This window comes from Shewanella sp. SM23 (assembly GCF_025654295.1).
Lineage (GTDB): Bacteria > Pseudomonadota > Gammaproteobacteria > Enterobacterales > Shewanellaceae > Shewanella > Shewanella oncorhynchi.
This window is the reverse complement of the sequence record NZ_JAKKRM010000024.1, coordinates 1-57,639: the sequence shown is the minus strand read 5'-3', so window position 1 is coordinate 57,639 and position 57,639 is coordinate 1. Positions and strand designations below refer to the sequence as shown.

50 protein-coding genes and 1 pseudogene are annotated in these 57,639 nt (G+C 46.2%); 34 read left to right on the top strand and 17 right to left on the bottom strand.

What is annotated here, in order from left to right; all coding sequences use genetic code 11:
* Positions 1-134: pseudogene (locus L5L98_RS20385) on the bottom strand (IS110 family transposase); the annotation flags it as partial.
* A gap of 294 nt (positions 135-428) precedes the next feature.
* Here L5L98_RS20385 and L5L98_RS20380 point away from each other — a divergent pair.
* The 3 genes from L5L98_RS20380 (at position 429) to ubiA (ending at position 5,255) form a co-directional block, all read left to right on the top strand.
* Complete coding sequence (locus L5L98_RS20380) at positions 429-1,595, top strand: hypothetical protein (RefSeq protein WP_263143161.1); 1,167 nt, start codon at positions 429-431, stop codon at positions 1,593-1,595.
* Positions 1,596-2,087: 492 nt separating this feature from the next.
* Positions 2,088-4,256 carry a DNA helicase II gene (gene uvrD, locus L5L98_RS20375; RefSeq protein ID WP_263143159.1) on the top strand — a complete coding sequence of 723 codons (2,169 nt, stop codon included), beginning with the start codon at positions 2,088-2,090 and terminating at the stop codon, positions 4,254-4,256.
* Between the two features lie 138 nt (positions 4,257-4,394).
* The gene (gene ubiA / locus L5L98_RS20370) at positions 4,395-5,255 is read left to right on the top strand and encodes a 4-hydroxybenzoate octaprenyltransferase (RefSeq protein ID WP_168827752.1); all 861 of its coding nucleotides are present in this window, start codon (positions 4,395-4,397) and stop codon (positions 5,253-5,255) included.
* 6 nt (positions 5,256-5,261) lie between these two features.
* On the opposite strand, the gene torT is transcribed toward ubiA, so the two are convergent.
* Positions 5,262-6,335, bottom strand: a complete 1,074-nt coding sequence (torT, locus tag L5L98_RS20365; protein WP_263143157.1) for a TMAO reductase system periplasmic protein TorT — start codon at positions 6,333-6,335, stop codon at positions 5,262-5,264.
* Between the two features lie 332 nt (positions 6,336-6,667).
* Between torT and L5L98_RS20360 the strand changes: the two genes are divergently transcribed.
* The 4 genes from L5L98_RS20360 to L5L98_RS20345 all read left to right on the top strand — a co-directional run bounded on the left by L5L98_RS20360 (position 6,668) and on the right by L5L98_RS20345 (position 10,591).
* Positions 6,668-7,063: a VOC family protein gene (locus L5L98_RS20360; protein WP_212599588.1), complete on the top strand. Its 396-nt coding sequence runs from the start codon at positions 6,668-6,670 to the stop codon at positions 7,061-7,063.
* A 34-nt stretch (positions 7,064-7,097) separates the two neighbouring features.
* Positions 7,098-8,147: an NAD(P)H-dependent flavin oxidoreductase gene (locus L5L98_RS20355; RefSeq protein WP_263143156.1), complete on the top strand. Its 1,050-nt coding sequence runs from the start codon at positions 7,098-7,100 to the stop codon at positions 8,145-8,147.
* Positions 8,148-8,368: 221 nt separating this feature from the next.
* On the top strand, positions 8,369-9,286 hold the full coding sequence (locus L5L98_RS20350; protein WP_263143154.1) for a TlpA family protein disulfide reductase: 918 nt from the start codon (positions 8,369-8,371) through the stop codon (positions 9,284-9,286).
* A gap of 225 nt (positions 9,287-9,511) precedes the next feature.
* The gene (locus tag L5L98_RS20345) at positions 9,512-10,591 is read left to right on the top strand and encodes an AI-2E family transporter (RefSeq protein ID WP_131524227.1); all 1,080 of its coding nucleotides are present in this window, start codon (positions 9,512-9,514) and stop codon (positions 10,589-10,591) included.
* An 11-nt stretch (positions 10,592-10,602) separates the two neighbouring features.
* Here L5L98_RS20345 and L5L98_RS20340 read toward each other — a convergent pair whose 3' ends face one another.
* The 5 genes from L5L98_RS20340 to L5L98_RS20320 form a co-directional block, all read right to left on the bottom strand.
* Positions 10,603-10,890, bottom strand: a complete 288-nt coding sequence (locus L5L98_RS20340; protein WP_168827746.1) for a helix-hairpin-helix domain-containing protein — start codon at positions 10,888-10,890, stop codon at positions 10,603-10,605.
* 124 nt (positions 10,891-11,014) lie between these two features.
* Positions 11,015-11,593, bottom strand: coding sequence for a nucleoside triphosphate pyrophosphohydrolase family protein (locus L5L98_RS20335; RefSeq protein ID WP_105250355.1), 579 nt, complete (start codon positions 11,591-11,593; stop codon positions 11,015-11,017).
* A 203-nt stretch (positions 11,594-11,796) separates the two neighbouring features.
* Positions 11,797-12,381, bottom strand: coding sequence for a TlpA family protein disulfide reductase (locus L5L98_RS20330; protein WP_212599594.1), 585 nt, complete (start codon positions 12,379-12,381; stop codon positions 11,797-11,799).
* 16 nt (positions 12,382-12,397) lie between these two features.
* Positions 12,398-12,817, bottom strand: coding sequence for a cytochrome c-type biogenesis protein CcmH (locus L5L98_RS20325; protein ID WP_105250353.1), 420 nt, complete (start codon positions 12,815-12,817; stop codon positions 12,398-12,400).
* Positions 12,817-14,916, bottom strand: coding sequence for a heme lyase CcmF/NrfE family subunit (locus tag L5L98_RS20320; RefSeq protein WP_263143150.1), 2,100 nt, complete (start codon positions 14,914-14,916; stop codon positions 12,817-12,819). Before L5L98_RS20320 ends, L5L98_RS20325 begins: the two co-directional genes overlap by 1 nt.
* A 549-nt stretch (positions 14,917-15,465) precedes the next feature.
* On the opposite strand from L5L98_RS20320, the gene sirA reads away from it, so the two are divergent.
* From sirA to L5L98_RS20270, 10 genes are all read left to right on the top strand, one after another.
* Complete coding sequence (gene sirA / locus L5L98_RS20315; RefSeq protein WP_105250351.1) at positions 15,466-17,529, top strand: dissimilatory sulfite reductase SirA; 2,064 nt, start codon at positions 15,466-15,468, stop codon at positions 17,527-17,529.
* A 62-nt stretch (positions 17,530-17,591) separates the two neighbouring features.
* Entirely contained in the window at positions 17,592-18,032 is a 441-nt protein-coding gene (locus L5L98_RS20310; protein WP_028761786.1) for a rhodanese-like domain-containing protein, read from the top strand.
* Between the two features lie 85 nt (positions 18,033-18,117).
* On the top strand, positions 18,118-18,900 hold the full coding sequence (locus tag L5L98_RS20305; RefSeq protein WP_105250349.1) for an FKBP-type peptidyl-prolyl cis-trans isomerase: 783 nt from the start codon (positions 18,118-18,120) through the stop codon (positions 18,898-18,900).
* A 46-nt stretch (positions 18,901-18,946) separates the two neighbouring features.
* Entirely contained in the window at positions 18,947-19,615 is a 669-nt protein-coding gene (locus L5L98_RS20300; protein WP_263143146.1) for a tetratricopeptide repeat protein, read from the top strand.
* A gap of 88 nt (positions 19,616-19,703) precedes the next feature.
* A complete protein-coding gene (locus tag L5L98_RS20295; protein WP_263143143.1) occupies positions 19,704-20,195 on the top strand; it encodes a nitrous oxide reductase accessory protein NosL in 492 nt (163 codons plus the stop codon).
* A 10-nt stretch (positions 20,196-20,205) separates the two neighbouring features.
* Entirely contained in the window at positions 20,206-21,495 is a 1,290-nt protein-coding gene (nosD, locus tag L5L98_RS20290; RefSeq protein ID WP_263143141.1) for a nitrous oxide reductase family maturation protein NosD, read from the top strand.
* Positions 21,492-22,532 (top strand): ABC transporter ATP-binding protein, encoded by a 1,041-nt coding sequence (locus tag L5L98_RS20285; RefSeq protein ID WP_263143140.1) that lies wholly within the window; start codon positions 21,492-21,494, stop codon positions 22,530-22,532. The genes nosD and L5L98_RS20285 overlap by 4 nt, the downstream gene beginning before the upstream one ends.
* Positions 22,529-23,401, top strand: a complete 873-nt coding sequence (locus tag L5L98_RS20280; protein ID WP_263143139.1) for an ABC transporter permease — start codon at positions 22,529-22,531, stop codon at positions 23,399-23,401. Before L5L98_RS20285 ends, L5L98_RS20280 begins: the two co-directional genes overlap by 4 nt.
* 221 nt (positions 23,402-23,622) lie before the next feature.
* A complete protein-coding gene (locus L5L98_RS20275) occupies positions 23,623-24,906 on the top strand; it encodes a transcriptional regulator (RefSeq protein ID WP_263143138.1) in 1,284 nt (427 codons plus the stop codon).
* 234 nt (positions 24,907-25,140) lie between these two features.
* Positions 25,141-27,255, top strand: a complete 2,115-nt coding sequence (locus tag L5L98_RS20270) for a M13 family metallopeptidase (RefSeq protein ID WP_263143137.1) — start codon at positions 25,141-25,143, stop codon at positions 27,253-27,255.
* A gap of 51 nt (positions 27,256-27,306) precedes the next feature.
* Here the strand turns inward: L5L98_RS20270 and L5L98_RS20265 are convergent, their stop codons facing one another.
* On the bottom strand, positions 27,307-29,700 hold the full coding sequence (locus L5L98_RS20265; RefSeq protein WP_263143134.1) for a fatty acid cis/trans isomerase: 2,394 nt from the start codon (positions 29,698-29,700) through the stop codon (positions 27,307-27,309).
* 255 nt (positions 29,701-29,955) lie between these two features.
* Between L5L98_RS20265 and L5L98_RS20260 the strand changes: the two genes are divergently transcribed.
* Both L5L98_RS20260 and L5L98_RS20255 read left to right on the top strand, forming a co-directional pair.
* A complete protein-coding gene (locus L5L98_RS20260) occupies positions 29,956-30,585 on the top strand; it encodes a flavin reductase family protein (protein WP_263143133.1) in 630 nt (209 codons plus the stop codon).
* Between the two features lie 790 nt (positions 30,586-31,375).
* Positions 31,376-33,142, top strand: coding sequence for a retron Ec67 family RNA-directed DNA polymerase/endonuclease (locus L5L98_RS20255; protein ID WP_263143132.1), 1,767 nt, complete (start codon positions 31,376-31,378; stop codon positions 33,140-33,142).
* 610 nt (positions 33,143-33,752) lie between these two features.
* On the opposite strand, the gene fre is transcribed toward L5L98_RS20255, so the two are convergent.
* A complete protein-coding gene (gene fre / locus L5L98_RS20250; protein WP_106648267.1) occupies positions 33,753-34,463 on the bottom strand; it encodes an NAD(P)H-flavin reductase in 711 nt (236 codons plus the stop codon).
* 114 nt (positions 34,464-34,577) lie between these two features.
* The gene (ubiD, locus tag L5L98_RS20245; protein WP_263143129.1) at positions 34,578-36,059 is read right to left on the bottom strand and encodes a 4-hydroxy-3-polyprenylbenzoate decarboxylase; all 1,482 of its coding nucleotides are present in this window, start codon (positions 36,057-36,059) and stop codon (positions 34,578-34,580) included.
* 159 nt (positions 36,060-36,218) lie between these two features.
* Between ubiD and L5L98_RS20240 the strand changes: the two genes are divergently transcribed.
* On the top strand, positions 36,219-37,028 hold the full coding sequence (locus L5L98_RS20240) for a hypothetical protein (RefSeq protein ID WP_263143127.1): 810 nt from the start codon (positions 36,219-36,221) through the stop codon (positions 37,026-37,028).
* 109 nt (positions 37,029-37,137) lie between these two features.
* Positions 37,138-38,361, top strand: coding sequence for an MFS transporter (locus L5L98_RS20235; protein WP_263143125.1), 1,224 nt, complete (start codon positions 37,138-37,140; stop codon positions 38,359-38,361).
* A 54-nt stretch (positions 38,362-38,415) separates the two neighbouring features.
* On the opposite strand, the gene L5L98_RS20230 is transcribed toward L5L98_RS20235, so the two are convergent.
* From L5L98_RS20230 to arfB, 4 genes are all read right to left on the bottom strand, one after another.
* The gene (locus L5L98_RS20230) at positions 38,416-39,093 is read right to left on the bottom strand and encodes an SDR family NAD(P)-dependent oxidoreductase (RefSeq protein WP_263143121.1); all 678 of its coding nucleotides are present in this window, start codon (positions 39,091-39,093) and stop codon (positions 38,416-38,418) included.
* Between the two features lie 81 nt (positions 39,094-39,174).
* Positions 39,175-39,639: an acetyl-CoA carboxylase biotin carboxyl carrier protein gene (gene accB / locus L5L98_RS20225; RefSeq protein WP_263143119.1), complete on the bottom strand. Its 465-nt coding sequence runs from the start codon at positions 39,637-39,639 to the stop codon at positions 39,175-39,177.
* Between the two features lie 35 nt (positions 39,640-39,674).
* Entirely contained in the window at positions 39,675-40,115 is a 441-nt protein-coding gene (gene aroQ, locus L5L98_RS20220; RefSeq protein WP_263143117.1) for a type II 3-dehydroquinate dehydratase, read from the bottom strand.
* Positions 40,116-40,403: 288 nt separating this feature from the next.
* A complete protein-coding gene (arfB, locus tag L5L98_RS20215) occupies positions 40,404-40,835 on the bottom strand; it encodes an alternative ribosome rescue aminoacyl-tRNA hydrolase ArfB (protein ID WP_263143115.1) in 432 nt (143 codons plus the stop codon).
* A gap of 136 nt (positions 40,836-40,971) precedes the next feature.
* Between arfB and L5L98_RS20210 the strand changes: the two genes are divergently transcribed.
* The 7 genes from L5L98_RS20210 (at position 40,972) to L5L98_RS20180 (ending at position 49,087) form a co-directional block, all read left to right on the top strand.
* The gene (locus L5L98_RS20210; RefSeq protein ID WP_105250333.1) at positions 40,972-41,337 is read left to right on the top strand and encodes an STAS/SEC14 domain-containing protein; all 366 of its coding nucleotides are present in this window, start codon (positions 40,972-40,974) and stop codon (positions 41,335-41,337) included.
* A 36-nt stretch (positions 41,338-41,373) separates the two neighbouring features.
* On the top strand, positions 41,374-41,583 hold the full coding sequence (locus L5L98_RS20205; RefSeq protein ID WP_076498649.1) for a DUF3012 domain-containing protein: 210 nt from the start codon (positions 41,374-41,376) through the stop codon (positions 41,581-41,583).
* Between the two features lie 214 nt (positions 41,584-41,797).
* Positions 41,798-42,241 carry a hypothetical protein gene (locus L5L98_RS20200; protein ID WP_198572034.1) on the top strand — a complete coding sequence of 148 codons (444 nt, stop codon included), beginning with the start codon at positions 41,798-41,800 and terminating at the stop codon, positions 42,239-42,241.
* Positions 42,242-42,569: 328 nt separating this feature from the next.
* Positions 42,570-44,063 (top strand): TolC family protein, encoded by a 1,494-nt coding sequence (locus L5L98_RS20195; RefSeq protein ID WP_263143113.1) that lies wholly within the window; start codon positions 42,570-42,572, stop codon positions 44,061-44,063.
* A 10-nt stretch (positions 44,064-44,073) separates the two neighbouring features.
* Positions 44,074-45,339, top strand: coding sequence for an efflux RND transporter periplasmic adaptor subunit (locus L5L98_RS20190; RefSeq protein ID WP_263143111.1), 1,266 nt, complete (start codon positions 44,074-44,076; stop codon positions 45,337-45,339).
* Positions 45,340-45,368: 29 nt separating this feature from the next.
* The gene (locus L5L98_RS20185) at positions 45,369-48,593 is read left to right on the top strand and encodes an efflux RND transporter permease subunit (RefSeq protein ID WP_263143110.1); all 3,225 of its coding nucleotides are present in this window, start codon (positions 45,369-45,371) and stop codon (positions 48,591-48,593) included.
* A 170-nt stretch (positions 48,594-48,763) separates the two neighbouring features.
* Positions 48,764-49,087 carry an antibiotic biosynthesis monooxygenase family protein gene (locus tag L5L98_RS20180; protein WP_025008611.1) on the top strand — a complete coding sequence of 108 codons (324 nt, stop codon included), beginning with the start codon at positions 48,764-48,766 and terminating at the stop codon, positions 49,085-49,087.
* Positions 49,088-49,164: 77 nt separating this feature from the next.
* On the opposite strand, the gene mscL is transcribed toward L5L98_RS20180, so the two are convergent.
* Both mscL and L5L98_RS20170 read right to left on the bottom strand, forming a co-directional pair.
* Positions 49,165-49,575: a large-conductance mechanosensitive channel protein MscL gene (mscL, locus tag L5L98_RS20175; RefSeq protein WP_105250328.1), complete on the bottom strand. Its 411-nt coding sequence runs from the start codon at positions 49,573-49,575 to the stop codon at positions 49,165-49,167.
* Positions 49,576-49,778: 203 nt separating this feature from the next.
* The gene (locus L5L98_RS20170) at positions 49,779-50,723 is read right to left on the bottom strand and encodes a LysR family transcriptional regulator (protein ID WP_173496249.1); all 945 of its coding nucleotides are present in this window, start codon (positions 50,721-50,723) and stop codon (positions 49,779-49,781) included.
* A gap of 94 nt (positions 50,724-50,817) precedes the next feature.
* Here L5L98_RS20170 and L5L98_RS20165 point away from each other — a divergent pair, with 94 nt between their 5' ends.
* The 4 genes from L5L98_RS20165 (at position 50,818) to L5L98_RS20150 (ending at position 54,550) form a co-directional block, all read left to right on the top strand.
* Complete coding sequence (locus L5L98_RS20165; RefSeq protein WP_263143109.1) at positions 50,818-51,876, top strand: HlyD family secretion protein; 1,059 nt, start codon at positions 50,818-50,820, stop codon at positions 51,874-51,876.
* A gap of 1 nt (position 51,877) precedes the next feature.
* Positions 51,878-53,506: a DHA2 family efflux MFS transporter permease subunit gene (locus tag L5L98_RS20160; RefSeq protein ID WP_263143107.1), complete on the top strand. Its 1,629-nt coding sequence runs from the start codon at positions 51,878-51,880 to the stop codon at positions 53,504-53,506.
* A gap of 162 nt (positions 53,507-53,668) precedes the next feature.
* Positions 53,669-54,124, top strand: coding sequence for a GNAT family N-acetyltransferase (locus L5L98_RS20155; RefSeq protein WP_131524255.1), 456 nt, complete (start codon positions 53,669-53,671; stop codon positions 54,122-54,124).
* 99 nt (positions 54,125-54,223) lie between these two features.
* Positions 54,224-54,550 (top strand): putative quinol monooxygenase, encoded by a 327-nt coding sequence (locus L5L98_RS20150; protein ID WP_263143106.1) that lies wholly within the window; start codon positions 54,224-54,226, stop codon positions 54,548-54,550.
* 401 nt (positions 54,551-54,951) lie between these two features.
* On the opposite strand, the gene L5L98_RS20145 is transcribed toward L5L98_RS20150, so the two are convergent.
* Positions 54,952-56,589 carry a lactate permease LctP family transporter gene (locus tag L5L98_RS20145; protein ID WP_263143105.1) on the bottom strand — a complete coding sequence of 546 codons (1,638 nt, stop codon included), beginning with the start codon at positions 56,587-56,589 and terminating at the stop codon, positions 54,952-54,954.
* A gap of 568 nt (positions 56,590-57,157) precedes the next feature.
* On the opposite strand from L5L98_RS20145, the gene L5L98_RS20140 reads away from it, so the two are divergent.
* Entirely contained in the window at positions 57,158-57,418 is a 261-nt protein-coding gene (locus L5L98_RS20140) for a thioredoxin family protein (protein ID WP_263143104.1), read from the top strand.
* 61 nt (positions 57,419-57,479) lie between these two features.
* Positions 57,480-57,639 (top strand): transposase family protein (locus L5L98_RS20135; protein WP_263139880.1); only part of this gene is annotated, 160 nt, incomplete at its 3' end.

The window sequence follows — 57,639 nt, the reverse complement described above, 5'->3', positions numbered from 1 at the left end:
TCAATTTTCGCGACAAAGGGCAGCAAGTCTTTGCGTCTAAGCATTTTCTTTTTGATTAACTTGCCCGCTTTATCGACGCCAACAGCATGAAAAACAGACTTTGCGATATCTAAACCGATTGTAGTAATCTTCATAGGTGGACCCGTCCTCTTTCTGATGAGTTTTAGCGACTACATCGTGGCCCATTGCGAGGCCGATTTAAAGTGGATGGGTCCATTCCATTATCCATGGCGAGACTCACGCAATTTGTCTATTCGCCCTGCGGCAACTCCGAGGGGATGGCGTATTCCTTTGATTGTTGAGTTGTCTGTTGGCCACTTAAAGCATTGAAGAGTTGTGGATGTCTTGTTTCACCGTTAAAGTGTTAAACTCATTGGTTATTTAACTAAGCGTGCCGTCATGATGCACTTCATTCCCAAAAGCATAATATGATAACAAGAACCCTATTTTTTATAGCGCTAATTCTATCAACAGCAGTAAACGCTTCAGAGAACTCTCAGACAACATTAAAATCGGCAGACGAACTTGTCACAGTAGAACAACTTTCAATACAGCTTAAAGAGCTTACAGCAAAGCTTGAGGCTGTATCTAAAGATAATACTGAGCTTAAAAATTCTATTATTCCAAATATTGAGGAAGCCAAAAAGCAAGTTACTCAAATTAACCGGAAAAATACAGAGATAGCTCAATATCTTAAAGAACAAAAAGTTAACTATGAATCGCTTGAAAAGAGAGATGTCGATTTACATCTTTTTATGGACTCACCTGACAAACCCGCGTGGATTAATTTTGGGGCGGCGATAGTTAGTATCGTAGGCTCGATTGGACTCTCACTCTATTTTCTTCATCGGACTCTACGAAGAGAAACAGATAAGCAGGTTGAACAAATCGAAATAGATGCAAGTAAGCGTATGGAAGAACATCTCGAACTTCTTAAAACTCAAGAGAAACAACATAATGATTCATTAGAAAGCAAAATTCAACTTGCTAAAAATGAACAGAAAGAACGTCACAAAGTCGTAATTGACGAATTTCGTCAAAAGTGGATTAACACCTTTCGAGATGAAGCTAGTAGTTATGTCAGAGTCGCAATTCAACTACTCTATTTCTATAAAATCGAGAAAGATATGCTTGAGATAGTTAAACATTTGAAAAGTGCTGAAAGACGGTGCGCTGTGTTTCGAGCTAAATTCCGTGAAGAAAATAGCGGATTGCCGCGAATCCTCTCTGAAGAAAACAATAATGATTATAGAGAATTAATGATTTACGAGAGGCAAGCAAGAGAATATTTTGACAGTGTCAAATCCACGTATGCAGAGCTTAAGAAACTTGAATCTGAACTAATTGAAAAGACTGTTAAGATTAGTTTTATGCTTAACCCAGATAAAGATGCAAACAGTTTAAATGATAAAGCTTTTGATAATAAGATTTTAGGATTAGTTACCTTTATAAATAATGCATTTATCTCAGAGGAAAGGGTATATCAAGCTCTTACAAACGAATCTCGTATCAAAGAAAAACTCGCAGAGTTTCAGCGCATCGTACCCTTAATGCTCAAAGCTGAATGGGATCGAGTGCAGAGAAAACAGCAGTAGTAAAAAATGATGAGACTATAAAATTTTCTGTGCAGGAATTAACGAGCCATCTATCTTTAAATTTACAGAGTGTATGCTCGTAAGAAAGGGTTCAGATTACTATCGGGGTTGGTAAGATTAAGCACTGTCATGGAAGTGACCGTTGACGGCATGGATGCCGTCGTCGAGCCCTCAGGGATGAGTTAATGGCGTGTCACTGGAATGACAGTGCTTAATCGCTGAAACAGAATGATGAACACCCTCTCTATGAGTCATTAATACAGCCTTGTATTTGTTCAATTCCTACCCTAAAAACAAAGTTCTGTTACCGAAAAGCTGGATTCCCGCCCACAAGCATTGCGTGAATGACAGTGCTTAATCAATGTAGTTCGACATCAGTGCAAATCAAGGTGCGGCATCATGTCATTCGTCTTGTGGCCCTTGTCTAGTGGATCAAACGCGCAGGCGGGTTTTCTTCTGTTATAATGCCTCCTCGATTTTTTGGAGGCGAGAATGGACGTATCTTCTTTACTAGACGGCCTGAATGATAAGCAGCGCGAGGCTGTCGCGGCACCGCAATCTAGCATGTTAGTGTTGGCGGGCGCGGGCAGTGGTAAAACTCGGGTGTTGACCCACCGCATTGCGTGGCTGATGCAGGTTGAACAGCAGAGTCCTTACTCGATTCTGGCGGTGACGTTTACCAATAAAGCTGCGGCTGAGATGCGCGAGCGAGTTGAAAAAGTCGCTGGCACCAATATGGGCCGCATGTGGATTGGCACGTTCCACGGCTTGGCGCATCGCTTGTTACGCACTCACTTCCAAGATGCGGGTTTACCGCAAAGCTTCCAAATCCTCGATTCTGACGATCAAGTACGCTTGATCAAACGTATTCTAAAAAGCCTAAATTTGGATGAGAAACAATATCCTCCACGCCAAGCTCAGGGTTATATCAATGGTAAAAAAGACCAAGGATTACGCCCTAAGCATATCGATGCGGGCGGTTTTCCGCTTGAGCAGAATCTGCTAAAAATCTATCAGGTTTACCAAGAGTCTTGTGACCGCGCTGGTTTAGTCGATTTTGCCGAAATCCTATTACGTGCCCATGAGTTATGGCTCAATAAGCCGCACTTGTTGGCCCATTATCAAGACAGATTTAAGCATATTTTGGTGGACGAGTTCCAAGATACCAACGCGATCCAATATGCGTGGATCCGCGTGCTTGCCGGTCAAACTGCCAATGTGATGATAGTCGGTGATGACGACCAATCGATTTACGGTTGGCGCGGTGCTCAGGTTGAAAACCTACACCGATTCTTAAAAGATTTTCCGAGTGCGACTACGATTCGCCTCGAGCAAAACTATCGCTCTAAGGGCAATATCCTTAAAGCGTCCAACGCCTTAATCGCCAATAACCCCGAACGTATGGGCAAAGAGCTGTGGACGGATGAAGCCGATGGCGATCCGATTTCGCTCTATTGCGCCTTTAATGAAATGGACGAGGCGCGCTTTATCGTCGGTCGAATTAATGATTGGCACGAAAAGGGCGGCAACCTTAGTGATTGTGCGATTTTATATCGTTCTAACGCTCAATCGCGGGTATTGGAAGAAGCCTTATTACACAAAGGCTTAGCCTATCGCATTTACGGCGGTTTACGCTTCTTCGAACGCCAAGAAATTAAAGATGCTATGGGTTACCTGCGGCTGATTAATAACAAAGACGACGATGCAGCGTTTGAGCGTGTAGTGAATACGCCGCCCCGTGGCATTGGCGATCGCACTTTAGATATTTTGCGCTCCACCGCGCGCCAGCATGAGTTAACCCTGTGGCAGGCGAGTGTGCGTTTACTCGACGAGAAAGTGCTCGCGGGCCGCGCAGCAAATTCTGTGCGTGGTTTCATGGACTTAATCATGACACTGCGTGAAGACACCCAAGATATGGTGCTGTATCGCATGGCCGATACTGTGATCCAAGCTTCGGGCCTTAAGGCCATGTATGAAGCCGAAAAGGGTGAAAAAGCCCACGCTAGAATCGAAAACTTAGAAGAACTTGTCACGGCGGCGCGTACCTTCGAAATGCCAGAAGAGCTGGAGGACATGGGCGAACTTAACGGTTTCCTATCCCACGCGGCGCTCGAAGCGGGCGAAGGTCAAGCCGATGCCTTTACCGATGCGGTGCAGCTAATGACGCTGCATTCTGCCAAAGGGCTAGAGTTCACTATGGTGTTCATGGCGGGTGTCGAAGAAGGGATCTTCCCGAGTAAAATGGCGCTCGAAGAGGGCGATAGACTCGATGAAGAACGCCGTCTCTGCTATGTGGGCATGACCCGCGCCATGGAAAAACTCTACATAACTTATGCGGAATCGCGGCGCATTTATGGCCGCGAAGATTACGCGCGGCCATCGCGTTTTATCAAAGAGATCCCGCCGCAATATGTGGATGAAATCCGTCTTAAGGCGCAGGTTTCAACACCGATGGTGAATAATCGTTTCAGCGCCCAAAAATCGGCTGCCACAAACGATACGGGTTTTAACGTCGGCCAACGAGTCAATCACCCTAAATTTGGTGAAGGTAAAGTGACCAACTTTGAGGGCAGCGGTGCCCAAGGGCGAGTTCAAGTGAGCTTTACTGACTTTGGCAGCAAGTGGTTAGTGGTGGCTTACGCTCGGTTAGAGGCGCTTTAATACCTGCCCTGAACGCGATGAATGTCAGCTTTTTATGACACGCTTTTAGGGCGTAAATTCGCATCGGGAGAAGCATGGGTATATGATGCTAATCCTGAAACCGAGTGGAAACTTGAGGGTATTGGGAGTACCTAGTTAATGAATTTAAAGCAGAAGTGGGATGTGTATTCCCGTCTTACTCGAATCGACCGTCCCATAGGTACGCTATTGCTGATGTGGCCATGCTTGATGGCGCTGATGTTAGCGGCGGGTGGTATGCCCGATCTTAAGGTATTGATCATCTTTATTATTGGCGTGGTGATCATGCGTGCCTGTGGCTGCATTATTAACGACTATGCCGATCGTGACCTCGACTCTTTTGTGGAACGCACTAAATCTCGGCCGCTGGCCAGTGGCGAAATCAGCACGAAAGAAGCCTTGATACTGTTCGTCGTTTTAGGTTTATCTGCTTTTGGTTTAGTCTTATTACTCAATGGATTAGTGGTTAAATTATCCGTTGTTGGTATTATCCTCACGATCATTTATCCCTTCACTAAACGCATCACCAATATGCCGCAGATGTTTCTAGGCGTGGTGTGGAGTTGGTCTATCCCTATGGCTTACGCCGCACAGACGGGTGAAGTACCCATCGAGGCTTGGTGGTTATTTGCGGCCAATTGGTTTTGGACTGTCGCCTACGATACCATGTATGCCATGGTCGATAGGGATGATGATTTAAAGGTGGGCATTAAATCCACTGCAATTTTGTTCGGTAAATATGACCGCCAAATCATAGGGCTATTTCAGCTTGCTGCGCTGGCTTGTTTTATCGCCGCCGGTTGGAGCGCCGATCGTGGTTTACTCTATGGCCTAGGTTTACTGACTTTTGTCGGTTTTAGTACTTACCAGCAAATGCTGATCTTTGATCGCGAACGAGCCCCTTGTTTTAAAGCGTTTCTCAATAACAATTGGGCTGGACTCGCATTATTTGTTGGGCTGGGCGCCGATTATTTAGTTTAGTGAGCATCATTTTTGTTGTGGAAGATCCTGATGGATCATCCACTGATTCTGTGGCGCTAATATTTGTTCTAAATCAATCTGGTGGATGTTGTCTTGGGAGATGACCTTGATAACTGGGCTCACTCTGTGGGGATAAGGCACACCTTCGAGTGCGCGTATTGCGAGATCGATGGCAATTCGAGCCTGCAATACTGGTGAGTCGCTGACCGTCGCGAGTAGCTGTTTTTTCTGCACTAATTCTATGGTCTGTGCATTCGAGTAGAATGCGATGACTTTTCCCGTTTTATTCCTACGCCCGTCTAAATAGCGCGCCGCAAAAGTAGCAGCAACTGCATTGGCGATCACATAATCTACACTTTGTTTAGTAAGCACTTTTCGCACTAAATCAGCTTGAATAAATAACTCTGTAGTGCCAAACCCTCCTTCAATTGTGTCGAACTCTTGTTTGGCTGCCGCCCGCCTAAATCCTTGTTCCGCCGCCATAACCCAAGAGGCGTCCTTAGGTCCAGGAAACCAAGCAACTTTAAGTTTCGCAGGCGCTTTATCGACAGGGTCTCGTTGCTGCGATGCAATATACTCAATCGCCGCCGCAGACATATCTTCAAAGCTGACTAAGGAACGACTCGTGAGTTTGTCGGTCGCGATACCATTCACTAAATCAATAACAGGAATGCCCACAGCAGAGAGTTGTTCGATATCCGCAATCAGTCCGTCAGCCGTATTCGCAGCAATAATATAGGCTTGAGCTTTGAGGGCTTGGCAATCATAGAGTTGTTGTTTTTGTTGCTCAATATTGTCATATCCTCCAGCATCATAAATGCCGAGAGTTACACCTTGACGTTCGGCTTCCTGCGATAACCCAAAGGCGACGCCCCACCAATATTGGTCTTTACCATGGGGAAGTAAGGCGCAGATCCGCCATGGTTTATTGGCTTGAGTGAGTGGTGTGTATGCCGTTTTTTTGCCATCAGCAATCACATCGGTGGGATACCAAGTTGCCTGCACTGCAAAGGTGAAACTATAGAGGATTAAGGTGAGGCAAATCCTGAGGGAGTAAGCGAAGAATGCAGTAAAGTGCATAGGATCATCATGTTAAGTTAACAATAGATTAAGCATAGATGAATGATCCATAGTTGCTAAGTCGATGCTAAATAAAGCTGATTTATTCTTAATAACCAGTGCCATGAAGTGTTATGACACTTTTATGATGGGCTGCAGAGTGGTTGAAATTGTAGGGTAGTCTTACATTAGCAGGCTTTACGCTTTGACTTGTTCACTGAATGCTTAAGTTTACATTTCACGCTTAAGGCTTAATTGCCACAGCTGGTTTTTGCCATAGTGCTTAGTCTATAGTCATTGGCTTATAGTGGTTTTTTATGATCAATTTCATGCTTAGGTAACAAGGAATCGTTATGTTTATTCCGTCAGGATTTGCACGGGTTAGCCCGTATATGATGATCGCTGATGCCGATAGTTTAGTGGTTTTTTTACAGCAAGCCTTTGATGCTAAAGCGCTACATATTTCCCGTCGGGCTGATGGCAAAATAGCTAATGCACAGATGCAAATCGGCGACTGTTTATTTATGTTGAGTGAGGCGAGTGAAGCTTTTCCGCCTATGCCCGCATCCTATTATTTATATGTGGAAAATGCCGATAAAACGGTGGCTCAGGCACTCGCCGCTGCGGGTGAATTGGTGATGGAAGTGGCGAATATGCCCTATGGCGATCGCCAAGGTGGAGTGCGGGATCCCGTGGGCAATCTGTGGTGGATCTCCCAGCGTTTAGCCGCAGGGCCATATCAGGATTGATCGTCAAGTGATAACCAGTCAAAGGAGATGATGTATGCCGTGCCAGTTAACCCGATTATTTGGAATCGAATTGCCGATTATTCAAGCGCCTATGGCGGGTGTTCAGGGCAGTGCCTTAGCGATAGCCGTGTCGCAAGCGGGGGCGTTGGGATCTTTGCCCTGCGCCATGTTATCCCTCGAAGCCTTAGATACCGCCTTGACACATATTCGCACCCAGACGACTAAGCCCATCAATGTAAACTTCTTTTGTCATCACGAACCTGAACCGCAAGCAGCGAAACAAGCCGCATGGCTTAATCAACTCGCGCCTTATTTTTCTGAGTTGGGTGTCAATCCTGATAGCCAAACCGTGGGGGCACAACGCGCGCCATATACCAGCACCCAGGCTGCAGTGTTAGCTAAATTTAAACCTGAGGTGGTGAGTTTTCATTTTGGCTTACCGAATGAAGATTTGTTGCTGGAGATAAAGTCTTGGGGTTCAAAAATCATTTCGACAGCGACAACTGTAGAAGAAGCCCTATGGCTTGAAGCGCGTGGTGCGGATGCCATTATTGCGCAGGGTTTAGAGGCCGGAGGTCACAGGGGGCATTTTTTATCCGATGATTTAACCGAGCAATTAGGCACTTTTAGTCTATTGCCGCAAATCATTGCCGCCGTTGATATTCCTGTTATTGCAGCGGGTGGCATAGTCGATGCAAAGACAGTGCGCGCCGCTATGGCGATGGGCGCTTCGGCGGTGCAAGTGGGGACGGCATACTTACTCTGTCCTGAATGCACCACCAGTGATATTCACCGTGCCGCTCTGCAAAGTGAGGCCGCGCAGCATACGGCTCTGACTAACTTATTCACTGGTCGACCCGCCCGTGGAATTATGAATCGTTTTATGGCAGAGCTTGGCCCCATCAATAATGCCGCACCGGATTTTCCGCTCGCCTCAAGCGCCGTCGCAGTATTGCGAAGCGCCGCTGAACAACAAGGATTTGGTGATTTTAGCCCACTTTGGTGCGGCCAAAATGCAACAGGTTGTCAGGCTATTCCCGCCGCAGAGCTGACGAGGCAATTGGCGTTAGGTTTGATGGTCTAAGATATTGTTGGATAGGTTATTAATACTCATTGTTATGCTCATCAAGGCTTACATTTAATATAGCTAAATTAGCGGCTTGTTAGTTTATACTCGTCGTTTAAAGGTTGGTTGGTGGTTAGACTGCCGCTTCTTTTAAATTATGTTTTTTCTGTACAAATGGCTGCAAATCACTGGCCCTATAGTCGTGGGTGCGAGTGTTCTATAGATTTAAGGAAAACAATATGTTGTTACGTAAAATCATTGTTATGTGCCTTGCTGTTATGAGTTTTGCTACGTTTGCTGGCAATAAAGCCTATCAAGATATCGCACTTAAAACCTATCCAGATCAGCAGCAAGTGACTTTAGCCAGTGTTGCGGGTGACAAGCCGATATACCTAAAGTTTTGGGCGACCTGGTGCCAACCTTGTATGGAACAAATGCCGCATTTTGAAGCCCTGCAGAAGAAATATCAGGACAAGATTAATATCGTCGCGGTGAACATCAATATTAATGAAGAGCAACCTAAGATTGCTGACGTTATCGCGCGTTTCGGGCTCACTATGCCCGTGTGGTTGGATAATGAAGGCGAGCTGGGTGTGGCTTTAGGTTTGGTCGGTACACCCTATAGTGTATTAATCAATCGTGCTGGTGATGTGGTTTACACTAGCCATGAGTCTGATGCCAATTTAGATAAATTTATCGATATGTTGGCGAATGGCCAAGAGTTGACTGCGCAGACAACGGAGGCACCCAGTGCCGAACAAACAGCTAAGTTACTGAAACCTTGGGAACAAGGTGAGCATTTACTTTTTTTTACCGCAACATGGTGTGATTGGTATTTGGCTGATAGCCGCCCAGAAATGTCTAAAGAGTGTATTGCTGTTCAAAAAGGTTTAAATAATCTCGCGCAAAAAGTGCCTAATAAATCGTGGCACGGTGTGGTCAATCATTTGTGGACAGACAATAAAGCGCTCGAAGATTTTAAGCAGCTTTATCAAACTCAAGTCGATTTTAGTATCGATGAATTAGGTGTGTTATTTAATCATTTTAAAATCCGCAATATTCCTACTTTACTGTGGGTTAAGGATGGTAAAGTTATTCAGCGTATTACTGATTTTAGCCAGCCAGAGAAAGTAGTTGAGCAACTTTCGGCTCAATAAGCTCATTCCAAATGTTGGGCCTTTGATAGATATCCAAAGGCCTTTTGTCTTCAAAGATTGAATAGATACACAGCTCAATATTCGGTGTTAAAGTCATTGCCCATGGGAAGCACTGCGCAATAAACTGATTCGTAGAACGAGTTGGTTAAGCAGTAACCTTGTTTGGTGTGATGCAGAGTGTTTTCCATTTTATCGTTGAATTTTATTGTGGGGGGTTTTAGCACTATGACGCCGATTTTCAGTAATGCCGCTATTGGTCGTAGTTTGTTGGTTTTGCTCTTGTGTGCTGGCGTATTCTTTTTTATCGATTTTTTAGTGCCCGCCTTAGCTGCATTGATTGTGTGTTTTTCAAGTTGGCCTCTCTATCAAAAACTATTGGCAAAATGCGGTGGTCGCTCGGCGTTGGCGGCAACTATTGCCCTGTGTTGTATTGTGCTCGGGCTGATTATTCCGCTGGTGTTTGTATTTTCCTATGCGTTACAAGAGATTAGAACTTGGGTTGATTGGTTGGTGTTTACTAACCAACATGGTTCGCCCGTGCCCTTGTGGATCAAAGACTTACCTTGGATGGGTGAATGGTTAACCCTGCAATGGCAGCAGTTTATTGGTGAACCCCATGAATTAGGCCAAATTATCAGTGCCATTAGTGGCCAGAATTTGAGTGGCATTTCCCGTTGGGTGCTGCAATTGGGTTGGAATACTTTAGGGTTGTTATTGACCTTACTTTTTATGCTGATCACTTTGTTTTTCCTCTATAAAGATGGTCCGCAAGTGGCTAAGCAGTTGGATATCGTGGGTGAGCGAGTGCTGCCTGCTCGCTGGCATAGTTTTTCCCGTGTGGTGCCTGCAACAGTCAGTTCTACCGTGATAGGTATGACGCTTATCGCAATTGGTGAGGGTATAGTGCTGGGGATTGCCTATTGGATTGCGGGAGTACCTTCGGCCGTGGCTTTTGGGGTGTTAACTGCCTTTATGGCCTTGGTTCCTGGCGGCGCGCCAACCATGTTTACCTTGATTTCACTCTATCTTGTCGGCACTGGCGATATGACGGCGGGTGTCGGCTTGTTCCTTTGGGGCAGTATAGAGCTGTTTATTGTTGATAAAACCTTAAGGCCTAATCTTGTCGGTGGGCCGATTAAATTGCCTTTCTTACCGACTTTTTTCGGTCTGATCGGCGGCGTAAAAACCATGGGTTTTGTCGGTTTGTTTGTTGGTCCAGTATTGATGGCCCTGCTGGTGGCCATTTGGCGTGAGTGGTTAAGGGAAGAACCCGAAACGATAATGGATAAACAGGAGGATAAATAGTCGCTAAAGCTTCATTTCTCTAAGGTATTTTTGCGCTCATCGGTGTAAAACCACCAAGGTTTAGGATCTTCACCTGCCATAAAACGGGTGATGGAGATAAACACATCGAGCATACAGGGGTCGTGTCTCTGGCCCGTTTTGTCGCACAGCGTTTGATACAGCTCGTAGGGGTTTCTATCTAACAGCTGCTCAGGCTTATCTATGCCAAGCAAACGTAAATCCGCCGCACAGGCTTTGCCAATATTGGGTAAATCAGTCAATTGCTTAACCTCGGCACGCACGACTTTTGCAGGATTCATACGGATTGCCTCGTTAAAACACACGCTGAAAAGTCATTACTGCTGGATAATCGCTTAGGCGAGATAATTGCCTTGGCGAAATAAGAGCCTGCAAATAACAGGCTCATAAACAAAGCTATCAAATCTAGGCTTTAACCAGTGTAGTCAGATCCGCTGGGCGGTAGTAAACCGATTTTAGTACCTTACCTTGGCGAACCACTTTACCTGCCATTTCCACATCTTTAGCGCATTTCGCTATGATGAAATCACCTTGCTGACTACCGACAATTTCAACACCTTGCTTGGCATAGAAGGCTATGGTCTCGGCAAGTTCTTGCTCGTTACGGCACACTTTACTCATATTGCTCGAGTGGACTTCATCCCAGCAGCTAATAAAGTCGATTTCACGGTTTTGAGCCACGCAAAGCAACAAGTCAATCAGGTAACTGATTTCGAGTCTGTCGGTCATGGCCTGTGCGCCTAAATGCACCAAACGCCCCATTAACACGTATACAGAATCGACTATGGCATCGGCCTGTTCGATACGGCTATCGGCTTCTGCAAGTTCAGTTAACTCCTCAATAATCAGTGAAGTATGTAAGGTGTCGGCCTTGTCATCTAAAGAATCAACATCATTAACGGGCAAGTCGAAGGTGCTACGAAACTCACTGATATCACGATATAAGTGGTCATAAATAGGTTGAGTTAAGCGGGTGAGTTTCATCTGATTTGCCTTGAAATAAAGAGTTTGGCGGCAATTTTAAAGAAATGCGTCGCAGAATACAAAGATGGGGCAGAGATAAAAATACCCGCAGCCAAATAGGCGGCAGCGGGTTTCGGTAAATTTTGGCGGATGACCGAATGGAGAAATATATTGTGAGCCTGTGTGGCTCCCGCTGAATGAACAGATATTTAATACGATTGGTATTATTGGCCGTATTTTGCAATCAGTTGATCAAGATAAGGGCCAACGTCTTTATCAGCCCAATCGAGATATCCCCGCACAAAACCGACAAGATTACCTTTAGCATCAAAAATATAACTGGCGGGTACGACATTCGCGGGAATGATTTGTTCTATGTTTTGCTCTGGGTCAAGCCAAGTGGCGTAGCCGCTAAAGCCATGTTGGTTAAGAAAAGGGCGTACATCTTTAGATTCTTCATCGATAGAGATTGGAATGATGGCGATATTCTTCCCTTGATACTGCTGCTTAAGTTTTTGGAGTTCTGGAATTTCCCTTAAACAGGGGGCGCACCAGGTTGCCCAAAGATTAACTAAAACCAATTTTCCTTGGTGCTGTTTTAGGGTTTGGGTTTGTCCTGATTCATCAATAAAGGGAACTTCTGGTACGCCGCGTGCGTGCTGCATTTCTATAAAACCAGTCATCACTAGGGGCTTAGGGAGGGGCTCTCCCGTACTGTAGAGTTTATTGTCTAGTGAGTGGGCTGAGCTGCTATTAGAAAACAGACCCAAACACGCCAGTAGAACAAAGGGAAAATAGTGTGATTTCATCTGGTTATCCTTTACTTCAAATAGTCGTTTGTGTTTTTCTACGGGTTACCAATGCGAGACACAACCCAACACCAAGCACTAATAACAGCAGTGGCCCAAACCAAAGTGCGAAGGTGGAGGCTTTAAATTCAGGTTGATAACGGATTTTTTGACCATAGCGTTGCACCATAAAATCGATAATCTCATCTTGGCTTTGCCCCTGTTCCAGCATCGAGAATATTTGTGCTTTGAGCTCGTGGGCGATTGGCGCCTGTGATTCAAATAGGCTCTGATTCGTCGCCATAGGGCAACGCAGCACTTTACTGATATCTATTGCCTGTTGCTGGTAGGAAAGGCTTGATATGGGCTGAGCTTGCGCGACGGATAAGCATGGGATCCCTATCCCACATAAGGTGATAGGGAGCAGTAAGACTAAAAAGCGCAATATTGGATTCATTAGGCAAGTGTCTCCTGTGGTTTGTGATGGGATAGGTTACCTAAGGTTGTTAAATCAGCTTGGTAGCTAAAATGGCGAGTAGGCCAAGCGGCAATCGCTCCACCTAGCATCATTAATAGCGCACCAAGCCAGATCCAACTCGCAAGGGGTTTATAGCTGATGCGGATAAGGTATTCGCTGTCACTTAATTGCAGCCCCATAGACACATAAATATCCCGCCAGAATCCATGATCGATACCCGCGTGGGACATTTCCATCCCATTGCTTTTAAAGGTTTGCCGTTGTGGTGTGATATAGCCTAAAACCCGTTCATCATTCGCTGCATCGCGGATACTGATATTGGCCTGAATGGCGGTAAAGCTGCTCGTTTCAACATTCTCAGTGCTTTCATACACTAAGACATAACTCGCTAAAGGCTTACCTTGACCAGGCCCCATTCGCAGTAGGGCTTCCTGTTCAAAAAAGGAGACGGATGTTGCACCAATAATAGTGATAGCCACCCCAAAGTGGGCGAATAGCATGGCTATAAACCCTTGTTTTGATGATTTAACGGGAGGATTTAAGCCGTGCTCATTGCGGTTTTGAGTTAATTGACGGGCATATATTCGTCTACCTAATCCCGAGGCTGCCAATATCGTGAGCAATAAACACACCAGCAACCAAAGTGCTGCGGCAGTGCCAAGGAGTAAAAATAAGCTATTGCCCGAGGCGGCCTGTAAGCTTACCCAGCCAGCGACGGCTAATATCACTAGGCTAGGAATGAGCAAGGAAGCGATACGAGTCTTTGAGGCATTTTGCCATTGCGCTATTTGCCATTGCACTAAGGGCGCAATGCCCATTAACAGGACAAGCAAGAAAGTGAGGGGGACAAATATAGCGTTGAAATAAGGGGCCCCCACTGAAAGTGTACCTAAATCGAGTAGCTCATAGATCAAAGGGTAAAATGTACCGAGTAATACGGAAAACCCTGCTACGACTAAGATAACGATCCCGAGCAGTAACAGCGTTTCCTTACTGAAAAGCGCGAAAGTCACATCCTGTTTTAAATGGTGGGCTTTGAGTGCAAAAATGAGTAACGCAGCCCCAACAAAAATCACTAATAAGCAGAGGATTGACATGCCACGGGTCGGATCGGCGGCAAAGGCATGTACCGATTGCACTATGCCGGAGCGCACCAAAAAGCTGCCGAGTAAACTGAGTGAAAATGCCAATAAGCACAGCAGTAAAGTCGTGAGTTTAAAGCCATGAGTATGTTGAGTGAGAATGAGGGAATGCACTAATGCTGTTGCCACAAGCCAAGGAATAAAGGAGGCGTTTTCTACCGGATCCCAAAACCACCAGCCACCCCAACCCAGTTCGTTATAGGCCCACCAAGACCCAAAGGCATTGCCGCCCGTTAGAAACACCCAGGCTAATAATACCCAAGGTCGTAAATAGTTAATTTGACGGGTATTAAAGCCACCACCGAGCAGTGATGCTAACGCTGCGGCAAAGCAAACAGTGAGGCCAACATAACCAAGAAAGAGCATGGGTGGATGCAGTATGAGTCCTATGTCTTGCAAAATAGGGTTAAGATCTCGCCCTTCAATCGGAATGTTAGGTAATAAACGGGCAAAGGGATTAGAGGTAAAGAGTAAAAATAGGTTAAAACCTAGGATCACTAACGCCAAAATGGCCAACAGCCTCGCAAAATACAGGGCGTCTTGGTATTTATCGCTGGCCTTATCCTGAGTGCAATCCGCCATCTTTATGCGATAACTAATGATCGCGCCCCAAAGGGCAATCGCAAATATCCAAAACAGCATTGACCCTTCGTGGCTGCCCCAAACGGCGGCCACTTTGTAACCCAATGCTAATTGGCTATTCGAGTGGTTTGCGACATAAGCAACAGAAAAATCATCAGTGACAAAGCCATAAATTAAGCAAAGAAGTGAAACAAATACCGAGGTAAATATAGCTCTAAAGAGTATCGGGCTTAATCCTACCAGATAGGCATTATTCTGCTTAATACCGATTAAAGGTAGTGCTGCAGAAAATAATGCCAATACGCTACTGATGATCAGTAATATATGTCCAATTTCTGGAAGCATAGTTGTCATTTATTATGCCTTAGAATAATGTGGTCGCGGTAATATAGTGTTTACAGTTGGCTATTTTACCCGTGTGATTTTTACATGCTGATTTTTATTAAGTTCGCTCAGAAACTTGAGTTATTTTCTTGTGATTTTAAATTTACATATAATCTTTTCGTAGTAAAAGTCAGTTTAATCACAAGATTTAATCACTGTTGATTTTAAGATTAGTCGAGTTTCGCATTTAATAATGTGATCTTATCCGTTATTAAATCATTCCTTTTTACGCTTGATGTTTTTTGAAAAGTAAAACGCATTTTTAGTTTTTTTTATAACTGAAATGTGCTTTTTAACTTCTAAAAAATAAATGACATTAATTTTGTAAGTTATTGTATTTAAATTGTTTTAATTGATTTTATTCATCTTGATTTATCAGCGGGAATTTAGTGTGCTCTAGCTCTGATTTTTAATGGTTTTTTGCCTCCACCATGCTGTAACTGGTCAATTGTTTATGTCTTTCAGTGAGCAGTTAGGTTCAGTAGAAAATAAAAAACTAATGATAATTAGGAGTGAATGATGAAACGATGGAAATCCAAAATAGCACTCAGCGTGCTGTTTTGTTTAGGTACTATCGTCAGTGTGGCCGGAATAGCATCCGATGCTAAACCGGGCGAGGTAAAGCCTGGCTATGGTAATAAACAACAGAGTGCGGAAGCTCAGGGAATTATGGCTAATCCCGATCTAACACTAGAATCCCGTGGTGTAAGAACACTGCAGGATTATATTGTTCAGGAAAAAGAGTTGTTTGATTTTCTTTTTGAAAATCATCCGGTATTTAAATATGCCGAGCAAGGTCGTTTAAAAGGAACCTATAAGGTCAGTGACCGTGGTGAAGAATACTTACACGGTGGTGATAGCCAAAAATATAGCCAACATCAAGAGGGCAATCGCCCTATGGCATTGCAATATCGCCTCGGTGCCAAGTCGATTTTGGATTTCCCAAATAAGTTTGTTGGTCCTGAAAAATGTGGTGAGTGCCACGGCCCACAATATGAAAAGTGGAAACGTTCACGCCATTCAAAAACCTTACGTTTTCCGGGGAGTCATCCCGAAGTCGATAACGATTTAAACAAAACCATGTATGGCACTAAGGATACTTCTATCCTGCCAGACGGCATTACCCCTGATGCAATTTATGCGACGGTGGGAACACCAAGAACCAAATACGGCTTTATCGATAGCTACTTAGTACGCGGTACTTTCCATGTGAAAGACGGTTTACTCAAAGATGGTACTGGCACTATGGTCGCCGGTGGTAACCAATTCTCCCGTGGTTGGGCTGAATGGTTAACCCCTGAAATGGCGAAGAAAATTCAGAAAGTTATTCCTGAATTTCCAACTAAAATGGAAGATTTTGGCGCGAGTGGTTCACACCAATGGGGTATGAGCTCCTATGGTGCTAAATACGAGAAGGAATTCTTATTCCAACCTGCGAGCTCCTATTGCGAAATGTGCCACACCTTTAAGTTTGATTTTAAAACTAAAGATGAGTTTTTTGCAGCCCTTGGTAATCCTAAAGAGCTCCAAAAACATACAGTGTCACTCGGTATTACCTGTGAAGAGTGTCATGGCGCAGGTGGTCATTTAGACGGCGGTATCGGTGGTGGTATGCCTTCTAACTGTGAGCGTTGTCACCAGCGTTTTAACTTCGTAGAAGAACTTGCGCAAACCCCACAGGGTAAAGAAAAACTGGAATATGCCTTTAACGTGAAGATGAAATCTTCGTGCCCATCTTGTGGTACAGAAGGTTCGCAAATGTTTGCCTCGTCTCACTACGATAAGGGTATGCGTTGTTCTACCTGTCATGATCCACACGAAGTGACTGATGGTGATTGGAAATCCGGTATTACTAAACCAAAACTCATCAAAGAATGTACCGATTGCCATACGGCACAGGCTGAAATTGCGAGTAATACCAAAACCCACAGTAAACAAACTTGTCAAAGCTGTCATATGCCAAACATGGGTAGTTGTGAAAACTTCACCGCGATCCAGTTCCCTGATATGGCCGGTTTCGACAACGTTCGTAAGTCGCACATGTGGAAAATCGATGTTGATCCATTGCGTAAGACACTTAACCCACCTGAAGGTAAGTCTCGCGACTCATCCACTAAGGGCTGGACTGTGGCGAAGGACGAAAATGGCCATAACTACCTCGATCTCATGTGGACCTGTGCTCGTACTTCCGCTTCTGATCACGATGTAGTGGATAATAAAGGTTGCCATAGCCAATTCCAATCTAAGTTGGGTGAGGGTCTGCACTTTAAAGATCAACAGCAAATCTACGGCAAAGTTCAGAAGTGGCAAAAACCAGTGAAAGAAACCTATGCCAAAGTAGAAAAAGCCCTTATTAGCATCGATAAGTCGCCCAATATGGCGAAGTTATCGGTAGAAGATAAGACGCAAGTGCTGTTGTTGACCGATAAAGCTCAAGATGTCCTCAAGCTGATTAAAGCCGATGGTTCATGGGGTGTTCATGGTGCGCGTTACTCACAAAAACGCTTAGATGCCGCCTTGACCTATGTGACCCAAGCCCAAGCAATCATTGATGGTAATGCGCTGAGTGCGAAGAAAATATAGTTTAACTTGAGTCCTAGTTATCCCCGACACCTTTGGGTGTCGGGGAATATGAGAGCCTAATTATGCATAACATGCTTCGTCAAAGTGTAAGCCGAATATTGATGGTGTTGGCCTTAGGCGTGACTGCGATGCCAGTCATCGCCGGTGGTGGATCAGAAATGTCTGAAGTGCCCTATAACGAAATCCAATTAAATCCCATTTCGATGATGGAAGCGGAAACCTTAGTCGGCAAGCAAGGCGTTTATTTTTTCGACGTAAATACACTGGAGATATGGGCAGAAGGTTTTATCCCCGGAGCAGTTTTTTTCAATGTTCAGAATTGGAGAGAGTTACTTCCAAAGAATAAAGATGCAGTCATGGTGTTTTACTGCGCTAACCGCCTTTGTACCAGCAGCAATATGGCGGCGAGAGAAACCATGAAGCTAGGTTACACAGGTGTGCGTCATATGGCCGATGGTATTTATGGCTGGCGTATGTCAGGTCGAGTAACAGAAAAACCTTAGTAACACACAGGACCGATGTTTTATCGGTTTGGTTTGCAGGGCCAAAAGGCGAAACCCACAGGGTTAACATTGTAGAGAACATAAAATGAAAACACGTATGCCAACTTCTTTTATCCCCAAAAGCATCACAGTGGCGACCTGCGCCGCATTATTTGTTTCGGTAGCCAGTTTTGCCGGCACAAGTCTGAAAACCGATGCAGATAAAACCTCCTACAGCATTGGCGCTTCTATTGGGAATTACATTTCTGGTCAAGTTTACAACCAAGTTGAATTGGGTTCAGAGGTGAATGTCGACTTAGTCGTGCAAGGTTTTGTGGATGCGCTTAAAGATAAACAGCAATTAACCGACGAAGAAGTGCTGACCTACCTGAACCAAAGAGCAGAACAACTCAATGCCGCAAGAACTGTCGTTGCTGAAAAACAAATGGCAGAAACTAAAAAGGCAAGTGCGGCATATCTTGCTGAAAATCAAAAAAAGTCTGGCGTTAAAGTTACCGCCTCTGGTCTTCAATACGAAGTCTTAACCCAAGGTAAAGGTCATAAACCCAATCCAGAAGATGTGGTCACAGTGGAATATGTTGGCACTCTTATCGATGGGACTGAGTTTGAAAATACGGTTGGACGTAAAGAGCCCACTCGCTTTGCATTAATGTCGGTGATCCCCGCTTGGGAAGAGGGATTAAAGTTGATGCCTGTGGGGTCTAAATATCGTTTTGTGGTACCAGCAAGCCTTGCCTATGGCACTGAAGCCGTAGGTATTATTCCTCCTGAGTCAGCACTTATCTTTGAAATTGAACTGAAAAATATTGAGAAACCCAGCGAAATGAAAGAGATGAAAAATAAAAAGATGATGCCTGCACACGGTTAATCTGGCTCCTAAAACGAGTTGTTTGAAGAGTGAAATGGAGACTGGAATGGTGAGCTTAGGACTAGGCATTGGCATCAGTTTACTGTTGTTTGTTGCTTATATTTACTGGCAGCACATGCGTCTAAACCTAGTAATGGGAATCGCACAGTTGCCAAACATGTCGAGCAAAGTGCCCTTTGCGATGGGAATCGTCCTAGTGCTGCTTACCCTTGCTATCTACAGTCAAACAGGCCGTTTTAGGGATTGGGATCAAGGTCGGATTGATGAAAATATTGATTATTTAGTGGCGGCTGAGATCACCAAAGCCAGTCGTTGGGTTCAGAGTGAGCCGCAAAACACCTTGGCACTTATGTCATTAGCTCAGGCTTACAATGCGGGAGGTTTGTACTCAGATGCGGTGCTGACCTTAGATAAATTACTCGAAATAGGGGGAGAAGATGCCGAAGTGTTAGGGGCAAAAGCTAACGCGCTTTATTACCGCGAGCTTCGGCAAATGACACCTGAAACCCAAGAGGTGATTGCCAAAGCATTAGCACTCTCTCCCTTTGAGCCTCAAACCCATATGTTACTCGCGGCAGATGCTTACTTGCATGCTCGTAACCAAGAGGCCATTGACCATTGGCAGCTCCTGCTCAAACACAATGGGGACAGTATCAACCGTGAAGCAATCGATAATGCGATTGCAAAAGCACAAAGCAAAATGAATGAAAGATGAAACCCGTTCTATCAACCCTCGCCGTAAAGATCTGTCCCTGCAAGGAATCTGGCGAGGCGTTGATATTTTTAATAAAAGGATAAATAGGATGAAGAAATACTATGCATTGTTGCTGTTAGTGCCCTTGCTATTTGGCTGTAATAAAAGCGAGGCCACAGACCATGTTCATAAAGCCGAGATGATCCACGAGCATGACCGTTGCCATTTATGCGGCATGGTGATCACTAAATATCCCGGACCTAAAGGGCAAGTGCACCTCAAGGCTGAGAAAACGGTACCTAAGTTTTGTTCGGCTCGCGATATGTTTAACTTTGCATTACAGCCTGAAAATAAAAGACAAATTGATTACATGATGGTGCATGACGCGGGCACGACCGATTGGGATCAGCCAGACGATGGCGCCTTTATTGATGCTCAAAGTGCCTTCTATGTTTACGGTACGACCAAGAAAGCTGTGATGGGACCTGCCGTTGCCCCTTTTAGTACCAAAGCTGCCGCCGAAGCCTTTGCTAAGGAATTCGGTGGCCGAGTGCTGAGATTTGATGACATCACCCTAGAACTGCTCGCGGGTGATAAATAAGGTTGTGGTGATGAAGCTGCGTCTCGTCCTTATCTGGCTGCTGTGCTTTGCCTCTTTCGGTACTTGGGCAGCACTCATTCGGGTAACAGATACAGATTCACTCACTCTTGCCCTTAACAAAGCCCAAGCAGGTGACACCTTAGTGCTAGCCACTGGGGTGTATGAAGGCTCCTTTAAGGTGACGCAATCCATTTCGCTAAAGGGGGAAATAGGCGCGACATTAGATGCTCTGCGCCAAGGCAGTGCGTTGGTCATTGAGGCGCCTCAGGTGAGTATTGAGGGGCTCAATATCCGCCACTGGGGACGGGATTTGTATTACCGTGATGCCGCCATTTTACTCAAAAAAGGGGCGGATCATGTGCTGATTAAGGGAAACCGCTTGGTGGGTGATGGTTTTGGTGTTTATGGTGAACAGCTAAACTCGCCCACCATCACGAACAATAGTATTAGTGGTAACGGCGCCATTCATGTGCTTGATCGGGGTGATGGCATTTATCTTAAGCATGTTAATTCGCCACAAATTGACCGAAATCAGCTCATTTTTGTCCGTGATGGTGTGTATTTAGAGTCCGTTACCCACAGCCGCATTTATGAAAATCAATTCACTAAGCTGCAATATGGCATTCACTACATGTATACCCAAGCCGACGAAGCGTGGCAAAACCAAGCGATTGCCGTCGATGGCGGTTATGCCCTAATGAATTCAACCCATATTTACCTGCACCACAACCGTGTGACTCAGGCGCGGGACTTTGGCATTTTACTCAACATTACTGAGGCATCCCATGTGCAAGCCAATGTTGCGAGTCAAATCCATAACCCTAATGGCACTGTGGAGCTTGGCAATGAAGGGAAAGGTATTTTTATTTACGCCGCTCAACATAACCGTATTCAAGATAACGAGTTTAGCCACAGTGATACCGGGATCAGTATGGCCATGGGCGGAGAGGAAAATCGCCTTTGGCATAATCGTATTATGGCCAATCAAACCCAAGTCAAATATGTCGGAGAAACTCAACTTGAATGGAGTTATCAGGGGCAGGGGAATTACTGGTCGGAATATCAAGGTTGGGATCTGAATGGCGATGGATTAGGGGATATTGCCCATAGGCCGAATGACAGTTTAGATAAACTGTTTTGGCTTTATCCTGAAGCCAAACTGTTGATGGAAAGCCCCGTTGTGTTGTTACTGCGCTGGGTGGAACGCCAATTTAAGCCACAAGTGACGAGCGGTATAAGTGATAGTTTTCCCCTAATGCAAAGGGGCGCGCACGTACTGATTGATGGAGGTTCGCGATGAATCATCAAACTTTGACCTGCTCAGTAAATAAGCCTATAGCGAGTGCAGATGTGGTTGTTAAAGCGACAAATATCAGTAAATGCTATGGCAAGTTTAAGGCACTGGATGATGTGAGTTTTGAGGTGTTAGCGGGTCAAGTGATCGCACTCCTTGGGCATAATGGTGCGGGTAAATCTACGTTACTCAAGCTTATTTTGGGATTACTTACCCCCACAAGTGGCCTGCTCCAAGTTCAAGGTCATAGTGTGAGCTCCCAACAAGTGCGGCAGAGTTTGTCTTTAGGCTATTTACCTGAAAATGTGAGTTTTTATGACAATATGACCGCCAATGAGCTGCTGCGATATTTCGCTAAGCTTAAGGACGTTGCCTTGCCTAAAGTGCATGAATTACTTGCTGAATTTGGTTTAGAGGCCGCTAAAGATAAGCGTTTGAGTACTTTTTCTAAGGGGATGCGGCAACGTCTTGGGCTCGCGCAGGCGATATTGGCTGAGCCTAAGGTACTGTTACTCGATGAACCGACAGTTGGCTTAGATCCCTTGGCATCGGCTTTCCTGTATCAAAAAATCGCTCAGCTCAGGGCGCAGGGCTGCGCCATTATTATCAGTACCCATGAGTTGGGATTAGTGCAAGATCAGATGGATCGCGCTTTGATCTTAGGTCGAGGGCGAATGTTGGCTTCGGGAAGCTTAACCTCCCTGAGGGCGGCGACTCAGTTGCCAAATCATATCTTGTTGCATTTTCTATCTAATACTCAAAGGCAAGCATTGCTAGCGGATCCCATTTTAGCGGCATGTGTTAAGGCAAATGCGGGGCAGGGACTCACGCTCGCCGTGCCACAGGAGCAAAAGTCAGCCGTGTTAAATCACTTATTACAAAAAGTGCCCGCGGGGGATTTTTCTATTGAACCTCCTAGTTTGCAGAGTGTGTTTCATCATTACATGGAAAGTCTTTGCCCCCTTCAGTCGCCAAAAATGTCCACAAAGACTATTAACATAACAGATATAAATCAGGCGATTAATTTGGAATCAGTCCTATGAACCGTTCCGAGGTTTTGCACCATCATTTAAGTGCTCTGAGCATAGTGAGCACCATAGCCGCCAAAGAGTTTAAGGATAATTTACGTAATCGTTGGTTATGGATGATGGCGGGAATCTTGTTGCTGCTATCTCTGTGTGTGAGTTTTATGGGCAGCGCAGTATCTGGCAACTTAGTGGTATTTGAGCCTGCCCAGATCCTTTCTGGGTTAGTCACTTTATCGGTATTTATGCTCCCTTTAGGTGCGATTTTATTGAGTTATGACAGCTTTGTTGGTGAAAAAGAATCCGGCACTCTGTTGTTATTACTGACTTATCCATTAGCACGTTGGCATCTGGTGTGCGGTAAGTTTTTAGGCCATGCCTGCGTGATGACCATTGCCTGCATTTTGGGTTTTGGTTTAACAGGATTAATACTGATATCTCTGGGCGATACTCAGGCCCAGTTATCCATAGCGATCGGGTTTATCCATTTGATTATGAGTAGTATTTTACTGTCATTAGTGTTCGTGCTCTTGGGTTATTGGGTTAGCTTGTGTGTGCGAGAAAAAGCCAAGGCACTGGGAATATTACTCATTTTATGGTTTGTGCTTGTGCTGGTTTATGATCTTATTTTACTCAGTGCTGTGGTTGGAATGAGTGAGATGTTTAATCGTACTGTATTCAATCTACTGATTTTGTTGAACCCCACTGATTTGTTCCGTGCTTTAAATTTACTCGCGACTCCCTCGGATACACTCGCGGCTAAAAGTAGTCTCACTCTGCTTGCTCAAACTGGGCTGGGCTTACCCTTAATGTATGGTTTGCTGGGTGTCTGGATTGGTGCATTACTTTTGTGTTGTTCTTGGATCTTTAAATACCAAGAAATCTAGTTTAGCGACCTCTGTATTAGTCTAACTTTGTACTTATTAAACAATGACTAAACTGAGTATAGAGTCACACTCTTATATGTTGTTAAAAGGTAAAATTAACCATCTTGACTTGGTGATTGCATATCATCGTTTTCTTGGAAAGAAACAATGTCACATGATGATTGCATGTTGTTAGTGTAATCAAACTTTATCAGTATTGGCTGATCTTTCAGGCGTTTAACATGCATAAAATCACATCTTATTTAATGTTAGATGAACAGGCTAAGGAATTAGTCGATCATGTGAATGGGACAACCATCAGCCTGACTTTTTCCGAAACGGCCTTATTAGTGCTGCTGTTATCATCCACGAATGCCATTTTTACTAAGGAAGAATTGCTGCAGGTCGGCTGGCCTGAAAGGGTGGTTGCTCCTACCTCTTTAACGCAATGTATCAGTACCTTACGTAAAAAGCTCGAACCCTATACCGAAGTGCAGCTTAAAACCGTGGCACGCCGCGGTTATCAATTGCATATCTCTGAACAATCCCATGTAAAGATGCTGGCGATCAATGATGCGAATGCAATTCGTGATGCCTTAGTGGGGGTGTCGGTTTGGACTAAAGTTGCTGGTATTGCCCTCTTGTGCGCTATCTTGGCAATCGTTTGGTATGTGAGCGACCATCATGCGGTGGTTAAACAGGTGGCTAAATGGCATGCCGATAAATATATCAGCCTCAATATTGGTGGCACGCTGGGGACGGCGCGAACCTTCTATATTGGTGATGAGGATCGTTTACATCCTTCATGGTGGCAAAAACATTTAGCGCCAGAGGGAAATCACATCAATAACCTTAATTACTTCAGTGCATTTACCTCAACGGATGGCAAAAATTATTCGATGGCGATTTGCCCTGAGCTGGACGCCGATGCCTGCAGTGATCACGGCATCATCAATATCACGGCGATAGATGCAAAACCCGCAGGATTAAATATGGCGGAGTTTATTCCGCTGAGCCAAATAATGGAGCAGCGCATTCGCTATAACCGTATCGTCCTCCCTGCGGATGATAAAGGAATGGGCGAGTTACTTGAGCATAATTACCATGCGGATATTTATTTTCCCGTCGCGGGCGAACTCTTAGTTCGTAACGATCTCAGTATGTCTCTGGTCTATGAAGGGCAAAATAAGGGTAAGTTTTATTCAACCTCCTGTATTACAGATCAAGATTGTTTAACGACGCCGATTAAATACACTATCCGCGGTGAGTTTGAGCAGTACCAGACCACAATTGATGACCTTAAAGTCGATGTTTTTCACGTTAAAGTGTTACAAAAAGAACTGACAAAACCGGATGAAGTCAGCCATTCTGCTATGCAGTTCTACCGTGAAATTCGTAAGCATGATATCCGTGATGAAGATTTATTTTATTATCGTGTTTATCAAAATGAGCACACGGCAGTATGGATCATTCCTCAGATGGGACAAGTACTTGCGTGGACTCAGTACACTCAGATCAAATTATAGAGTAGTCGTTAGCAAACTTGATTAAGCCGACATAGTGTCGGCTTTTTTGTGCCTGCAGTTGAGCGCGGTCGTGATGATGCTAAGCTGCGAGTTTAAGCGTCTGGCTCAAATTGTTTGCATTAACTTTCTATCATAAAAATTGGCTTTGTTTTACTTCTTCATTCAGTGCCAGTTACACTGCCAAACTTAGCAATCACACTATAAATACAATAATAAAAAAGAGAGGAGTCATTCATGTCGGACCGTCTTATTCCCGTGCTATTACTGTCAACTTCAGTACTGGCTGGGCTCACTGCTTGCAGTGATAACACCACAGAAAACACCGTAAAAACCAGTGAAAACGCGCCAAAAAGTCAAGACGTTGCGGCTCAAATGCCGATTGGTATTAATGTCGCGGCTATGACGCCAACGGTAAAACCAGGGGATGATTTTTATACCTACGCCAATGGCGAATGGATGAAAACGACGATGATCCCTGCCGATCGCTCCAGCACTGGCGCTTTCCTCGTAGCCTTTGAAGCAACCGAAAAGCATAAAACCAGTTTGATTGCCGAGCTGGTGAAAGCGCAACATGCGGCGGGGAGCGACGAAGCGCGTATCGCCGATTTCTACAAGGCTTACACAGATACCGCCGCTATTGATGCCGCAGGAATGAAGCCTGCCGAGGCGGATATTGCCCGTTATGAGGCCATTGCGAGCAAGCAGGATTTATCTGCGGCGTTAGGCGGAAATCTGCGCGCCGATGTCGATCCTCTCAACGCGACCGATTTTTATACCGAAAACCTATTTGGGATCTTCGTCACCCAAGGTTTAGCAACGCCGGGCGAAGTCTTACCTTACTTTTTACAGGGCGGTTTAGGCTTACCTGAGCGCGAATATTACCTGTCTGCCGATCCTAAAATGGTCGACATTCGCACCGCTTACCGCGCTTGCATTGAAACCTTGCTTAAAGATGCGGGTGTGAGCGATGCCGCTGTCCGTGCCGATCGTATTTTCGCCCTTGAAAACAAGATTGCCGCAGCCCACACCAGCCGTGAAGCAAGCGAGGATTTTACTCAGTCTTCGGGGGTATGGAGCCGTGCTGACTTTGATGCTAAAGCACCGGGCATCGATTGGACTGCCTTTCTAGCGGCGGCGCAACTGGGCAATCAGCCTAAATTTGCGGCCTACCATGCAACGGCGATTACGGGACTTTCTGCGCTTGTGGCCTCTGAGCCTTTAGATGCATGGAAAGATTGGCTCGTGTTCCACCATATCAACAGCCATGCTGATGTGTTGCCATCGGCTATCGACAACGCTTCGTTTGCCTTTAATGGCACTAAGCTTTCTGGCACGCCAGAGCAGCGCAGCCGCGATAAACGTGCCTTAGCAGCACTCGACCAATATTTAGGTGATGCCGTAGGCCATGCCTATGCCGAGCAATATTTCCCCGCTTCGGCCAAAGCAGAAGTCAGCACTATGGTGGATAACATAGTGACCGCCTTCGGTCAGCGAGTGGAAAAACTCGATTGGATGGACCCTTCAACCAAGAAAGAAGCCCTAGCAAAAGTGGCCACTATGGCGGTGGGCGTGGGTTATCCCGATAAATGGCGCAATTACGACAGCTATGCAGTGACTGCGACCAATGCCTACGCCAATGCCATCAATGGCGAAAAAGTAGAGTACAGCCACCAGTTAGCCAAGATTGGCAAACCAATGGATAAAGGCGAGTGGTGGATGACGCCGCAAGTGGTGAATGCGGTGAATTTGCCCGTGCAGAATGCGCTTAACTTCCCCGCGGGTATTTTGCAACCGCCATTCTTCGATGCTAAGGCCGATGCCGCTTACAACTATGGCGCGATTGGCGCTGTGATTGGTCATGAAATCAGCCATAGTTTTGATAACAATGGCGCGGCATTCGACTCGACTGGCGCTATGCGTAACTGGTGGACGCCCGCTGACTTTGCTCAATTTGATAAGCAAGGCGATGCGTTAGCGCAGCAGTTTGATGCCTATGCGCCTTTCCCTGATTTACACGTGAATGGCAAGTTGACCTTAGGTGAAAACATTGCCGACGTAGCAGGTTTAGCCGCCGCTTATGATGCTTACCACGCCTCGCTTAAAGGCAAAGATGCCCCAGTGATTGGAGGCTTTACGGGTGATCAACGCTTCTTTATCGGCTTTGCGCAAACCTGGGCCACTAAGATGCGTGACGAAGCCCTGCGTGCTCGGGTGGCAACCGATGGACATGCCCCCGGCATGTATCGTGCGCTGACCGTGCGTAACTTAGATGCTTGGTATACTGCATTCGATGTTAAGCCTGGCGACAAGCTGTATTTGGCTCCAGAAGATCGCGTTAAGATCTGGTAAGTTTACTGCGTTGATTTGAAAGGAAGGGGGACACTAGCGTTCCCCTTTTTATTAACGATTTTGTAGTCGGTTGTAATCCAGCCACCCACTTTCTATCGGGTGATTGTCGAAAAAGATCTGATTGAGTTCGTCACTAAAGGCCCAAAACTTCGGATCAGTACGGCGTACACCCACCATATCTAACAGTGCTTCATAGTCTTTTTCAGTTTGCATTTTCTCTATTGTCGCTACGACGTTAGGCAAGTCCTGTTCTTTCACTCGCCAAAATGCCTCAGGATAACTGCCCAATAAGCCATGCACTAAAGTGACGTCATCTTTAGCGGGTTCGCGGTTACTCGCCTCATTAAACAGGCTCGAAATATTCCGATGAGCGCTATTGCGAACTAAGGTAAATATCTCAGTTTTACCCGCTTTTTCAGGTTCCACCATGATCATGGTTAGTTCAGGTAACAGGGTCGCTTGTGTGCCTTTTAATCGATCTAATGTGTGTAAAAGTGCTTTGCTATGTATTTGCAAGCTACTGTTTTCTATGTGATATCGATTGGGCTGAACCTTAGCAACCTTCTGTCCGAGTTTTTGATACAGCTCGCCCTTTAGATCGTCGCTAAAGTAGAGTACGCCCGTGGGCTGATGAAAGGTGTTGATATCCCCTGCGATAAAGGCCGTGAGCTGAGTATCAGCCCCTTGATACCAATCACTCAACTGTTTGCGCCTTTCCTCCTGTGGCAACAGGGTCAGGAAGTTCGATTCCCCCTCCATACGTAAAAAATCCATGTATAAGCGAGTTAATAGCTGGTGGCCGTAGTTACCATAAACATCGAAACCCGCGACCAATAAATAGTGGATACGCTCCAGTAAGGCATAATCGATAATCCAAGCCGTTTTGGGGGGCTCGCCGACTAAACCTTTGACCACAGTGGCATTGTCGAAGTGGCGCAGCACTGTCAGGCTGGCATTATCATTGGTGTCGTCGCCATCCCAGAGTCCGTCGATAGTGAGGTGTTGGCCGTTTTTAAACTTCTCGTTTAAGAACTGATTACGCGCCCGCATATATTTGCCTTGCTTGGCGGCATATTTCACCCAAGTTACTGCAAGTGCAGTGCTTTCTTCCTCCGCTGGCATACGTAGGTTTTCAAGTTGGGAATGGTAAAAGGCGCTAAAGTCAGTGTCGTCCATATAATCTGGGGTCACAAAGTACACCCAGAATCTATCGTTAATGACATTGAGCGCCACCTGACCACGGCACACTGGGCCTTTGATAAAGCCCATAATGGTATCTTGGGCGCGGGTCAGCATAAATCGATAGCGCGCACTGGCAGGAATTTGAATAAAGGCTTCAAAGGGATTGGCCGCAACGCTCGGCTTGTAGCTCGGCAGTTGAGTGACTGAGTAATCCGCATCGATAAACCATTGTTGCCAGTTATTGAGCAAGCCGGTATTTAAAACGTAGGGGATGTGGGTTTTATCGACTATGGTTGCCCGATAAGGCCGAAAGCGGTAATAGACTCGCTCCACCTTAGGATCGTCGAAGGGACGACGGGAGGCGATAATATCCAGCGCTTGCCCCGGCGGCGTCCGAGAACGCACTAACTCGAAGAATAAAGGCTGGGCGTTTGGTTGATTCAAAGACTCAAAATATAAATGGAAGGCAAACAAATGCTCGTAGATGTAGCGTGCACTTAATTGGCTTTTTAAACTGTCGCCGTTTAAAAACGTCTCCCAGAGGGTTATTTCTGCAATAAATTCAGGTGTAAGCGCTTGTGCAAACGGCAGTGGCGCACCTTGCTCGAGCCAGTGCATCAACACTTGATGTTCATTCGCATTCAGTGCTGGCAAGCCATAAGGCATACCTGCAAGGGGCTGGCTTTGCTCGTATTTGTCCATTTCCTCTAGGCTGGCGCATTGCTGAACTCTGTCTAGGCTGAAATCAAAACGCTTATCTAAAATCTTGTCTTCAGGCAGGGGATGCATTTGCTTAAGCGTGAGCATTCTGGCTAATACCGAGGCTTGGGTATTAGCTTCTGGGGTTTGATCGCGCTCGTTTAGCATGGGGTAAAACCCGCGTTGACGCCAAGCTTCTGGGGTAAAGGCATCGACAAATAAGCGATTAGGTGTGGCAGCGACTAAGCGTGTGCCTTGGTAGACCTTTTCCTTACTCGCCCCGCGTTCTATACCTTCGCTCGAGGTCATTTTTAACTGACAGGGGGCATCGTAACAGGCATGACATACCACGCAGCGGCTATTGAGAATAGGCTCAACTTGTGTGTGCACAAACTCGGCTTGTTGAATAAATTGGTCGTTAAGCTGTGCATTTTCGACACGTTTTTGCGGTGAGCTAGTGCCAAACAGAGCATTGAAATCGATTTGCGCTACGCTGGCACAACCCGTCGCTAACAGCACTGCGACCAACAACAACCTCTTCCATCCCCCTTTTATCGCGTCCATTCACCGCTCCTTCATTTGCCACATGCTATTTAGCAGAGTTAGGCTTTTTAGCCCACTGATAAGTATCACTTTAGCAGAAGAGTGTGTTGGATTTGAAATTTGCAGCCAGATGTTGTTCAAGGAGCTGACTTAAGTTGCCCTACAGACTTTTGGTCGCTGCTCGAAACTTGGGTAAGATAGTGGCTATAAAAGCGTGCCTGTGATGGCTGTATTAATTGCACCAGTATTGTTGTGGCAATAACAAAAGGATGAAGTATGACTGCTGATAACCGCTATTTTTACGAACCGAGCAAAGGCCATGGCCTTGCACACGATCCTTTAAATGCGATTGTGGGGCCTCGACCGATCGGCTGGATTTCATCGCGGAATACTCAGGGGCAACGCAATCTTGCACCTTACAGCTTTTTTAATTGTTTCAACTACAAACCGCCCATCATCGGCTTTGCCAGCACAGGCTGGAAAGACAGTGTTGCTAATATCGTCGAGACAGGGGAGTTTGTGTGGAACCTCACCACCCGCGGCTTAGCCGAGCAGATGAATCAAACCTCCGCCATGCTGCCACGCGGTCAAGATGAGTTTAGCTTTGCCGGACTCACGGCTAAAGCAGGCACCATTGTTAAGGCAGACTTAGTGGCTGAAAGCCCAGTAAACTTCGAATGCAAATTGTCCCAATGTATCCAGTTAACTGCCGCTAATGGCGACAAGATTGATACTTGGTTAGTGTTAGGAGAAGTGGTGGCCGTGCATATTGCTAAGCATTTACTCAATGCCGAGGGGATTTATCAAACTGCTCTTGCCGAGCCCGTATTACGTGCCGGCGGCCCATCGGCTTATTATGGGATCTGTGAAGATCTGCGTTTCGATCTACATAGACCACAAGTGTAAGGGGCTGCTCAGTCGCCGCAGGGCTGTGGGTTTTTAAACTTCGTTTGAGTTTTGGGTATTAGTTTAACTTTTAACCTTTTAAATCCAAATCTAAGTCAAAGTCGTGGGGCTTCACCCCACACCCGACCAAGGAGGACTGCTCGTCCTATCCTCCTTGGATTCTCCATGACGCCCCTCGCGAAGTTACATGCATTAGTTACTGGCTTCGTGCTTATTCGAAAATAGCTAACGCTTCCGATGGGGCGTCCCTTCCCCCCGAAAGCTACGCAGACGTCCTGTCTGCGTCACGCGATTTTTTTCAACGCCCTTCAGCAACTTCGCAGGGGAAGGTGTGTCTCTGTGGTTTTAGTGTTGTCTGTTTACCATTAAGAGCAAAAAATAGTTGTGGGGGTCCTGTCATTATATGGATGTTATCTCGCTATTTTTACGACTTACATCTTTGCCTGAGATAAAACTAATGCCAAATTCATTTAAAGACTTTTAACACAGATTAAAGGTCACTTTTACTTTCCAGTTCAAAGGTAGTAAATATCGTGCTAGTTTCAGACAACGATATTTCTTGTTTTTGAGAACTTAATCATGAGATTTTTATTTTAATATTGACAATGAAAAAAATTCAATTAATGTTAACTCAGCTTACGGGCAGATTTTGGGTTGCGTATCGCAATCAGTGAAAAAATTGTCTGATAGACTCGCCTTATAGTTAGGTTACATTACTCTAATGTCTCCGACAGAGCGAAGGAGTGCCCGTAAGCTACCCTCTAAATTTTATGTGGAGTCTTATAAGGTTATGGATGCCATTACAAAGTTACAAGGCTGCACTACAAGAAGTGATTTAGCATATTTATTAAATTACCGCCCATCTCATTTTGCTTACCTACTCTATAAAACAACCCCCGAACAGAAGTATTCGCAATTTAACATTGCTAAAAAAAGTGGTGGGGAAAGAGTCATTAATGCACCTACTGAAAAGTTAAAACAATTACAACGTAATCTGTCTGACTTATTGCTTGATTGCATTGATGACATAAATAAAAGTAAAAGTAAAAAAAGCACATTAGCACATGGCTTTGTTAGAGATAAATCAATAATCACAAATGCAGAAATGCATAAAAATAAAAATAATGTACTAAATATTGATCTGGAAGATTTTTTCGGTTCTTTTAACTTTGGTCGAGTAAGTGGTTTTTTTATTCGTAATAGAAATTTTTTACTAAATGAAGTAGTTGCTACAACTATAGCACAAATATGTTGTCATAATGATGAGCTTCCTCAAGGTAGCCCTTGTTCCCCTGTTATAACAAACCTTATAGCACACTCACTAGATATCAGATTGGCAAGTTTAGCGAAGAAATATTCTTGTACATATACAAGATATGCTGACGATATAACATTTTCAACTAGGAAAAACTCATTCCCAGTCGAGATTATGGCTCAAGATGAAGGAGAATATATACCTGGGCGTAGATTGATTGGTGAAATAGTCCGTTCAGGATTTCGGCTGAATCATAACAAAACTAGAATACAATTTAAAGATTCTAGACAAGATGTTACTGGGTTGATTGTAAACAACAAAATTGGCATAAAGCGCGAGTATCGCCAATTGACAAAGTCAATGTGTAATAGTCTTTTTCAAACAGGTAAGTATACTAAAATTGTTAATGGAGAGCATGTTGAAGGTTCGATAAATGAACTGGAAGGACGATTGAACTTTATAGACTCTGTTGATTTTTATAATAGAATAAATCATCCAGAGGTACTAAGTATTCTCTATGCACATAGAAATCATGGGTATAAAACTAGAGCTCTATTAAGTAGTCGGGAAAAACTTTTAAGTAAGTTTCTTTTTTATAAAAATTTCTATAATGCAGATAAACCAACAATTCTTTGCGAAGGTAAAACTGACAATATTTATTTATTGTCAGCATTGAATATACTTTCTCCTGACTATAAGTTGTTAGCGTCCGCTGCAACTAAGACTAAAAAGTTTGAACCAAAGGTTCAGTTTTTTAATTACTCTAAAAGAACGAGATTTCTATTAGAGCTGTATGGTGGTACATCGTACCTATCAGGGTTTATTGCAAGCTACCAGCATCATTTTTTATTGTATAAAGCACCAAATCCTAAATGCCCTGTAGTTATTGTCTTGGATAATGATGCAGGGCTTAAAGATATTATTAAAGAACTTTGCAAAATTAAATCGTGCACATTTAGCCCTAGAAAGGCAAAGGGTGTCGATGTGGGGGAAGCCATTAAAACTACAGATTTTGTTCATGTTTGTAATAATTTGTACCTTGTTATCACACCTCTTGATGGTGATAAAGATACAATGATTGAACATTCATTTGAAAAGCATTTATGGGCGACAAAAATCAATAATAGAGTGTTTGATCCAACCGAAAAAATAGAACCAAAGAGTAATTATTATGGGAAAAATGTATTTGCTACCGAAGTGGTTAAGTTGAATAAGAATAAAATTAATTTTGATGGTTTTAAGCCTTTGTTTGATCGAATAACTAAAGTTATTGCACACTATGCAAAAAATAAAGATGTTTAGTATCACATCTATCCAATGTGCATTGGATCGTAACCTAAGTTATTATCTAAATTCTGCTCCATTAGTGTTAAATTAGAGAAATCACATTAATATTATGTGTATAACTCAATTTGTAACATTTTCACGTTTTGAATGGTGGAGCACTAAGATTTAACCGCTATTGACTTCGATACGTGAATACATTGTATAAGATTTTATGGGAAAGAGCGGACAGGTATACCTTTGATGCTAAAGGTTACGCCGATCCCCTGCGAAGTTGCTGAAGAGCGTTGAAGAAAATCGCGTGAGCTTGGCATGGATGCCAACCTAGCTTTCGGGGTACAGGATGTACCATCGGAAGCGTTAGCTATTTTCGAGTAAGCAGGAAGCCAGTAACTAATGCATGTAACTTCGCTAGGGGCGTCTTGGAGCATCCAAGGAGGATAGGACGAGCAGTCCTCCTTGGTCGGGTGTGGGGTGAAGCCCCACGACTTTAATCCAAACGAAGTTTGGGTAAACTCAATAGACTGCCATCTGCAAGATTGAAAAACAAAACCCCAGTAAAAACTGGGGTTTATTATTTAAGCCTTAGCTGGCAAAGGTTAGCCAGCTAAGCTAACCAATTATCGCGTTATTTGATAAACGCGAACGCATCACCGTAGAGATGCGCTTCTTCTACACCAATCTCACGGAAAATTTCCCGTGCTGCACCCACCATGTCGAAACGGCCGGCGATGTAGATGTCGTAGCCATTTAAGCTAACAAAATCTTGTTTGATTTGCGCTAACAGATTAGCGGTTTTGCCTTGCCAATTAGCGGGAGCTTCTTCGATAACTGGCACGAAGTGTAACCAAGGGTGAGCGTCGTGCCACTCGCGGGCGATGGTTTCAAAATACATGGCATCTTGAGTGCGACAACCCCAATACAGCATAGTTTCAACCTGTTGGCCGAGGGCTATTTGGTGCTCGATGATACTTTTAATGTAAGAGAAACCTGTGCCGCCGGCGATTAACAGGCGAGGGCGAATGCTTTCGTGACGCAGGTGGGCTTCGCCGCCTGGGGCTTCGATGTCGATAGTGCTGCCATCAAGGGCGCAGGCTTTCAGGCGCTCGACCACTTGCATTGGGTAGCTTTCACTCACAGCGGCGCCAATGTGTAATTCGATCAGCTCGGCGTTTGGCGCTGATGCGATAGAGAAGGGGCGTTTATCTTTTTCACCCATGACAACACATAAGTATTGCCCCGCTTGGAAATCGAAGGCGGTTTCAGGCCTTAACAATACTTGATATACGGCATCGTTAAATGGGTTAACTTTCTCTATCTTACAACGTATGGTTTTCATCAAACTTCCTTTGCACCTTTCTTCAACAGTATGTGTCTAGGTGTCGCTTTAGAGGCCTGTTATTGGCCTATTCTCTTGGCTAAAGCCGATACTTGAGTAATGGCTTAAGCTGAATTATAGGGTTGGGCTGTCGTCTATGCCTAACTCATCCCAGATTGAGTCGATCTTTTGTTTTACTTTTGGATCCATCACGATTGGCGTGCCCCATTCGCGGTTAGTTTCACCTTCCCACTTATTAGTGGCATCGAGTCCCATTTTTGAGCCTAAGCCCGCAACGGGTGAAGCAAAATCGAGGTAGTCGATCGGGGTGTTTTCGATCATCACAGTATCGCGTTTAGGGTCCATTCGGGTGGTGATCGCCCAGATCACATCCTGCCAGTCACGACAGTTCACATCTTCATCCACTATGACAATAAACTTAGTGTACATAAATTGGCGCAGGAAAGACCAAGCGCCCATCATCACTCGTTTGGCATGTCCCGGATATTGTTTGCGAATGGAGATCACTGCCATGCGGTACGAACAGCCCTCAGGTGGCAGATAAAAATCAACGATCTCAGGATATTGCTTACGCAAAATCGGCACAAACACTTCGTTTAATGCAACCCCCAGCATGGCGGGCTCATCCGGTGGACGGCCAGTGTAAGTGCTGTGGTAGATGGCATCTTTACGCTGAGTGATGTGGGTAACGGTAAATACTGGAAACTTATCGGTTTCGTTGTAGTAACCCGTGTGATCGCCGTAGGGCCCTTCTTCCGCCAGTTCCTCAGGATCGATATAGCCTTCGAGGATGATTTCACTGGTGGCGGGCACTTCTAAGTCGCAGCTTAATGCCTTACAGACTTCGGTACGTTCACCGCGCAGTAAACCGGCAAAAGCGTATTCGCTCATGGAATCGGGGACTGGGGTTACGGCACCTAGAATTGTCACAGGATCGGCGCCGAGTGCGACCACAACCGGATAACGCTCACCGGGGAATTGTTGTTTAAAATCAGCAAAATCTAACGCGCCGCCACGGTGGGACAACCAGCGCATGATCAGCTTGTTTTTACCCAGTAATTGTTGGCGATAAATGCCTAAATTCTGACGACTCTTACGCGGGCCTTTGGTGATGGTTAAGCCCCAGGTCACTAGTGGTGCGACATCGCCCGGCCAGCAATGCTGAATAGGCAATTTAGTTAAATCGACCTCATCGCCGGTTTTGATGATTTGTTGGCAAGGCGGATTACGCACTGTTTTTGGCTGCATATTCAAGGCTTGCTTGAACATAGGGATCTTAGCGATCGCGTCTTTAAAACCCCGAGGTGGCTCGGGTTCTTTTAAAAAGGCTAACAGTTCGCCCACTTCGCGCAGGGCTAATGGGTCGTCTTTGCCGAGGGCCATGGCCACACGTTTTGGCGTACCGAACAGGTTTACCAACACGGGCATGTGATGATTTTTGGGATTTTCAAATAATAGCGCAGGGCCTTGAGCGCGTAATACGCGATCGGCGATCTCTGTCATTTCTAAATGAGGATCAACTGGGTAGCTAATGCGTTTGAGTTCGCCATTGGCTTCTAAGTGATCAATAAAGCTGCGTAAATCCTTAAAACTCATGTGGAAATAGCCTCTGCGGTGAAAATCCGTGTGGCGCGCACTATAGCATTTTTCTGTTTTAGGGTTAACCAATTCAGTGATCTTCAAGCTTAGGAAGCGTAAAATGGCTACCAGTAAGTCGCGATAGATCTCGCTTACGCCCTTTATTTCGAGGTTTATATGAATATTCCTGTATGGTTTGCTCAAGAAAAGTGTGTTCAAAGTCAATCACATGGCGCGCATAAGCGGTCGCTAAAGTGCTTGGTTTTATCGCTTGTCGTGGGGATCTCACTTTTGGGGGCGCTCAGTGTGCCGACTGTGGCGGTGGCCGGAAATAGAGGCTATTCGGATCAAGACGAACGTCATGGTCATCGTGATAGCCACAGTCGTGGCGACAGTCATTACAACAATCGTTATGACAATTATTACGACAACCGCCATGTGCGCAAAGATAATCGCCATTATCGTCCCTATTATCGACCTTATTACCCTTGGGGTTTAGGACTGGGTTTAGGGCTCGCTACGGGGTGGGGATCGGGTTGGAATGTCGGTTATGGTGTGAACACCCATTGGAACAATGATTGGGGTTGGAATACATCGCGTGACGCCTACGCTCGAAATTACTGGAACTCGCCCTATTCGGGCATAGGTTTGTCGATTCCTATGCGCTACGACGATGAACCTGTGGCCATTTCTGCACCTGTACGGGTAACAACCAGTATGCAGTATTCTGCGAGTGAAGGCCGTATGGTGTCGAGTATTCCTGTAAATATGGCCGGACAAACGACTGGGCAACTGGTGTCGCAAACTAGTAACGGCACAGGCAAAACAGCTGCGACTCCGCGTCCACGCGCACCGCACAGTGTGTCTAGCTTGCCGAGCAATGCTAGGGTTGTGCAGCAGGATGGTCGTACACTTTACGAGTGGCAAGGCACGCTTTACGCTTACGACTGGAACAGTCAAACCTATCAAGAGCAGTTAGCACGATAGATTCAAATCACTTAATTACTGAAAATCGGAGCCCCATAGTGGGCTCCAATTTATTTTTAGCACTTAACTTTTTAATTAATATCATTTTATAGAATAACGGAGAAGACGTTTGGACATTGCTCAAAATCAGGCAGCTCAAAATAAGGCTAAGGGAGCCAGTACTCTGTGGGTGTTGCTCGCCTTAGCGCTTGGCACATTTGCCTTAGGCACCACAGAATTTGCTTCCATGACCTTAGTACCTTATATCGCGAGCGATTTAGGGGTAGAGGTTGCCCATGTGAGTTATGCCATTAGTGCCTATGCGCTGGGGGTTGTGGTCGGTTCGCCGATTATCATGGTGCTGGCCGTTAGGGTCAGACGGCGAACACTCTTGATTGCTTTAGCCGGGTTAATGGCGGTGGCCAATGGCTTAAGTGCGTTAGCGCCATCATTGAATTGGTTAATCTTTTTTCGTTTTCTCAGCGGCTTGCCCCACGGCGCTTATTTCGGCGTGGCTATGTTGCTCGCCGCCTCTTTAGTGCCACCAGAAATGAAGGCCCGCGCCGTATCGCGGGTGATTATTGGCCTTACGCTGGCGACGATTATCGGTGTGCCGTTTGCGACTTGGATGGGGCAAACTGTGGGCTGGCGCTCGGGCATTGGCATAGTGGCGATTTTGGCGACCATTACCGCGATAATGGTGTATTTTTTAGCACCTAATCAAGCCGTGCCCGCTGATGCGAGTCCCAAAAAAGAGCTACAAACCCTTAAAAATCGTGAGGTCTGGCTGACGCTCGGCATCGCGGCCATTGGTTTTGGCGGTATCTTCTGCGTGTATACCTATCTGGCTGAAACCTTAATCCAAGTGACACAAGTCGAGCCGTTTAAGATCCCGATCATGATGGCGGTATTTGGTATTGGCGCAACATTGGGCACCTTAGTTTGCGGCTGGGCGGCGGATAAGTCGGCCTTAGTGGCGGCGTTTTGGTCGTTAGTGTTAAGCACTGTGGTGTTGGCGATTTACCCGAGTTTGACCGGACATTACTGGGCGCTGATGCCCGTGGTATTTTTTGTCGGTTGTGGGTTAGGGCTCGCCACTATTGTGCAAGCCAGATTGATGGATGTGGCACCTGATGGGCAAGCCATGACAGGCGCTTTAGTGCAATGCGCCTTTAATCTTGCCAATGCAATAGGCCCTTGGGTGGGCAGTTTAGTGATACTGTCAGGACAAGGCATTGCCGCGACAGGTTATGCGGCGTCTTTGTTGTCATTGGGGGGACTGCTGATGTGGTGGCTGACCCACAGAGAAAGCCGTCGCGTCGTTACCCTAAACACAGCGAACTGCGCCGACTAGCGAGCGCTAAGGAAGAGACGCAGTGGTCATATTCTGCGTCTCGAATCAGCACATTTAGCCCCTTTGTATGGTGATATCGGCGATATAACCATGCTCTGTGGCAACTAAGGCTTGTTTGAGCATGCCAGCCGCTTCATCGGCGGACATAAAGCTTGAGGTATCTAAAGCCTTACCGCTACTGGGCCAAAAGCCTGTATCCATGCCGCCGGGATACACGGCAATCAACTTCATTGGGCTTTGTTTAAGCTCTAATCGCACCGACTCGATAAATCCCCGCACCGCCCATTTTGCCGCGCAGTAAGTGGATTCGCCCGCCTTGGCGGCCAGTGCTGCGGTGGACATGACCACAACCACTGTGACTGCTTGATCTTTATAGCGTTTCACTAATTCCCGCACTAACAGAATCGTCGAGGTGACATTGTTATTGAGCAGGCTTTGGATATCGTTCGCCCCTTGGGTTTCAATCGCACCAAAGTAGCCGCTGCCCGCACAGTGGATCACGGTTTTAGGGGCTTGCGTTAGGCCATCGAACAGGGCTTCGAGACTCGATTCACTGGCGAGATCGGCGGTGATCGCGGCGATCGTTTTGTTGGAGAAGGGCGTTAATGCATTGGCGACGGTTTGTAGACGCTCGGCATGGCGGCCTGTGAGTGTCAGTGCTTCGTTCTCTTTGGCGTAGAGCGATGCGAGTGCCGCGCCTAAACCACTGCTGGCGCCGGTAATTAATATCATAGTGACCTCGGTTAATGCTGTCTTGGCTTGAAAACCGCATCTTAAACTCAAGTGCGCTTCAATTCATGGGAAGGCGAGCGGTTAGATTAAGGTAAATAGCGGCTGATCGAATGCCACTTCATCGCCGTCTTTGGCCCAAATAGCGCTGATCACGCCATCGCGCTCGGCTTGGATGGGATTCATCATTCTCATCGCTTCGATAATGCAGACAACTTCACCTTGGCTCACACGTTGACCGACTTTAACCAGCGGCACATCATCGAGTTCTGCCGCCGCGTAAAAAGTGCCGACCATAGGTGAGACTTGTACAAAACCTTCTGTACTTGGCGTAATGCCTGTTTGCGAATGGCTTGTTTGCTTTGCCTGTTCACTCAAAGGCGCTACTCGTGCTATGGCTGGCGTTTGCGATGACTGCATATTGGCTGGCATAGGGCTGTAGCGGGTGATGCGAATTGATTCTTCACCTTCTGTGATCGCCAGTTCTGCTATGTCAGATTCTTGTACTAACTCAATGAGTTTTTTAATTTTACGAAGATCCATTGCCATTTATCTGCCCTTGCAAAGCACGCTATTGAATGGGATTACTGTTGCTGGTTGAGCCGCTTAATGGCTGCCGCCAGTGCAAACTCATAACCTTGTGAACCGAAACCGCAAATCACGCCTATCGCCTTATCGGAAAAATAGGAATGGTGGCGAAAGGCTTCACGGGCGTGCACATTGGATAAATGCACTTCAAAGAACGGAATTGCCACGCCAAGCAGGGCATCACGCAGGGCGACGCTGGTATGGGTAAAGGCGGCGGGATTGATAATAATCATCTGGGCATCGGTTGCATGAATCGCATTGATTAGCTCAAATTCGGCGTTGGACTGAATATGTTCGAGCTCAACTCCCGCAAACTTTGCCTGCTGATTTAACTCCGCCACTATGTCGGCTAAGGTTTGATGACCATAAACGCTGGGCTCGCGGCGGCCTAAGAGGTTGAGATTGGGGCCATTGACGAGCAAAATTTTGTGACTCATTGCGCTTTCCTTTACGGCATGCCTTGGGATTTATGCTGGGATTAAAGTTGGAATAAATTTATTTCAGTTTTCTACATAGGCCATTAACTTAACCTGTTCAAATCGATTTTGCATTATCCGTTAGTCAATTGTGTGCGAGCTGATCATGTGCGAGCCGATTATACCTTTGAAATCCTGTGCCATTGTTGGCTGGGTTCAATTGCGGTTATTTCTCTGGTACCGAGTTAGCAATTGCCTAAGTTGACTGTCAGTTGAGTTAATTGTCATCTAAGTTAACTGTCACCTAAGTTAATAGTCACTCTTCTGTTGACGCATGGCCTTAGTGGCACCTTTTTGTTTCTTGGTTTCTAATCGCCGAGTTTGGCTGCCTTTAGTGGCGCGGGTGGGGATGCGTTTTTTCTGCACTTCACCGACACTGGCAATCAAGGCGATAAATTGCTCCAAGGCTGTTTGGCGGTTGGCATCTTGGCTGCGACTCGCTTGACATTTGATGATGATTTTGCCGCTTTTAGTGATGCGGTGATCCGCCTTGTTGAGCAAGCGTTCTTGGTAAAACTCGGGTAATGATGAGCTTTTAATATCGAAAATCAGCTGCGCAGCGGTGGACACTTTATTTAAGTGCTGGCCGCCTGCACCACTCGAACGGATAAATTGCCACTCGATTTCATTTTCCTGAAGTTCCACACGGTTTGAGATTTTTATCATGGCAAACTTAGGCATTTTTCAGCATGGATTGAGAAGCCATCAATAATGACTTATGGCTTTCCAATAGATTTGTTATCATCGGGCGCATTCTTTGCCGCTGCATTGGCTAAAGCCATTGCCTGCAAAAGTGTTCTCGATTCGGAGTGCCTCTATGTTATGCCAAATCCCCGATATTGCTAAGGGTGTTATCAGTCTTTTTGCCAGTGGCCGACTATCCTCCACCGATTATCGGACCCGTTTACAGCCAGCGATTAAGAGTTATCGTAAGGATTGGGGCCAAGTTTGCCTGTATATTGAGGCGGATGTGTTACTCGAAGGCTGGGAATTTGAGTCGCTGACTGGTAGTGGTGAAGTCCAGTTACCGAATTTTGAAGCCTTAGTATTTGTGGGCGGCCCTGATTGGGTAGGAAATGCGGTGCGCTTACTCGGGCCTTTTATGCAGGGCGAAGTGGCTTGGTTTCCACTCGAACAGAAAGCCAAAGCGATTGCTTGGATCACTAAGCGTTCGAATATTTAATGGTCTAATTTAGGCCATATTTACAAGGAATTAAGTATGTCATTATTGAAATCGGGCTCTGTTTCTTCGCTGACAGTTTCTAAGGTCAGTGCGATTGCGTTAGTCTTGGCATTTACCGCTGGACTGAGTGCCTGCGCGCCAGAAGTGGGCAGTGATGCTTGGTGTAAACAGATGAAAAATAAGCCGTCTGGCGATTGGACTGCTAACGAAGCCGCTGATTACGCTAAGCACTGTGTATTTAAATAAGCACTGTGTATTTAAATAAGTGCTGTGTGTTTAAATAAGCACTGAGTGTTTAAGTCAGCGTTAGCCTTTAGAGATCACAGCTTGAAAGACTTTGCTTGCGAGCTGTGAACTTATGTTTATCATACGGGTCAGATGTTCGGTTATCCGTTATCCGTTATCCGTTATTTGCTATAGGTGATATTTGAATTCTACCGCTAAGCCATTTTTTACTCGAATGGTAACCCTACTGATAGCCATTATCGTGCTGCAATTTGCCGGCGCGAATTTGGGTGCGCATCAGTTACATGCGGGCAATGGTGCGGAAGAAGCTGAGAATCATCCCCATCTGCAATTTAGTGCCCAAGTGACCACTTTGGCCCAATGTGTCGATTGCGTTTGCCCAAGCGAGCAAGCCTTAGGCTTTGCGGACTCCACGGGTGTCACCAGTAATCACGCGGGTGAGAACCAAAGCAACGGATTTCATTCCCACTTAGTGAAAACCACTGAAATACAAGATTTTGACCTATGCCTCGACTGTCAATGCCATGGCGGTCATGTGGCGCTGTTATCTCAGGCAGTGAGTCAGCCTGTACAGGCGTTAGAAAGCGTCTATCTGCCTACCGATGTATCCTATTTCCCGCCTGAAAATTTACCTAAATACCGCCCTCCTATCGCTTAATTCTCCAATATTCGGCTTATTTCTCGGCCTAGGACGATTGATTCATCTGATTGGATCTCATTCTATTTTGCCGCGTGATAAGTCCGTTATGTTCATCCCCCAAAAGATACGCTTGAACTGATGCTCGCAGCGTTAACTGTTGGAGCCGTCATTGGCTTTTTAGCCGTTACTGTATTGCTTGGCGGGATGATTCGATCGGCGCTTATTTGCCATGCCCAGAACGATATGATTGCTTTGCATTGAGCTATGTAAATGAAGCTCACATCTAGCCGTTTCGCTTTGGGCGCAAAAGTCAGCCGATCCACATTCGATATTGTTAGGATTTGCGATGAAAAAAACGATTCTCGCCCGTACTTTAGTTTGTCTGTTTAGATCGGGCTTGTTTAGCTGCGGATTAGTATTGGCCGCCGGATTGGTAGCCTTTGCCCTCGCGGCAGAAAATGATTCTCTTGAAGTCAACGTCCTTGAAGTCAAGGTCCTTGAAACCAAAGCCTCTGAGGCTAATGCCCCTGAAATAAATGCCTCTGAAGTTGAGGCATTTAAGGCGCAATCACTGGGTTTACCCGCCAAAGAAACCGACACGGCACATGTCAACTTTGGCCAATGGTTGCCTGAGTTACTTACACAGTTCAATCAGTTACCTGAAGTTCAGGTGCAACTAGTAAGGCAGCAACAAGCCAAACTGGCCATTCAGGCGGCAGATCGCGCTGTGTATAACCCAGAACTTGGGCTTAATTATCAAAATGCTGATACAGATGCTTATAGCTTAGGGCTGAGTCAAACCCTCGATTGGGGTGACAAGCGCGGCGTGGCGACACAGCGTGCCGAGCTTGAAGCGCAAATCCTTTTAGCAGACATAGGGTTAGAGCGTAGCCAAATGTTGGCCGAACGCTTACTGGCCTTGGCAGAACAGGCGCAAAGCCGTAAGGCGCTGACCTTTGCCGAGCAGCAATTAAGGTTTACCAAGGCGCAGCTCAATATTGCTGAGCAGCGATTGGCGGCGGGGGATTTGTCTAACGTCGAGCTGCAATTGATACAACTCGAAGTCGCCTCTAATACTGCCGACTACGCCTTAGCCGAGCAGGTGGCCTTAGTGGCCGATGGCAAAGTAATTGAATTACTTGGGGATAATAATTTCGCTTTTAGTGAGTTTATCAAAGAGATCCATTTCTTTGTGACTCAGGCTAAGCAAGCGCCAGCGGCCGAGTTGGGCACCTCTACATCAGCCTTGCCAGCACTGGCGAGTGCTTATCAGCAAGTGCTGCTCGCCAGAGTTAATGTCATGCAAGTCAAAGCGGAAGCTTCGGCTGACCCGACTATTAGCCTAGGCGCTGAAAAGGAAGGCACGGACAATAAGCTCGGTGTCGGCGTGTCGATTCCTCTACAAGTTCGCAATAACTACAGTGAGTTACAGGCAGTGGCCGATAAGGGCATCGCTATCGCGGAGCAAGGCTATCTTGCCCGTGAGCGAGTGCTTACCGCTAAGCAGAAACAATTCCTCTATGCGTTACCGCGTTTACTTGAACGTTACCAAGACTGGCGTGAGTTAGTGCAAGTGTCAGGTGCTAAAGCCGCTAAATCCTTAAGCCAACAATGGCAGGCGGGGGATGTGAGTACTAGCGAGTACTTACAGAGCCGTCGTCAGTTAGCCGCCAGTTATTTGGTGGGCTTAAACCTAGAAACGGCTATCTATCAAAGTTGGTTAACTTGGATGGGCGAAAGCGGCCAGCTTATGCCTTTTATCGAAAAGCTCATTATCGAAAAGCTAAATGCAGTCCCTTCGATAACATCTAATGCCGCCGCACGCACAGTAAACCCATGAGGTCACAATAATGAATTCAAATACTCACCACGAAAATGTCCTTCAACTGGATGCTGTAATGACGCCTAAAAAGCGTCGGTTTAACCTATCAAAAATTGCGCTCGCATTATTCGTGCTGAGCACGCTGGCATTTCTCGCTCAGCCTGTATTGGCTGGCGGTGATCACGCTCCCGTCGCTAAGGCAAGCGGCGATTCGGTAACGCAAACGGCGCCGACGGATGAACACGGCGAACAGGCGTTGAAATTGACCGAAGCGCAGCAAGCCTTGGCGGGGATTAGCTTGTTACCTTTGTCGAGCGATAGCTTGAACCTCGCCAATTTGAATCTCGATATTAGGGCGACGGCGACCTTAGTGGTGGATCGCGATCGAACCGCGACCCTTGCGCCGCAGCTCGATGTGCGTGTGTTGGCGCGCCATGTGGTGCCGGGACAAGAAGTGAAAAAAGGTGAGCCTTTACTTACCTTGGGTGGCGCAGCCGTTGCGCAGGCACAGGCGGACTACATTAATGCCGCTGCCGAATGGAGCCGAGTCAAACGCATGAGTGAAGGTGCGGTTAGCGTCAGTCGGCGGATGCAGGCGCAGGTGGATGCCGAACTTAAACGGGCGATTTTAGAGGCAATTAAGATGACGCCCGCGCAAATTCGTGCACTGGAATCGACGCCCGAAGCCATAGGCAGTTATCAACTCTTAGCACCAATTGACGGCAGAGTGCAGCAGGATATCGCCATGCTAGGTCAAGTTTTTAGCGCGGGCACACCCTTAATGCAACTGACCGATGAATCCTATTTATGGGTTGAGGCGCAGTTAACCCCAACTCAAACTACGTATATCCAGGTTGGCAGTTCAGCTTTAGTGCAAGTAGGGGATAAGACGTTGGCAGGTAAGATCATCGGTCGCTCCCATGAACTCGACAGCGTAACGCGCACCGAGCAAGTGCTGGTGAGTATGCCCAATCCTGATCATGTGTTGCATGCGGGGCAATTTGCTGAACTCTACTTTGCTGGCTCTACTACCGATCCAAACGGCAGTGGCATAGTGCTGCCCGATACGGCGTTGACCCGTGGCGGCGATGGCGATTGGCAGATTTTTATTCAAGATGAGGATGGCTTCGAGTCCATTGAGGTAGAAGTGGTGCAGCGTCAACGTGGTCTGAGTCTAGTGCGTGGACCTGAGCTTGAAAAAGCCCAACAGGCACAGCTCAAGGTTGTGGTGGCTGGCGCGTTCTTCTTGGCATCCGAGCAGGCGAAAGCGGGCTTTGATATTCACGCCCACTAATATGAGCGCCCTTATTTTGGAGATTTTCTATGTTGCAAAAGTTAATCGAAGCCGCGATTAAAAATCGGCTGTTAGTGGTATTGGCTCTGCTCGCCGTGATTGTGGGCTGTGTGGCCATGTTACCTAAGTTGAATCTCGATGCCTTTCCTGATGTGACTAACGTGCAAGTGACCATCAATACAGCGGCCGAAGGCTTAGCTGCAGAAGAGGTGGAAAAACTTATCAGTTATCCGGTGGAATCGGCCATGTACGCCTTGCCAGCTGTGACTGAGGTGCGCTCGTTATCGCGTACCGGCTTGTCGATTGTGACTGTGGTATTTGCCGAGGGGACGGATATTTACTTCGCTCGTCAGCAAGTGTTTGAACAGTTGCAGGCGGCGCGGGAGATGATCCCAAGCGGCGTCGGAGTGCCGGAAATCGGCCCCAATACCTCGGGATTAGGGCAGATTTATCAGTATATTCTGCGTGCAGAACCTAACTCTGGCATTAATGCCGCCGAGCTGCGTAGCTTAAATGATTATCTGGTGAAGTTGATATTGATGCCCGTGGGCGGCGTGACTGAAGTCTTGTCTTTTGGTGGCGATGTGCGCCAATACCAAGTGCAGGTCGACCCGAATAAACTGCGTGCCTATGGCTTGTCTATGGCGCAGGTGACAGAAGCGCTAGAGAGCAATAACCGCAACGCTGGCGGTTGGTTTATGGACCAAGGCCAAGAGCAACTTGTGGTGCGCGGCTATGGCATGTTGCCCGCAGGAGACGCTGGATTAACGGCGATCGCGCAGATCCCTCTGACCGAAGCCAGCGGCACGCCAGTGCGTATTGGCGATATCGCTCAGGTGGATTTCGGCAGCGAGATCCGTGTCGGGGCTGTGACTATGACGCGCCGCGATGAATCAGGCCAAGTGCAAAATCTCGGTGAAGTGGTGGCTGGTGTCGTGCTCAAACGCATGGGGGCAAACACTAAGGCGACGATTGACGATATTGGTGCACGGGTGAGCCTTATTGAGCAGGCCTTGCCCGATGGCGTGTCCTTTGAGGTGTTTTACGACCAAGCGGATCTGGTCGATAAGGCTGTGACCACAGTGCGCGATGCGCTGCTAATGGCCTTTGTGTTTATCGTGGTGATCTTGGCGTTGTTCCTCGTCAATATCCGTGCGACCTTGTTGGTGTTGCTGTCGATTCCAGTGTCTATCGGGCTCGCGCTTATGGTGATGTCCTATTATGGTCTGTCGGCAAACCTGATGTCGCTCGGCGGCTTAGCAGTGGCGATTGGTATGTTAGTCGATGGCTCTGTGGTGATGGTAGAGAATATTTTCAAACACTTAACCCAACCGGATCGCCGCCATTTACCTGAGGCGAGGGCGCGTGCCGATGGTGAGGACGATCCCTATCACAGTGAGGAGGATGGCGCTAAAGCCAGTGGTGATGTCAGCGAATCGAATATGGTTATTCGGATAATGCTCGCGGCAAAAGAGGTGTGTAGTCCAATCTTCTTCGCCACCGCCATTATTATCGTCGTATTTGCGCCGCTGTTTGCACTCGAAGGCGTTGAAGGCAAGCTGTTCCAGCCGATGGCGGTCAGTATTATTTTGGCTATGATGTCGGCGCTGCTGGTGGCGCTGATCGCCGTGCCAGCCCTTGCCGTGTATCTGTTTAAGCGCGGTGTGATGCTTAAACAAAGTGTTATTTTAGCGCCACTGGATGCCGCTTATCGCAAGTTACTGACGGCAACGCTTGCTAGGCCAAAGGTGGTGATGCTCAGCGCCTTGGTGATGTTCGGCTTGAGTCTATTATTGCTACCAAGGCTGGGTACCGAATTTGTGCCTGAACTGGAGGAAGGCACGATTAACTTGAGGGTGACGCTGGCACCGACGGCGAGTTTAGGTACTTCGCTTCAAGTAGCACCTAAGCTTGAGGCTATTTTGCTAGCATTTCCCGAGGTGGAATATGCCCTGAGCCGCATTGGTGCACCTGAATTGGGCGGCGATCCCGAGCCTGTGAGTAATATTGAAGTCTATATTGGCTTGAAACCGATAGCAGAGTGGCAGTCGGCAAGCTCGCGTTTGGAACTGCAACGCTTGATGGAGGAAAAGCTCAGCGTGTTCCCTGGACTCTTGTTGACCTTTTCGCAGCCGATTGCGACTCGGGTAGATGAATTACTTTCGGGGGTAAAAGCCCAGTTAGCGATCAAAATCTTCGGCCCAGATTTAGCAGTATTGTCACAGAAAGGCCAAGCGCTTACCGATCTTGTCGCGAAAATCCCCGGTGCCGTGGATGTGTCGCTTGAGCAAGTGAGCGGTGAGGCGCAATTAGTCGTGCGCCCCAAACGCGAGCTATTGGCGCGTTACGGCATCAGTGTCGATCAAGTGATGAGCCTCGTCAGCCAAGGTATTGGCGGCGCGAGTGCAGGGCAAGTGATCGATGGCAATGCCAGATACGACATCAATGTGCGACTCGCGGCCGAGTTTCGCCAAAGCCCTGATGCGATTAAAGACTTATTACTCAGTGGTACAAATGGCGCCACAGTGCGCTTAGGGGAAGTCGCCAGCGTCGAAGTGGAAATGGCGCCGCCGAATATTCGCCGTGACGATGTGCAGCGCCGTGTTGTGGTGCAGGCCAACGTGGCGGGGCGCGATATGGGCTCGGTTGTAAAAGATATTTATGCCCTAGTGCCAAAGGCGGATTTGCCAGCGGGATATACAGTGATCATTGGCGGCCAGTATGAGAATCAGCAGCGAGCGCAGCAAAAGTTGATGCTAGTGGTGCCGATTTCTATCGCCTTGATTGCCTTGTTGTTGTACTTCTCCTTTGGTTCATTCAAGCAAGTGTTGCTCATCATGGCGAACGTGCCCTCAGCTTTGATTGGCGGCATAGTGGCCCTGTATGTCAGTGGCACTTATTTATCTGTGCCTAGCTCTATTGGCTTTATCACTCTATTTGGGGTAGCGGTGCTCAACGGTGTGGTGCTGGTGGATTCGATTAATCAGCGCAGGCAAAGCGGCGAAGCACTCTATGATTGTGTTTATGAGGGCACGGTTGGGCGTTTACGGCCGGTATTGATGACGGCACTGACCTCGGCCTTAGGTTTGATCCCGATTTTATTGTCATCGGGTGTCGGCAGTGAGATCCAAAAGCCCTTGGCAGTGGTGATTATCGGTGGCTTGTTTAGCTCGACGGCGCTGACCTTACTCGTCTTGCCGACCTTGTATCGCTGGTTATATCGCGGCGATAAGCGCATTGATGAGCTCGGTTAATCACAAGTAAGCCGTCATCGTGGGCAATAACTTGTTATGTTTCGGGTTATTGCCTTCGTTGTAGACAGGGTTATCACATTGACTAAAACTCTAAAAATCAGTGAGCTAAAGAGTGATAGATGGGCTAGTCTTAGAGTCGACATTAAGGACATTCATTTCTGGAGAACATTATGATTGCGGTAATTTTTGAAGTCATCCCGACAAAGGAAGGGAAGGAAGAGTATCTGCACGTGGCGGCTGAAATGCGCCAATATTTAGAAGGCCGCAAGGGATTGATTTCGATCGAACGTTTTCAGAGCCTAACCGACGATGGCAAAGTACTGAGCCTGTCGTTCTGGGAGGACCAAGCTTCCATCACCCAATGGCGTAATCAGATGGCCCACAGCATTGCTGAGCAAACGGGTATAGTGCCCTGTTTGTTTAACTCTTATCGCATTCGGGTGGCAGAAGTAGTGCAAGATTACAGTGAAACTGTGCATGTTGAAGCTGAGTAATCACTTATCTCGCTGATGTAAAAAACAAAACCCATCTCTAGAGATGGGTTTTTTATGCGTGACACTCAAGTTTGAGATTATTTTTCTTGTTGAGCTTTCAATAGATCGCGGATTTCAGACAGCAACTCTTCTTCTTTGGTCGGTGCTGGTGGCGCTTTAGGCGCATCTTCTTCCTTGCGTTTTAGGGTGTTAATGGCTTTTAAACCCATAAAAATGGCGAAGGCGATAATCGTAAAGTCGATAATAGTCTGAATGAATTTGCCATAGGCAATGACCACAGAAGGCGCATCGCCTTGAGCTGCCTGTAGCACTATGCTCAAATCACTAAAATTCACGCCGCCTAGGATGATGCCAATTGGTGGCATGATGACATCGGCCACGAAGGACGAGACGATTTTGCCGAATGCGGCACCTATGATAATACCAACGGCCATGTCGATCACATTGCCACGGGACGCAAAAGCCTTGAACTCTTTAATTAAGCTCATTAGGTTTCCTCCAAAATTGAGATTAAATGTTAAATTTTATTGTGCAAACTGTATCAGGAAAACCTAAGGTCTTTTGCAGCCTGTTACCTTGCCAAGCTTATAGGGGCTTATGGATTAAGGCAATTCTGACATAGAGGATTTATCCTCAAGGCAATGATTTACACTTTACAAAGTAACAATTGTTACTGTTTGGGGTATTCGATTTATTCATCTAGATCGGCATGGCCGATAAAATCAGGGACTTCTAAGACTTGCGATCCCCAACGTTTAAATAGGGAGCTATAGATGAATTCGATAAAGACGCGGTATTTTCGCGGTAGATACGCCCGCTGTGGATAGCTAAGCACGACCTTAGTTTGCACCATTGGATAGTCATCTAGTAGCGGGATTAAATCGCCTTTTTCTAATGCGACTTGGGCTATGATGGATGGCACCGCAGTGATCCCAAGCCCCGCAATGGCGGCCTCGCGAGCGAGGGTGACATTGTTTACCGTCAGTTGAGTCTTGGGCTCGGCGACAATCCAAGTTTTGCCATCGAATAATTTCCACGCACCTTCGATATGCGCCGACTGCAAGCGAATCGCTTTATGTTTGGCTAAGTCCTGTGGCACCTTGGGCGTTCCATGGGCAGCTAAATAAGCTGGGCTTGCCATGAGCGATTTATGGGCGTTGACTAAGGCATAGCTTTGCAAGCGAGTGTCACCCGAATCGGCAATTTGAAATAATAGATCGATGCCTTCTTCTATCACATCAACCTTTCGATTGGTGAGTTCAGCCTCTATGGTGATTTCGGGATAAAGCGTTAAAAACTGCGCGAAAATCGGCCCTAAAAACAATTGGCCTAATTCAATTGGGCAGACAATTTTTAGATTGCCTTTAATCAATTGCTGTTGGGCGCTGAGCTGATTTTCGGCGCTCTGCAGATCGGTGAGGATCTTATTGATCCTATTGTAATAACTCGATCCTGCTTCGGTGAGTTTTAGGGCTCTGGTGGTGCGAAACAGCAGTTGTGTGCCGGTATCGGCTTCGAGTTCGGCTATCTTACGACTGACTGTTGCCTTAGTGAGCCCAAGGGCTTTAGCTGCGCCAGTAAAGCTACCTTGCTCGACCACTTGAGCGAAAATTTGCACGCGATTGAGATCCATCATTGTTACACCTGTGAAACAGTGGGTTGATTTTTTACTGACTAATAAACTTAGTGAGACAGTAGTACACTAGATATCACTAATCAAGGAGTCATTCATGTCCAAAAGTAAACTCATTATCGCCGTTCCACTGTTACTCACTGCAGTTGCAGGGGGCGGTTATTACTGGTGGACACAGGTACGTTTTATCGAAACTACGGATAACGCTTATGTTGAGGCCGATATTTCCCATATCAGCGTGAAAGTGCCCGGCTACGTTGTGTTAAGCGATGTAACCGATAACCAGCATGTGCAAAAGGGTGAGTTATTAGCTCAGCTGGAAGATAACCAATTTAGTGCCAAAGTAAGTCAAGCCGAAGCCTCACAGGCGAGTGCGAAGGCAGACTTGCAAACCTTAGCCGCAAAGGTGGAGTTGCAACGGGCGTTAATCACTCAAGCCAGCGCAGGCGTGGTAGCGGCAAAGGCCGATAAAATACGGGCACAGCAACAATTGAGCCGTTCGAAAAAGCTTAAAGTCAGTAATTACAGCTCCCAAGATGATGTCGATCAACTGCAAGCAGGATTTGATTCTGCCGCCGCCCGTCTCGATGAAGCTCAAGCCGTGTTAGTGGCAAAGCAACGTGAGTTAGCGGTTTTTAATGCCCAATTAGATCAGGCGGGTTCTGTGGTTGAACAGGCCAATGCGACTTTAGAACTGGCGAAAATTCAGTTAAATGATACCCGCGTGACCGCACCTTTTTCTGGGGTGATTGGTAAACGTGGCGCTATGGTGGGGCAGTACGTGCAACCCGGCCAAGCACTCTACAGTTTGGTTCCGGATGGGGCAGTGTGGATCACGGCGAACTTTAAAGAGACCCAGATCCAACATATGCAACCAGGACAGTCGGTGCAGGTCAGTCTCGATGCGTTTCCCGACAAAACCTTTATAGGTGTTATCGATAGTCTGTCACCGGCGTCCGGAGCCAAATTCAGTCTACTGCCAGCGGAAAACGCCACAGGTAACTTCACTAAAATCGTGCAGCGTATTCCCGTGCGTATTCGCTTAGATTTAACTGAGGAAGAAGCACACATGCTACCGGGCTTAAGTGCAGTCGTAAAAGTGGATACGGCATCTGAGTCATCAACATCGGCAATCGCTGCAAATACAGGTCGTTAGTATGAGCGCAACTGGCTCTATCACTGCGTCTGCCGATATGGAGGCGCAGGGCATCAGTGTACCTAGAAAGCCTACCGATTATGAGCGTGGCAGTCGCCGTTCATGGATTGCGGTATTTGGTGGTTTGATCGGCGCCTTTATGGCGATCCTCGATATTCAAATCACCAACGCATCGATGAAGGAGATTCAAGGAAGCCTTGGGGCAACGCTCGAAGAAGGCAGCTGGATTTCAACCGCGTATCTGGTTGCTGAGATGATCGCGATCCCGCTCTCTGGCTGGCTCAGCACAGGATTGTCGGTCAGGCGTTATCTGTTATGGACCACGGCTGCTTTTATCTTTGCTTCTGTGCTTTGCTCAATCGCGTGGAACTTAGAGGCCATGATCGCCTTTCGGGCGCTACAGGGCTTTTTTGGTGGTGCACTAATTCCGCTGGCCTTTAGGCTTATTCTTGAGTTTTTACCCGATAACAAACGTGCCGTCGGCATGGCGTTATTTGGCGTGACGGCGACTTTTGCGCCTTCAATCGGCCCGACCTTAGGCGGTTGGCTGACCGAGCAATTTAGCTGGCATTATCTGTTTTATATCAATGTGCCACCGGGTTTGTTGGTGATGGCCATGTTGGCCTACGGTTTAGAGAAGCAGTCGGTCGTTTGGGATAAGCTGAAGAATGTTGATCTGGCGGGCATAGTCACTATGGCGCTGGGTATGGGTTGCCTTGAAGTGGTGCTCGAAGAAGGTAACCGCAAGGACTGGTTTGGCTCGGAGCTCATTCGTAATCTGGCCATTATTGCCGTCGTGAATCTGGTGTTGTTTGTTTGGATCCAGCTAAGGCGTAAAGAACCGTTAGTGAATTTACGCCTGCTTGGTAAGCGTGATTTTGTGCTCTCTACCGTGGCGTATTTTTTACTGGGCATGGCACTATTCGGCGCTATTTATTTGATCCCGCTTTATCTATCACAAGTCCATGATTACACACCGTTAGAAATTGGTGGTGTGATTATGTGGATGGGATTTCCGCAGCTATTGGTCTTGCCCTTAGTGCCGAAATTGATGGAGCGATTCGATAGTCGTTATCTCGCTGCCTTTGGCTTTTTAATGTTCGCCATTAGCTATTACATGAATAGCCAGATGACCGCAGATTATGCCGGACCGCAGATGATCGCTTCGCAAGTCGTGCGGGCCTTAGGTCAGCCTTTTATTCTGGTGCCTATTGGTATGCTTGCGACTATGCATTTAAAACCCCATGAAAATGCCTCGGCATCGACGGTATTAAACGTGATGCGTAACTTAGGTGGTGCTTTTGGTATCGCGCTGGTGGCGACCCTGACTGACACTTTGTCGCGCGGGCATTTGGCTCATATTAAGGAATCTTTACCCGCAGTGAGCACGCAAGCACAGGATTATTTAACCCAAAGCGCAAGTATGTTGCAGGCGGGAGGTTCAGATCCCTATACCGCCGCCGCGCAGGCGAAAGCCTTGCTGGGCCAAACCATGAGTCAGCAAGCTTATATTCAGGCCTATAACGATGTGTTTTACATCATGGGCGCTCTGCTACTCATCGCCGTATTCGCTGTGCTGCTGATCCGTAAACCGACAGGGCCTGTGGCCCACGATGCCATGGTTGAGTAATAACGTTTTTCGTTATCCTGTTGTCGCCATAGATTTCCCCAGATCTATTGGTTTGCGCAACAGCTTTGCGCCTTAGTCCTCGCGGATTAAGGCGCTTTTTTATGGTCTTTATGCTGTGGTAGACTCAAAGTTCTTTTTCGATGATTTGCAGAGGGATATCGTTTGCAGTGGCAAAATCTTACATTTAATCAATTAAATGCCAATAGGCTATATGACATATTGAAGCTAAGAGTCGATGTGTTTGTGGTAGAGCAGGCCTGCGCTTATCCTGAGCTTGACGATAAGGATAGGCATCCAGAAACCCAGCATTTGATCGGTTTATCGCCAGACGGGGAACTGCTTGCCTACGCGCGTATTTTGCCGCCGGGGTTGAGTTATCCTGAGGCGAGTATCGGCCGTGTGGTGGTATCGCCAGCGGGTCGAGGCAAAGGGCTAGCCATGCCTTTAATGCAGCACGCCATTGAATCAGCACTGACGACTTGGCCCGATGCGGGGATCCAAATTGGCGCCCAAGATTACCTCAAAGCTTTCTATCAAAAACTCGGCTTTGTCGCCTGCTCTGAGATGTACTTAGAAGATGGTATTCCCCATTTGGATATGCGCTACCAATCAGCATAAGCGGCTATCAATATGAGTTATCTACATCAATTATCAACATAAGCGATCAACAAAAGCTTGGCATATAAACATTCAACATTAAGCCAATAAGGAACTGAGATGTCGACTTCAACGGACTATAGAATCAATCAACAGCAAATTGCCTGCGTGGCGAGTTTTCTGGCTAAAGAGGGCAAAACCGAAGCACTAATAGCTGCGCTCGCGAGCCTTATTCCTGATACGCGCCGCGAAGCGGGTTGTATTCGTTACGAACTCAATGTGAGCCGTGATGAACCACGCCGCGTGACGTTTGTAGAAATGTTTGTCGATATTGCCGCCTTTGATGAGCACTGCGCTAAAGATGCGATTCAACACTATTTCCACCAAGTTATGCCCGAATTGGTTGAGTCGTTTCATGTGGAAACCTATCACCAAATCATTGTTTAACCGTGAGACCAATTATTAGGAGCTTGCAGTGTTGATTAACACTATCGAGCCAGTATTTAGATCTCTATCCGAATAGAAGTCATTGATACTGCAAGTGACTAATGGCCGCAGCTGGAACCATTGCACTTTAACTCTTTAGTGCTAAAAGGCATATTAGGTAAGGATAAGGCAAAGTTGCTGGCTTAAGTTGCATTTGTCATCAATGTACCGAGTAGTTATCTACGACAAGAATGACAACCTAGACTTTGATTGTATGACTTCACTGGGATTAATAAAGCTGCCTTGCTACTTTGCTTAATTGAACCCATTCGAATTTCATCGCAGAGTGAGTTTTATATCCATTCCAATCTAAAAAGCCGAGTGGTTTATCACTCGGCTTTTAATATATCTTGGATATCGCTTTATTTAGTGAAAAACACTAATGTCCAAGGGACTACGTATGCTTGGAGTACTGTGATCACGCCAATGAAAGTACAGAAAAATAGACTGTGCTTTAGCGTAAAGCGGAAAAGATCTGATTCTTTACCCGCCAATCCCGTTGCAGCGCAAGCAACGGCAATAGATTGTGGCGAAATCATTTTGCCCGTTACACCTCCCGTAGTGTTTGCGGCGACTAATAACTCCGGTGTTACACCTATTTGGTTTGCTGTATTGGCTTGCAGCGCGCCAAATAGGGCATTTGATGAGGTGTCTGAACCTGTTAAAAACACACCTAACCAACCTAAGAATGGCGAGAAGAAGGGGAATGCTACGCCAGTGCCTGCGAGCACGAGTGCTAAGGTTGAAGATAGACCTGAATAGTTTGCGACAAAGGCAAATGCTAATACTAATCCAATTGACAATATCGGGAATTTTAATTCAATTAAAGTGTCTTTAAAGGATGTCAGTGCATTACTTATTGACATTTTAAGGACCACAATTGAGATCATTGCTGCGATTAAAATTGCTGATCCAACAGCGCCTAATAAATTAAGTTTATATATTGCTGCATAAGGGGTTTCCTTAGCGACAATAGGCGCACTTTTGATAACGAGATTATGTAAGTAAGGTACTTCAATACTGATAGTGGCAAAACTTAATGCCAGTTGTACATCTTTAAGACTCCACAGGGTTACAATCGCTGTGAGAATAATAAAGGGAGACCATGCTTTAAATATCTGGCTATTAGAAAAAGTAGATTTAGGGGTAGTAACTCTTTGTTTCATTCCTGAGAAAGTGAATATTTCTTTTGGTTGCCAGACTTTTAAAAATAACGTTAAACAAATTAGACTGACTAACGCCGAAGTAATATCGGGTAATTCGGGGCCGATAAAGTTTGAGGTCAAAAATTGGGTGATCGCAAATGAAACGCCTGCTACTAATGTTGCGGGCCAAGTTTGACGTATTCCCCTGATGCCATCCATCATTGCGATGAGCCAGAAGGGGACAATAATCGATAATATTGGCAACTGACGGCCAGCGAGTTGTCCAATATGGAATGGGTCTAGTGATGAAACCTGGCCCGCTACGATAATTGGGATACCCATAGCTCCAAAGGCGACGGGTGCCGTATTTGCGATTAAGCAAAGTCCTGCTGCATACAATGGATTGAATCCAAGCCCGACAAGTAACGCAGCTGTAATAGCAACAGGTGCCCCAAAACCAGCAGCACCTTCGAGGAAGGCTCCAAATGAAAAGCCAACCAATAGCATTTGTAATCGTTGATCTTCCGTGACTGAGATGACTGACGAGCGAATAACCTCAAATTGACCTGTTTTAACGGTGATTTTATATAAAAATACTGCGGTAATAATAATCCAAGCAATTGGCCATAGCCCATAACTAAAACCATATATAGCAGAAGCAAGCGCGATACTAATAGGCATTTTGTAGGCGAGTATCGCGACTGCTAAGGCAATTAATAAGGTTAATGCCCCAGCGATATAGCCTTTAAGTTTTAACACAGTTAAGGCTAGGAAGAAAAACACAATAGGCAGTAAAGCAACCATTGCGGTTAGCCACAAGCTACCGAGTGGCGTGTATGTTTGGGTCCAGGTCATAGGGAGGTTTCCGTAATTGTTATAATATGTTGATAAATCGTGTCGCAGCCGCAACATAGCAGATACTAGTGTTTAGTGATGTAGGATCAATCTTAAATGTTGCAATAAGTGATATGGGTCACGAGATGTGTGGATAAATGATGACGGGGAAATACCTAAATAATAATCAAGTAAAATATTGACTGTTTTAGCTATATTCACCAAGCATCTAATTTAGGTTGTATTAATATTTATTGTGTTATCAAGATTATTTTTTGTGAGTCGTGAAATTAACTAGAGTATTGTGATTTTATGAAAAACTAGGCTGTACTGATTTAGTTTTTTGGTAGTGTTTATAACAGATGGTTTATAAATATTTGTTTATCTTTAGAGATAGAAATTAATAGCAATCAATACAATACAACTGATAATGCAGTTATCTTATTGTGGCATGAATTGAGCTATAGATGTTGCCATACTCTTGTCTATGAGTTTGCTTGGCTGGAAATTTACCTTGCTATATGTGGCTGCGAGTATGACAGTAGGTTGAAATTTTTAATTTTGCAGCACAGTTCGTTGAGGAAGTAACATGAAACAAGTCAAAGTATTAGGCAGTGGTTGCGCTAAATGTAGCAAAACCGCTGAGATGATTGCGGACATATCAGAAGAAATGGGCGTGGATGTGATTGTAAAAAAGGACACAGATCCTCAAAGCCTATTGAAATTTAAAGTGATGAAAACCCCAGCGGTAGTGATCGATGGTGAGCTCATACATAGCGGCTCAGTACCGACGCGCGATGAAGTTGAGGGGTGGTTAAGGGACAGGGCGGGATCATACTTTGTTAACTAACGGAAACTTTTAGGCTTAAACAGGATCAGAGCAAGCATGTTATGCTAACGACCTATTCCTAATGTCACTGTTTGAACACTTGAAACTCATCGAAGACCCTCGCTCTCACATCAACCTAGACCATGATTTAGTTGATATTATTTTTCTTGTTTTAGCCGCTATCGCTTCAGGTTGCGATGGCTGGCAAGCTATCGAAGAATTCGGCCAAGAGAACCTATCTT

What these genes read in the sequence shown, in the direction of transcription:
- L5L98_RS20190 (WP_263143111.1), top strand. Translation starts at nt 44,074, where the DNA reads ATGAATTCAAATACTCACCACGAAAATGTCCTTCAACTGGATGCTGTA.
- L5L98_RS20280 (WP_263143139.1), top strand. Translation starts at nt 22,529, where the DNA reads ATGAACCGTTCCGAGGTTTTGCACCATCATTTAAGTGCTCTGAGCATA.
- torT (WP_263143157.1), bottom strand. Translation starts at nt 6,335, where the DNA reads ATGCACTTTACTGCATTCTTCGCTTACTCCCTCAGGATTTGCCTCACC.
- L5L98_RS20230 (WP_263143121.1), bottom strand. Translation starts at nt 39,093, where the DNA reads ATGATATTAATTACCGGCGCCAGCAGTGGTTTAGGCGCGGCACTCGCA.
- L5L98_RS20145 (WP_263143105.1), bottom strand. Translation starts at nt 56,589, where the DNA reads ATGACCTGGACCCAAACATACACGCCACTCGGTAGCTTGTGGCTAACC.
- uvrD (WP_263143159.1), top strand. Translation starts at nt 2,088, where the DNA reads ATGGACGTATCTTCTTTACTAGACGGCCTGAATGATAAGCAGCGCGAG.
- L5L98_RS20345 (WP_131524227.1), top strand. Translation starts at nt 9,512, where the DNA reads ATGACGCCGATTTTCAGTAATGCCGCTATTGGTCGTAGTTTGTTGGTT.
- L5L98_RS20140 (WP_263143104.1), top strand. Translation starts at nt 57,158, where the DNA reads ATGAAACAAGTCAAAGTATTAGGCAGTGGTTGCGCTAAATGTAGCAAA.
- L5L98_RS20270 (WP_263143137.1), top strand. Translation starts at nt 25,141, where the DNA reads ATGTCGGACCGTCTTATTCCCGTGCTATTACTGTCAACTTCAGTACTG.
- L5L98_RS20335 (WP_105250355.1), bottom strand. Translation starts at nt 11,593, where the DNA reads ATGAAACTCACCCGCTTAACTCAACCTATTTATGACCACTTATATCGT.
- L5L98_RS20285 (WP_263143140.1), top strand. Translation starts at nt 21,492, where the DNA reads ATGAATCATCAAACTTTGACCTGCTCAGTAAATAAGCCTATAGCGAGT.
- L5L98_RS20260 (WP_263143133.1), top strand. Translation starts at nt 29,956, where the DNA reads ATGACTGCTGATAACCGCTATTTTTACGAACCGAGCAAAGGCCATGGC.
- L5L98_RS20300 (WP_263143146.1), top strand. Translation starts at nt 18,947, where the DNA reads ATGGTGAGCTTAGGACTAGGCATTGGCATCAGTTTACTGTTGTTTGTT.
- L5L98_RS20310 (WP_028761786.1), top strand. Translation starts at nt 17,592, where the DNA reads ATGCATAACATGCTTCGTCAAAGTGTAAGCCGAATATTGATGGTGTTG.
- L5L98_RS20275 (WP_263143138.1), top strand. Translation starts at nt 23,623, where the DNA reads ATGCATAAAATCACATCTTATTTAATGTTAGATGAACAGGCTAAGGAA.
- L5L98_RS20180 (WP_025008611.1), top strand. Translation starts at nt 48,764, where the DNA reads ATGATTGCGGTAATTTTTGAAGTCATCCCGACAAAGGAAGGGAAGGAA.
- L5L98_RS20185 (WP_263143110.1), top strand. Translation starts at nt 45,369, where the DNA reads ATGTTGCAAAAGTTAATCGAAGCCGCGATTAAAAATCGGCTGTTAGTG.
- L5L98_RS20325 (WP_105250353.1), bottom strand. Translation starts at nt 12,817, where the DNA reads ATGAATCCAATATTGCGCTTTTTAGTCTTACTGCTCCCTATCACCTTA.
- L5L98_RS20350 (WP_263143154.1), top strand. Translation starts at nt 8,369, where the DNA reads ATGTTGTTACGTAAAATCATTGTTATGTGCCTTGCTGTTATGAGTTTT.
- L5L98_RS20295 (WP_263143143.1), top strand. Translation starts at nt 19,704, where the DNA reads ATGAAGAAATACTATGCATTGTTGCTGTTAGTGCCCTTGCTATTTGGC.
- L5L98_RS20205 (WP_076498649.1), top strand. Translation starts at nt 41,374, where the DNA reads ATGTCATTATTGAAATCGGGCTCTGTTTCTTCGCTGACAGTTTCTAAG.
- L5L98_RS20380 (WP_263143161.1), top strand. Translation starts at nt 429, where the DNA reads ATGATAACAAGAACCCTATTTTTTATAGCGCTAATTCTATCAACAGCA.
- nosD (WP_263143141.1), top strand. Translation starts at nt 20,206, where the DNA reads ATGAAGCTGCGTCTCGTCCTTATCTGGCTGCTGTGCTTTGCCTCTTTC.
- L5L98_RS20255 (WP_263143132.1), top strand. Translation starts at nt 31,376, where the DNA reads ATGGATGCCATTACAAAGTTACAAGGCTGCACTACAAGAAGTGATTTA.
- L5L98_RS20200 (WP_198572034.1), top strand. Translation starts at nt 41,798, where the DNA reads ATGGTAACCCTACTGATAGCCATTATCGTGCTGCAATTTGCCGGCGCG.
- sirA (WP_105250351.1), top strand. Translation starts at nt 15,466, where the DNA reads ATGAAACGATGGAAATCCAAAATAGCACTCAGCGTGCTGTTTTGTTTA.
- L5L98_RS20150 (WP_263143106.1), top strand. Translation starts at nt 54,224, where the DNA reads ATGTCGACTTCAACGGACTATAGAATCAATCAACAGCAAATTGCCTGC.
- L5L98_RS20355 (WP_263143156.1), top strand. Translation starts at nt 7,098, where the DNA reads ATGCCGTGCCAGTTAACCCGATTATTTGGAATCGAATTGCCGATTATT.
- L5L98_RS20320 (WP_263143150.1), bottom strand. Translation starts at nt 14,916, where the DNA reads ATGACAACTATGCTTCCAGAAATTGGACATATATTACTGATCATCAGT.
- arfB (WP_263143115.1), bottom strand. Translation starts at nt 40,835, where the DNA reads ATGCCTAAGTTTGCCATGATAAAAATCTCAAACCGTGTGGAACTTCAG.
- L5L98_RS20340 (WP_168827746.1), bottom strand. Translation starts at nt 10,890, where the DNA reads ATGAATCCTGCAAAAGTCGTGCGTGCCGAGGTTAAGCAATTGACTGAT.
- ubiA (WP_168827752.1), top strand. Translation starts at nt 4,395, where the DNA reads ATGAATTTAAAGCAGAAGTGGGATGTGTATTCCCGTCTTACTCGAATC.
- L5L98_RS20160 (WP_263143107.1), top strand. Translation starts at nt 51,878, where the DNA reads ATGAGCGCAACTGGCTCTATCACTGCGTCTGCCGATATGGAGGCGCAG.
- accB (WP_263143119.1), bottom strand. Translation starts at nt 39,639, where the DNA reads ATGGCAATGGATCTTCGTAAAATTAAAAAACTCATTGAGTTAGTACAA.
- L5L98_RS20170 (WP_173496249.1), bottom strand. Translation starts at nt 50,723, where the DNA reads ATGATGGATCTCAATCGCGTGCAAATTTTCGCTCAAGTGGTCGAGCAA.
- mscL (WP_105250328.1), bottom strand. Translation starts at nt 49,575, where the DNA reads ATGAGCTTAATTAAAGAGTTCAAGGCTTTTGCGTCCCGTGGCAATGTG.
- L5L98_RS20195 (WP_263143113.1), top strand. Translation starts at nt 42,570, where the DNA reads ATGAAAAAAACGATTCTCGCCCGTACTTTAGTTTGTCTGTTTAGATCG.
- L5L98_RS20305 (WP_105250349.1), top strand. Translation starts at nt 18,118, where the DNA reads ATGAAAACACGTATGCCAACTTCTTTTATCCCCAAAAGCATCACAGTG.
- ubiD (WP_263143129.1), bottom strand. Translation starts at nt 36,059, where the DNA reads ATGAGTTTTAAGGATTTACGCAGCTTTATTGATCACTTAGAAGCCAAT.
- L5L98_RS20360 (WP_212599588.1), top strand. Translation starts at nt 6,668, where the DNA reads ATGTTTATTCCGTCAGGATTTGCACGGGTTAGCCCGTATATGATGATC.
- L5L98_RS20330 (WP_212599594.1), bottom strand. Translation starts at nt 12,381, where the DNA reads ATGAAATCACACTATTTTCCCTTTGTTCTACTGGCGTGTTTGGGTCTG.
- L5L98_RS20240 (WP_263143127.1), top strand. Translation starts at nt 36,219, where the DNA reads ATGAATATTCCTGTATGGTTTGCTCAAGAAAAGTGTGTTCAAAGTCAA.
- L5L98_RS20265 (WP_263143134.1), bottom strand. Translation starts at nt 29,700, where the DNA reads ATGGACGCGATAAAAGGGGGATGGAAGAGGTTGTTGTTGGTCGCAGTG.
- aroQ (WP_263143117.1), bottom strand. Translation starts at nt 40,115, where the DNA reads ATGAGTCACAAAATTTTGCTCGTCAATGGCCCCAATCTCAACCTCTTA.
- fre (WP_106648267.1), bottom strand. Translation starts at nt 34,463, where the DNA reads ATGAAAACCATACGTTGTAAGATAGAGAAAGTTAACCCATTTAACGAT.
- L5L98_RS20210 (WP_105250333.1), top strand. Translation starts at nt 40,972, where the DNA reads ATGTTATGCCAAATCCCCGATATTGCTAAGGGTGTTATCAGTCTTTTT.
- L5L98_RS20165 (WP_263143109.1), top strand. Translation starts at nt 50,818, where the DNA reads ATGTCCAAAAGTAAACTCATTATCGCCGTTCCACTGTTACTCACTGCA.